General features: G+C 66.9%; 57 protein-coding genes and 1 pseudogene (1 of these 58 only partly in view). 29 read left to right on the forward strand and 29 right to left on the reverse strand.

Features of this window, described 5'->3' with window-relative positions; genetic code table 11:
- From IPI67_01930 to IPI67_01950, 5 genes are all read right to left on the reverse strand, one after another.
- Nucleotides 1-286: hypothetical protein (locus IPI67_01930; protein MBK7578940.1), on the reverse strand; the 286-nt coding region annotated here is incomplete at its 3' end.
- Nucleotides 287-479: 193 nt separating this feature from the next.
- Complete coding sequence (locus tag IPI67_01935) at nt 480-953, reverse strand: hypothetical protein (GenBank protein MBK7578941.1); 474 nt, start codon at nt 951-953, stop codon at nt 480-482.
- A gap of 228 nt (nt 954-1,181) precedes the next feature.
- A complete protein-coding gene (locus IPI67_01940; protein MBK7578942.1) occupies nt 1,182-1,757 on the reverse strand; it encodes a hypothetical protein in 576 nt (191 codons plus the stop codon).
- A 182-nt stretch (nt 1,758-1,939) separates the two neighbouring features.
- Entirely contained in the window at nt 1,940-2,308 is a 369-nt protein-coding gene (locus tag IPI67_01945; GenBank protein MBK7578943.1) for a hypothetical protein, read from the reverse strand.
- A complete protein-coding gene (locus tag IPI67_01950) occupies nt 2,299-3,390 on the reverse strand; it encodes a hypothetical protein (protein MBK7578944.1) in 1,092 nt (363 codons plus the stop codon). Before IPI67_01950 ends, IPI67_01945 begins: the two co-directional genes overlap by 10 nt.
- A gap of 247 nt (nt 3,391-3,637) precedes the next feature.
- Between IPI67_01950 and IPI67_01955 the strand changes: the two genes are divergently transcribed.
- Entirely contained in the window at nt 3,638-3,865 is a 228-nt protein-coding gene (locus IPI67_01955) for a helix-turn-helix transcriptional regulator (protein ID MBK7578945.1), read from the forward strand.
- 457 nt (nt 3,866-4,322) lie between these two features.
- Nucleotides 4,323-4,736, forward strand: a complete 414-nt coding sequence (locus IPI67_01960) for a recombinase family protein (GenBank protein MBK7578946.1) — start codon at nt 4,323-4,325, stop codon at nt 4,734-4,736.
- 579 nt (nt 4,737-5,315) lie between these two features.
- Here the strand turns inward: IPI67_01960 and IPI67_01965 are convergent.
- Complete coding sequence (locus IPI67_01965) at nt 5,316-5,768, reverse strand: hypothetical protein (GenBank protein ID MBK7578947.1); 453 nt, start codon at nt 5,766-5,768, stop codon at nt 5,316-5,318.
- A gap of 483 nt (nt 5,769-6,251) precedes the next feature.
- Between IPI67_01965 and IPI67_01970 the strand changes: the two genes are divergently transcribed.
- The 4 genes from IPI67_01970 (at nt 6,252) to IPI67_01985 (ending at nt 7,457) form a co-directional block, all read left to right on the forward strand.
- Nucleotides 6,252-6,425, forward strand: coding sequence for a hypothetical protein (locus IPI67_01970; GenBank protein ID MBK7578948.1), 174 nt, complete (start codon nt 6,252-6,254; stop codon nt 6,423-6,425).
- 123 nt (nt 6,426-6,548) lie between these two features.
- Complete coding sequence (locus tag IPI67_01975; GenBank protein MBK7578949.1) at nt 6,549-6,812, forward strand: IS66 family insertion sequence element accessory protein TnpB; 264 nt, start codon at nt 6,549-6,551, stop codon at nt 6,810-6,812.
- Between the two features lie 47 nt (nt 6,813-6,859).
- Entirely contained in the window at nt 6,860-6,997 is a 138-nt protein-coding gene (locus tag IPI67_01980; protein MBK7578950.1) for a hypothetical protein, read from the forward strand.
- A 106-nt stretch (nt 6,998-7,103) separates the two neighbouring features.
- A complete protein-coding gene (locus IPI67_01985) occupies nt 7,104-7,457 on the forward strand; it encodes a hypothetical protein (GenBank protein MBK7578951.1) in 354 nt (117 codons plus the stop codon).
- Nucleotides 7,458-7,778: 321 nt separating this feature from the next.
- Here the strand turns inward: IPI67_01985 and IPI67_01990 are convergent, their stop codons facing one another.
- The 4 genes from IPI67_01990 to IPI67_02005 form a co-directional block, all read right to left on the reverse strand.
- Nucleotides 7,779-8,447: a ferric reductase-like transmembrane domain-containing protein gene (locus IPI67_01990; GenBank protein ID MBK7578952.1), complete on the reverse strand. Its 669-nt coding sequence runs from the start codon at nt 8,445-8,447 to the stop codon at nt 7,779-7,781.
- Entirely contained in the window at nt 8,440-9,339 is a 900-nt protein-coding gene (locus tag IPI67_01995; GenBank protein MBK7578953.1) for an FAD:protein FMN transferase, read from the reverse strand. Before IPI67_01995 ends, IPI67_01990 begins: the two co-directional genes overlap by 8 nt.
- Nucleotides 9,340-9,690: 351 nt before the next feature.
- A complete protein-coding gene (locus IPI67_02000) occupies nt 9,691-10,074 on the reverse strand; it encodes a hypothetical protein (protein MBK7578954.1) in 384 nt (127 codons plus the stop codon).
- Between the two features lie 74 nt (nt 10,075-10,148).
- A complete protein-coding gene (locus tag IPI67_02005) occupies nt 10,149-10,424 on the reverse strand; it encodes a hypothetical protein (GenBank protein ID MBK7578955.1) in 276 nt (91 codons plus the stop codon).
- A 172-nt stretch (nt 10,425-10,596) separates the two neighbouring features.
- On the opposite strand from IPI67_02005, the gene IPI67_02010 reads away from it, so the two are divergent.
- The 3 genes from IPI67_02010 (at nt 10,597) to IPI67_02020 (ending at nt 12,376) form a co-directional block, all read left to right on the forward strand.
- The gene (locus IPI67_02010) at nt 10,597-11,049 is read left to right on the forward strand and encodes a hypothetical protein (GenBank protein ID MBK7578956.1); all 453 of its coding nucleotides are present in this window, start codon (nt 10,597-10,599) and stop codon (nt 11,047-11,049) included.
- An 83-nt stretch (nt 11,050-11,132) separates the two neighbouring features.
- Complete coding sequence (locus IPI67_02015; protein MBK7578957.1) at nt 11,133-11,792, forward strand: hypothetical protein; 660 nt, start codon at nt 11,133-11,135, stop codon at nt 11,790-11,792.
- A gap of 188 nt (nt 11,793-11,980) precedes the next feature.
- Nucleotides 11,981-12,376, forward strand: coding sequence for a nuclear transport factor 2 family protein (locus IPI67_02020; GenBank protein MBK7578958.1), 396 nt, complete (start codon nt 11,981-11,983; stop codon nt 12,374-12,376).
- 7 nt (nt 12,377-12,383) lie between these two features.
- On the opposite strand, the gene IPI67_02025 is transcribed toward IPI67_02020, so the two are convergent.
- Nucleotides 12,384-12,998 (reverse strand): zf-HC2 domain-containing protein, encoded by a 615-nt coding sequence (locus IPI67_02025; GenBank protein MBK7578959.1) that lies wholly within the window; start codon nt 12,996-12,998, stop codon nt 12,384-12,386.
- The gene (locus tag IPI67_02030) at nt 12,995-13,570 is read right to left on the reverse strand and encodes a sigma-70 family RNA polymerase sigma factor (protein MBK7578960.1); all 576 of its coding nucleotides are present in this window, start codon (nt 13,568-13,570) and stop codon (nt 12,995-12,997) included. Before IPI67_02030 ends, IPI67_02025 begins: the two co-directional genes overlap by 4 nt.
- A 150-nt stretch (nt 13,571-13,720) precedes the next feature.
- Here IPI67_02030 and IPI67_02035 point away from each other — a divergent pair, with 150 nt between their 5' ends.
- Entirely contained in the window at nt 13,721-14,551 is an 831-nt protein-coding gene (locus tag IPI67_02035) for a hypothetical protein (protein ID MBK7578961.1), read from the forward strand.
- A gap of 45 nt (nt 14,552-14,596) precedes the next feature.
- The gene (locus IPI67_02040) at nt 14,597-15,277 is read left to right on the forward strand and encodes a disulfide bond formation protein DsbA (GenBank protein MBK7578962.1); all 681 of its coding nucleotides are present in this window, start codon (nt 14,597-14,599) and stop codon (nt 15,275-15,277) included.
- 10 nt (nt 15,278-15,287) lie between these two features.
- Here IPI67_02040 and IPI67_02045 read toward each other — a convergent pair whose 3' ends face one another.
- Entirely contained in the window at nt 15,288-16,343 is a 1,056-nt protein-coding gene (locus IPI67_02045; GenBank protein MBK7578963.1) for an FHA domain-containing protein, read from the reverse strand.
- On the opposite strand from IPI67_02045, the gene IPI67_02050 reads away from it, so the two are divergent.
- A complete protein-coding gene (locus IPI67_02050) occupies nt 16,303-17,682 on the forward strand; it encodes a sulfatase-like hydrolase/transferase (protein MBK7578964.1) in 1,380 nt (459 codons plus the stop codon). The genes IPI67_02045 and IPI67_02050 overlap by 41 nt on opposite strands.
- A 13-nt stretch (nt 17,683-17,695) precedes the next feature.
- Here the strand turns inward: IPI67_02050 and IPI67_02055 are convergent, their stop codons facing one another.
- The 4 genes from IPI67_02055 to IPI67_02070 all read right to left on the reverse strand — a co-directional run bounded on the left by IPI67_02055 (nt 17,696) and on the right by IPI67_02070 (nt 24,732).
- Nucleotides 17,696-20,383 carry a hypothetical protein gene (locus IPI67_02055; protein MBK7578965.1) on the reverse strand — a complete coding sequence of 896 codons (2,688 nt, stop codon included), beginning with the start codon at nt 20,381-20,383 and terminating at the stop codon, nt 17,696-17,698.
- A complete protein-coding gene (locus IPI67_02060) occupies nt 20,380-23,145 on the reverse strand; it encodes a protein kinase (protein MBK7578966.1) in 2,766 nt (921 codons plus the stop codon). Before IPI67_02060 ends, IPI67_02055 begins: the two co-directional genes overlap by 4 nt.
- 239 nt (nt 23,146-23,384) lie before the next feature.
- Nucleotides 23,385-23,612 (reverse strand): hypothetical protein, encoded by a 228-nt coding sequence (locus IPI67_02065; GenBank protein ID MBK7578967.1) that lies wholly within the window; start codon nt 23,610-23,612, stop codon nt 23,385-23,387.
- 109 nt (nt 23,613-23,721) lie between these two features.
- A complete protein-coding gene (locus IPI67_02070; GenBank protein MBK7578968.1) occupies nt 23,722-24,732 on the reverse strand; it encodes an AraC family transcriptional regulator in 1,011 nt (336 codons plus the stop codon).
- A 276-nt stretch (nt 24,733-25,008) separates the two neighbouring features.
- Between IPI67_02070 and IPI67_02075 the strand changes: the two genes are divergently transcribed.
- From IPI67_02075 to IPI67_02090, 4 genes are all read left to right on the forward strand, one after another.
- On the forward strand, nt 25,009-26,151 hold the full coding sequence (locus IPI67_02075) for a DUF2236 domain-containing protein (GenBank protein ID MBK7578969.1): 1,143 nt from the start codon (nt 25,009-25,011) through the stop codon (nt 26,149-26,151).
- Nucleotides 26,152-26,587: 436 nt separating this feature from the next.
- Complete coding sequence (locus tag IPI67_02080; protein MBK7578970.1) at nt 26,588-27,739, forward strand: hypothetical protein; 1,152 nt, start codon at nt 26,588-26,590, stop codon at nt 27,737-27,739.
- A 218-nt stretch (nt 27,740-27,957) separates the two neighbouring features.
- Nucleotides 27,958-28,488: an HNH endonuclease gene (locus tag IPI67_02085; protein ID MBK7578971.1), complete on the forward strand. Its 531-nt coding sequence runs from the start codon at nt 27,958-27,960 to the stop codon at nt 28,486-28,488.
- Nucleotides 28,489-28,788: 300 nt separating this feature from the next.
- On the forward strand, nt 28,789-29,484 hold the full coding sequence (locus IPI67_02090; GenBank protein ID MBK7578972.1) for a hypothetical protein: 696 nt from the start codon (nt 28,789-28,791) through the stop codon (nt 29,482-29,484).
- Between the two features lies 1 nt (nt 29,485).
- On the opposite strand, the gene IPI67_02095 is transcribed toward IPI67_02090, so the two are convergent.
- Nucleotides 29,486-30,505, reverse strand: a complete 1,020-nt coding sequence (locus tag IPI67_02095) for a pirin family protein (protein MBK7578973.1) — start codon at nt 30,503-30,505, stop codon at nt 29,486-29,488.
- 45 nt (nt 30,506-30,550) lie between these two features.
- Nucleotides 30,551-31,321, reverse strand: a complete 771-nt coding sequence (locus tag IPI67_02100; GenBank protein MBK7578974.1) for an autotransporter domain-containing protein — start codon at nt 31,319-31,321, stop codon at nt 30,551-30,553.
- Nucleotides 31,322-31,507: 186 nt separating this feature from the next.
- Between IPI67_02100 and IPI67_02105 the strand changes: the two genes are divergently transcribed.
- Nucleotides 31,508-32,656, forward strand: a complete 1,149-nt coding sequence (locus IPI67_02105; GenBank protein ID MBK7578975.1) for a fatty acid desaturase — start codon at nt 31,508-31,510, stop codon at nt 32,654-32,656.
- Between the two features lie 10 nt (nt 32,657-32,666).
- Entirely contained in the window at nt 32,667-33,488 is an 822-nt protein-coding gene (locus IPI67_02110; protein ID MBK7578976.1) for a MerR family transcriptional regulator, read from the forward strand.
- Nucleotides 33,489-33,536: 48 nt separating this feature from the next.
- On the opposite strand, the gene IPI67_02115 is transcribed toward IPI67_02110, so the two are convergent.
- The 3 genes from IPI67_02115 to IPI67_02125 are packed head-to-tail and all read right to left on the reverse strand — an operon-like array spanning nt 33,537 to nt 38,230.
- Complete coding sequence (locus IPI67_02115) at nt 33,537-34,457, reverse strand: (2Fe-2S)-binding protein (GenBank protein MBK7578977.1); 921 nt, start codon at nt 34,455-34,457, stop codon at nt 33,537-33,539.
- Nucleotides 34,454-36,268 carry an NAD(P)H-dependent oxidoreductase subunit E gene (locus tag IPI67_02120; GenBank protein MBK7578978.1) on the reverse strand — a complete coding sequence of 605 codons (1,815 nt, stop codon included), beginning with the start codon at nt 36,266-36,268 and terminating at the stop codon, nt 34,454-34,456. The genes IPI67_02115 and IPI67_02120 overlap by 4 nt, the downstream gene beginning before the upstream one ends.
- A gap of 48 nt (nt 36,269-36,316) precedes the next feature.
- Entirely contained in the window at nt 36,317-38,230 is a 1,914-nt protein-coding gene (locus tag IPI67_02125; GenBank protein MBK7578979.1) for a molybdopterin-dependent oxidoreductase, read from the reverse strand.
- A 151-nt stretch (nt 38,231-38,381) separates the two neighbouring features.
- Between IPI67_02125 and IPI67_02130 the strand changes: the two genes are divergently transcribed.
- The 3 genes from IPI67_02130 to IPI67_02140 all read left to right on the forward strand — a co-directional run bounded on the left by IPI67_02130 (nt 38,382) and on the right by IPI67_02140 (nt 41,070).
- A complete protein-coding gene (locus IPI67_02130) occupies nt 38,382-39,371 on the forward strand; it encodes a fibro-slime domain-containing protein (GenBank protein MBK7578980.1) in 990 nt (329 codons plus the stop codon).
- 80 nt (nt 39,372-39,451) lie between these two features.
- Nucleotides 39,452-40,030, forward strand: a complete 579-nt coding sequence (locus IPI67_02135) for a thermonuclease family protein (protein ID MBK7578981.1) — start codon at nt 39,452-39,454, stop codon at nt 40,028-40,030.
- A gap of 11 nt (nt 40,031-40,041) precedes the next feature.
- Nucleotides 40,042-41,070, forward strand: coding sequence for an NAD-binding protein (locus IPI67_02140; protein MBK7578982.1), 1,029 nt, complete (start codon nt 40,042-40,044; stop codon nt 41,068-41,070).
- Between the two features lie 12 nt (nt 41,071-41,082).
- On the opposite strand, the gene IPI67_02145 is transcribed toward IPI67_02140, so the two are convergent.
- The 3 genes from IPI67_02145 to IPI67_02155 all read right to left on the reverse strand — a co-directional run bounded on the left by IPI67_02145 (nt 41,083) and on the right by IPI67_02155 (nt 43,708).
- Entirely contained in the window at nt 41,083-41,568 is a 486-nt protein-coding gene (locus tag IPI67_02145; GenBank protein MBK7578983.1) for a GreA/GreB family elongation factor, read from the reverse strand.
- Nucleotides 41,565-42,707, reverse strand: a complete 1,143-nt coding sequence (locus IPI67_02150; GenBank protein ID MBK7578984.1) for a hypothetical protein — start codon at nt 42,705-42,707, stop codon at nt 41,565-41,567. Before IPI67_02150 ends, IPI67_02145 begins: the two co-directional genes overlap by 4 nt.
- Before the next feature lie 104 nt (nt 42,708-42,811).
- Nucleotides 42,812-43,708 (reverse strand): hypothetical protein, encoded by an 897-nt coding sequence (locus IPI67_02155; protein ID MBK7578985.1) that lies wholly within the window; start codon nt 43,706-43,708, stop codon nt 42,812-42,814.
- Between the two features lie 117 nt (nt 43,709-43,825).
- Here IPI67_02155 and IPI67_02160 point away from each other — a divergent pair, with 117 nt between their 5' ends.
- Nucleotides 43,826-45,580 (forward strand): thiamine pyrophosphate-binding protein, encoded by a 1,755-nt coding sequence (locus IPI67_02160; protein MBK7578986.1) that lies wholly within the window; start codon nt 43,826-43,828, stop codon nt 45,578-45,580.
- Nucleotides 45,577-46,558, forward strand: a pseudogene (locus tag IPI67_02165) (SDR family oxidoreductase). Before IPI67_02160 ends, IPI67_02165 begins: the two are co-directional and overlap by 4 nt.
- Before the next feature lie 4 nt (nt 46,559-46,562).
- On the opposite strand, the gene IPI67_02170 reads toward IPI67_02165, so the two are convergent.
- Nucleotides 46,563-47,420, reverse strand: a complete 858-nt coding sequence (locus tag IPI67_02170) for a polysaccharide deacetylase family protein (protein MBK7578987.1) — start codon at nt 47,418-47,420, stop codon at nt 46,563-46,565.
- A gap of 505 nt (nt 47,421-47,925) precedes the next feature.
- Here IPI67_02170 and IPI67_02175 point away from each other — a divergent pair.
- On the forward strand, nt 47,926-48,573 hold the full coding sequence (locus IPI67_02175) for a sigma-70 family RNA polymerase sigma factor (protein ID MBK7578988.1): 648 nt from the start codon (nt 47,926-47,928) through the stop codon (nt 48,571-48,573).
- Nucleotides 48,570-49,754 (forward strand): hypothetical protein, encoded by a 1,185-nt coding sequence (locus IPI67_02180; protein MBK7578989.1) that lies wholly within the window; start codon nt 48,570-48,572, stop codon nt 49,752-49,754. The genes IPI67_02175 and IPI67_02180 overlap by 4 nt, the downstream gene beginning before the upstream one ends.
- A gap of 43 nt (nt 49,755-49,797) precedes the next feature.
- Here IPI67_02180 and IPI67_02185 read toward each other — a convergent pair whose 3' ends face one another.
- Entirely contained in the window at nt 49,798-51,303 is a 1,506-nt protein-coding gene (locus IPI67_02185) for a rhomboid family intramembrane serine protease (protein ID MBK7578990.1), read from the reverse strand.
- A 195-nt stretch (nt 51,304-51,498) separates the two neighbouring features.
- On the opposite strand from IPI67_02185, the gene IPI67_02190 reads away from it, so the two are divergent.
- Both IPI67_02190 and IPI67_02195 read left to right on the forward strand, forming a co-directional pair.
- Nucleotides 51,499-52,446 carry a hypothetical protein gene (locus IPI67_02190; GenBank protein ID MBK7578991.1) on the forward strand — a complete coding sequence of 316 codons (948 nt, stop codon included), beginning with the start codon at nt 51,499-51,501 and terminating at the stop codon, nt 52,444-52,446.
- Between the two features lie 69 nt (nt 52,447-52,515).
- Nucleotides 52,516-53,097 (forward strand): DUF4126 domain-containing protein, encoded by a 582-nt coding sequence (locus tag IPI67_02195; protein MBK7578992.1) that lies wholly within the window; start codon nt 52,516-52,518, stop codon nt 53,095-53,097.
- A 12-nt stretch (nt 53,098-53,109) separates the two neighbouring features.
- Here the strand turns inward: IPI67_02195 and IPI67_02200 are convergent, their stop codons facing one another.
- Nucleotides 53,110-53,790 carry a hypothetical protein gene (locus tag IPI67_02200; protein MBK7578993.1) on the reverse strand — a complete coding sequence of 227 codons (681 nt, stop codon included), beginning with the start codon at nt 53,788-53,790 and terminating at the stop codon, nt 53,110-53,112.
- Nucleotides 53,791-53,920: 130 nt separating this feature from the next.
- Between IPI67_02200 and IPI67_02205 the strand changes: the two genes are divergently transcribed.
- Nucleotides 53,921-54,181, forward strand: a complete 261-nt coding sequence (locus IPI67_02205) for a hypothetical protein (protein MBK7578994.1) — start codon at nt 53,921-53,923, stop codon at nt 54,179-54,181.
- Nucleotides 54,182-54,252: 71 nt separating this feature from the next.
- Here IPI67_02205 and IPI67_02210 read toward each other — a convergent pair whose 3' ends face one another.
- A complete protein-coding gene (locus IPI67_02210; protein ID MBK7578995.1) occupies nt 54,253-55,974 on the reverse strand; it encodes a hypothetical protein in 1,722 nt (573 codons plus the stop codon).
- 100 nt (nt 55,975-56,074) lie between these two features.
- Here IPI67_02210 and IPI67_02215 point away from each other — a divergent pair, with 100 nt between their 5' ends.
- Nucleotides 56,075-56,316 carry the 5' end (the start) of a serine/threonine protein kinase gene (locus IPI67_02215; GenBank protein MBK7578996.1) on the forward strand. Its footprint extends 1,192 nt past the window's final position, so only the first 242 of its 1,434 coding nucleotides appear in the window; its start codon is at nt 56,075-56,077; its stop codon lies off the right edge, out of view.

A 56,316-nucleotide genomic window follows, 5' to 3' on the forward strand; every position in this document is an offset into this window, starting at 1 on the left:
TCGCGAGCAGGTCGAGCAACGGGAGATGGCCCGCGTCCAACAAGGCTTCCGGGTGCAGCCGAGCAAGGCGCGCGGCGCGGTCGATGGCTTCGGTGATCGGCGCCGGGTAGAACGCCGCGAGCCGAGCTGCGCGACGCCCATCGTCGGTCACGCCGACAAGGTCAATCACCTCGTCGGCTTCGTGGTCGGGGCCGGAGTACCCGAGCAGCGCGCAAGCCTTTGCGTAGGCCGTTCTGGTCTCGGCAGCCGTTGTTTCGCTGGTTTCACGTTCCTGGCGAGAGTGCATCAGGATCCCTTTCCGGAGGTCATGCCGGTCACTTCGCCCAAACCGTGGTCGATCGACGGACGATGAGCATTCTGGACCACGATCTCGATTCGATCAAGCTTAGGATCGGATCCTCGCCTGTCGTCCGAGCAACGCCAGCGGGGGTCACTCCGTCGACCGCTCAATCGCGGGCTGCAAAACGAACCCGGAGATTTCAGTCCTCTTCGGCGCCGGCTGCGACCACATGGTCGCTCGCGTTGGACGAATCCACAGTGGCTTCCGCCGCTTCCCCACCTTCGCCGAGTTCAACTTCGCCGTCGCCGCGCTGTAGCCCGACACGCGATAGTTCGTGCAGCGCCGCCAGAAACCCGCGTTCGAGCGCGCGTTCGTGGCGGGCGAGCACCGTCAGCGATTCGCCGTGGGCGACAGCACGGACGAAGCCCAGGCCCAGCGAAATCTCCTTCCCCTCGGCGTCCACGCGCTCTTCCGAGAGCACGTCGGCCTCGATGCGCGACGCACGGCGCAAGCGCCAGGCCGTCGTCGCGAGCCTTTCGAGTAGCAACTGCTCGATCGCCCCGGTCGGCTCAACATCATCCGCCAGTGCTTGAGCAAGTCGGTTGAATTCTTCGGGGCTTTCGTCGGGCAGGACCACAGTCCTGGCGCTGAGCCCGTGTCTCACCGCGTTCATCGATGCCCGGCGCTTGCCGGACGCGGAACTCGGGCCTCGCGACGCTGACCCATTCCGCTGGCTTGCGCGCCGCTGTGCAGCAGACCTTCTCACCGTCATGTTCCGATTTTCGGGCAGAAAGCAGATCCGGTCAGGCGCGCGTGACCGCGCGAGTTTGCGGGAAAGACTCGGCCCTCGAAGCGGAGAAGCGCGCGACAATCTTGCTCGGGCGTTTCGAGTGCGAAGCGCCTACAGCTTTCGGACGGCCAGAACCATTGCGCAGCCTTTCCCCCTGACCTTCAGCGCATACGCCGATCCGCTGGCGGCCACGAAGGCCCGGCTGTCCGTGTGCTCCGATTGTGACCGTAGCAACCGTTCCCACACGGATCTGGTCTTGATCGCGTAGCCCTTCTCGTCGCGCAGGTCGAGCTTGACCGGGTCGAACCCGATTGCAAACAAGTGAAGCTCGCCGCCGAGCCAGGCGCTCAATTCCAGCGACGTGCCCTCCGGCGTGGCGACCACCGTGTCGTGTCCGAGGATCGTAAAGAGGTCTTGGCTGCTCCCGCTGGAAGCTCCGTCGAAGAGCTGCTTCACGACCATGAGCGCTTCTTGCAAAATGTTGTATCGAGCCTCTGAACACCGGCCGCTCGTGATCTCCGCTTGAAGCCTTTGGTCGCGGGCTGACTTTTCGCGTGCTTCTCGTTCGCGCTCGTCACGTTCTCTGGCCGCAAGCGCGAACTTTCTTAGCGCATTGACTACGCCGGCTTGCTGTCCATCCGCGACCACTTGCATCCCGTCGTTCGGTCCAATCTCAGACAGTTTCACGGTCAGTTCGACCCTTCCGCGAGTGTCTGTTTTCCCTTCCGCGAGCGCGCGCCCTTCTCCCATTACAGCAACGTCCACGTGCGCCGCGGGTTTCTCCTCGCAAGGCGAGGACGACCCGGGCGTTGAGTCCGCCTCGACTTCGCCCAAGTGCTCCGTGGAATCGCTGGCGGCGATGGCATTGCCTACGACAACACACTCGTCGTGAGGACGCCCAACGCAGTAATGCCGATTCCCCAGTTGCGTTTGCTCTCTGACCCGTCTGCGGTCGCGATCAAGTATGGGCCCGCGCCGAGTTCTGCGGCCGCAAACACCCAATACCAAAATGGGTCGTCCTTGAGCGTGCGCTCCGTGACCTCCGTGCGATCGACGATCTTGTGCTCCACGTTCCGGCACAGACGGCCGCGAGTGACGACGAGCACGAGCTTCGCGGAGTCTTCGGCGAACGTGCTATCGGCGACTCTGGTCGTGAAGCGCTCGCCGGGCTGTACCTCCCGCTCGCTACGAGTCCGAACCGGCACATCCACGTTCTTCTCGTTGGTCGTCATCGCCATGCACGCGGGCAAGAGCGCGAGCGCGACCGAGCCGGCAAACAACGACCGCACACGTGTGAAGAAGCATTCGGGCATCTGGCGCGCCTTTCTCGTTCTTTACTTGGCGACCTTCGCCAGTTGGTGCCGCTGTAGGTCGTCCAATAGACGGCGGCTTCGTCCACGGCCACGGAGCTGGCGCGGTCCTGACCGGTCGCCAAAGGCTTTCGCGCCTCCGGCCGACGCGCATTCCCTTCATCACCGTGCCGTTCGCGATCCCGGCCTGGCCGAAGGTCGTCCAGTAGACGAACGAGCCGTCGAGAGCGATGTCCGTCGGGTCCTTGTCCTCGCTCGCGAGCAGTGTCGTGGCGCCGCCTGCCTTGGCCGCCTTCTTGATCGCCTTTCGGACCGCTCGTCGACGCCCCCCAGTCCGTCCAGTAGAGGTTGTCCGCATCGACTGCCAGGTCTCGCGGTCCGCCGCCGTTCTCCTTGAGCACGTCGACAAAGAGGATCGGCTTCGCGGTCGGACCACCCACGAGCGGAATCCCCATGAGATAGCCGTCCCGCAGCTTCTTGAAGGGGTCCCCGCTGTTCGCCCAGAAGATTCCGCTGGCGTCGACGGCGATGCCACCCATCTCCGATGGGTTCACGGTCATCGAGCGCAGCTCTTTCGGTTGCCCGCCGGCCTTGGGCACGGCCATGATCTTCCCGCTCGCGTTGGCCCAGTAGACGTTGGCAGTGTCGAGCGCGATGCCGTTAGGCGAGAAGCCTTTCGTGGGCACAAGCTGTACCGGTGCTCCTCCCGACTTGGGCACACGAATGAGTCCGCCGAGGCCGCCTTTCGGTGCGAAGGGCGCAGCGACGTAGACATCCGTGGCGTCGACGGCGAGGTGTTGAGGATCGAGGAAGCCCGTCGCGAGTGCTGAGGTCGAACCGGACGCCTTGTCGAGCTTCATGACCTCTTTCTTCGTCAGCCAGTACACCGATGTCGCGTCGAGGGCGATCGCATGCGGATCCCTTTGGCCCGACGCCAGCGTCACGGGATCCTTCGCCGCGGCGAGGTTCGATGCCGTCGGTTCCGTCGCGTTGGGCGGCGGGTCGGGCATCTGCGACGCCGAGGGCGTCGGGGTCGCTGGTGGGGGCGGTGGCGGCGGACCGCTCGCTTCCGACGCGGGCCGACACGAGGCCGAGAAAGCGAAGATCAGCAGAACAAGCAGGAGCGAACGCATCGCAGAGCCTCCCCGTGCATCATAGCCCCATCAAGATGGGATTTTACAAGGATCCACTTCGACGCAGACGGAAGGCGTGCGGCGCCGCGATCCCGACCGAGTCGTTCGAGACGTTGGCCGGCGCGTGGCGGAGCTGCGGACGGCCCGAGGGCTTACGCAGGCCGAGTTCAGCGAGCAAATCGGGATCACGACGAAGCATTTGCAGAAGATCGAACTGGGCGAGCTGAACATGACAATCCGCTCCCTCACGAGGCTCGCCGACCACCTCGACGTTGGCATAGGCGCCTTGTTCGACGCACCTCGGAGCCGGCACGTGCGACGAGGCCGCCCGCCGCGGGACCAGGCACCATAGATGGGCGTGAAGCTCTCGCCGAATGCGAGATCTTGGCGTGAGGGATGACCGCGCAAAGTAGCGGGCCATCGAAGGGTATGTAACCGCTACTGCTAGCGGACACACCACCGGTATGCTGTCACTTAGGCTGTTTCCAGTGTTGCGATTACACCTATGCCCCGCCCTCGCCGTGTTGACCGTAGGACCGTCGCCTCCTCCACGTTGACGCTCAGGCTCGCCGGAGCCCGAAAGGTTGCGCCGCGATCAGCTCGTAGCGGCCCGGACGGCGGAGCTGGCCGGCGAGGGGTCGGGGAAATGACGGTTGCCGCCGTCCTCCGGTGGCTGATTCGCAAAAAGCCCAAGCCAGGGGCATTGGGATTCCGCGTTCGGCAAAGACTCCGGCGGCGAAGCGACGCCGCAAGTAGTCCTCCATCTTCTGGGCTTGCGCGCAGACAGTTACTGTATTACAGTTACTGTCATGGAAGATCCGCGGGCGATTGGGTATGCGAGGGTTAGCGGTGTTTCGCAGGTGACCGACGGCGACGGACTCGGGGTCCAGAGGGAAAAGATCGCTGCCTGGTGTAGCTATCAGGGCGTGCCTCTCCTGGCGATTGAGGAAGATGCCGCAGTCTCCGGGACAGCGACCAATCGGCCTGCATTGCGCAGGGCGCTCCGTGCCGCCATTCAGGGTGGCCAAGGCACCGTGCTGGTCACCTACAAGCTCGATCGCCTCGGGCGAAACGCCATCGACGTACAGGAAACCCTTGCAGTGCTCGTCGATGCTGGAGTCCGGGTCGTGTCCCTGGCCGATGGGATCGACAGCGCGTCCGGCATGGGGGCGGCGCTCTTTGAAGTTGCTGACCTCGATCCTCGCCACCTTCGCCGAGCTTGAGAAGGAGACGATTCGCACCAGGCTGCTCGACGGCCGGCGGCGAGCAGATTCAGCGGATCGCGTCTACGCGAGTGAGCCTCGCTACGGCCGCCGCTTGCGGTCCGGCGACTCCAAGGAACTGGTGGCAGCACCGGGAGAGATTGCAGCCGTGGCGCGCGCCCGAGCACTTCGATCCCAAGGGCTCTCCCTCCGAGCCATCGCCGGGCGTCTAACCGACGAGGGACACCGGCCCCGTCGGGCCGCATCGTGGTCTCCGGTCGTGGTGTCGAGGATGCTGAACGGCAGGCGCCCCGACCGAAGGTCAACCACGTCCGCACGCATCGCGCGGGCTCGGGCGGAACTGCTCGACGTGGCTACACCACTCGCGAAGTAAGCGGGTGCCACACTGCCCACCGGCGCCGCAGCCCCACAGATGTCCATTCCGGGCTCCCAGCTCGCATCAGGAAAGCCTTTCGCACACAGGTCGACATCTTGGGCCGGCTTGCCCGCCAAAGTCTCAGCGGGACGAACAGGTGCGCGACCAGCGCGACCAGCCGCGTGGCTGCCGACCCGCGTCGTCCTCTGGGCTATCTGGGGCCGCTAGCCCCAAGCAACCGGCAGCCGTCGCCCATGGAGGGACTGGACCACAACGGCGAGCGCCGCGGGACTTCCGGACCACGGGGCATCCTCGGTGGCGCCCTTGTGCATGTACCTGGCGATCCGCATCGTGTGCCCCGGAGCAATGTCGGGGGCCTGCCAGTGGATCGAGAACCGACCGCGCCCGTCCGTGGCCTTCGTGAAGGCCTTCTGCACCTCGTGCTCCCACATGTCGAGGTCGTCGTCGTCCACGTCGACCACGAGGTGGGCGTGCGCGTCCCAGAAACGATTCTGAAGGAGCTTGAACTCGATCGCGCCAGCTCCAGCCCGTACCGTCTTGAAAGCCCACGTGCGCCGCGCCCGCGAGATACCGGCGCGCAGCGGGTCCAGCGCTGCGCCGAGATCCTTGAAACCTCGGCTCTTGACGGAGAACTGGACGAGCAGGGGATCACGCATGGCTCGGATTTTGGCCGCCGTGCGTCGCGCGAGGCGCTCCCTTTCCCTCGACGCGCAGCAGGGGCAGTAGCGGCTCTTGCATGCGATTCGGCGGCCGGGTGGGAGGAGCGAACCGCACTTCCGGATCCTGGCTGCGATCATGACCTCGCCCGCCTTCTCCAGAGCGACGGCTCGAATCTCTTGGGGATCTGTCGGCTGCATGCACCTTGGGCCGTTTGCGCGGATCTTTCTTGGGACCCCCCTCTGTCCCGAGCTACCAGCCGTGAGGGGCGACGTAGCGCACCGGGCCAGCGACCACGTGGTCGCTCGGTCGGGAGGACCCGCGACGGCGGCAACGCGAAGTTTCACGCGGCAATGCGCACCGCCACCGGCAGGCGCAGGGCCGTATACATCGGGTGAATCGCCCCCGCGCAACCCGGAAGGCCCTGAATTCAGGGCCTTTTGCTTTTGTAGCTCGATTTGAACTTCGACCTCCGAGCCGGGATGAACCGCGACGCGAGCGTGAACGGCGAGAGCACCACGATGCAGCGCGCCGCGATCGACGACGGGATCGCCGAGCTCGATGGGGGGCTTGGTCAAGAGATGACCGTCGAGGATCTGATGGCCGAAGTCCGCGGCGAGGTCGGGCTGGTCGCTGGTGCCGCTCCGTCGTCGTAGGCCCCCCTGCCGCGTCAGCGCGCCAAGCTCACTCATCGTCGTGTTGAGGTCGGCTTCCTCCAACACGTCATCATGATCGAGCTTTTCATCCCGCCATCTGCGCGACGGCTGGTTCTCTACCCGGTGCCTATCAACGTCCGCTGGGGCGTCGACCGTCTCCGCGTCGCCTGTGAACGCGACCTCGGGCTGATGCTGGATCCAGCGACGGCCGTGATCTTTCATAATCGAAAGAAGGACACGCTCGTGCTCTACACCCTCGATCACACCGGCGATCGCTGCATCGCGAAGAAACTGGAGCGAGGCGCTTTTCTCCTTCCCGTTCCGGCTGAGGGTCAGAAGTACGTGGTGCTCGAGGCCTCGAAGGTCGCGAGTCTGATTCGCGCATGAGCACGCCGGTTGGGCCCATCCGATCCTGAGCGGGTATGGTTGCGTGGATGGCCGCCGCTCACGTGTCCGACAGCATCGAGCAGAGCCGCGCCGAAGAGCTCGTGCTCGAGGCGCTCGGGAAGACTCGGAGTCGAGCTACTGCCCCGCACGCTGCAGCTACCGGACGGCTCATGCGTCGAGATTGACGGCGGCGCGGACGGCCCTCCGCCGATTCTCGCGGAGGTCTACGCCCACCGGGGTCGGCTGAAGGGCAGCCAGTCGGACAAGCTGCTTGCCGACGCACTCGAGCTGGTGGCCACGCGCAGGCTCGCGTTGCCGTGCGGCCATTGCCTGCCTCTTCTCGTCCTAGGCTGCACACGATGGTGGCCGTTCCAGCGCGAATCGGGCATCCTTCCCATCATGCGCGCGCACGCGATCGATCCCTCGCCAATCCCGAGCGCCCCGTTCGACGACCTCGATCTCGACCGCCCCGCGGACGAAGAGGAGTGGGATCGCCGCGTGATGGCGCTCGCCACCGCGCGCATCGCAGCCGAACGCGTCCGCCTCGAGCGGCTCGGCATCATCGACGCGAACGGCGATCTCGTTTCCCGCGATCTCCCGCCAGACATGCTCCCCGACTCCGACACGACGCTCGAAACCGGCTGATCTCCGATGCCGCACCCACGCATGATCGTGGTCGCCGGCCCTCCCGGCAGCGGCCCTTGCGTTTTCGGCGTCTTCACACCCGACATGCATCCCCAAGGACCTTGTTCGCGATCACGATCCCGGTGCGCCGAGACCCATCGATCGGAGAGGGTCGACATCGACTTTCCCCGCGGCGCAGCAAGCAGTCGATCCGGCTTCATGCACGCAGCATGGACCCCATGCTCGGGTAAAAGGTCAAGGTCCGCCGGGCTCGAGCGTGGGTCGTAGGCGTTTCGGAAGACGATTGCGGCAAGGCGATGCTGACGTCTCGGAATTCCCAGATCACGTCGTACCTCCGGGACGACGCGCACCCACACGCGCGCCGCGGTGTCTCAATGCGCGATACGCGCCGAGAGCGACGACCGTGGTCGCCGAAGAGACGTAGATTGCGTGCATGCCCGCCGTGTTGCTGTCACTCCCAGCGAGCAGCCCGTGCAGCAGCGCGGCAACAAACACGAAGAAGGACGTGTAGTGGAGCCTCCGCCAAGCCTTCGCACCGATGCGTTTTCGCCACGAGAAACTCGCGTGAACCAGGAGCGCGCCGTACGCCGCCAGCACTCCCAACGCGACGGCGAACGAGCGGTACGCGGACACGAAGGGCACGAGCAGATCGAGCATGTCGAACCGAACGAAGCGATCCCCGATCAGCGCGAGCGCGTGCACCGAGACCATCGTCAGCGCTGCGGTCGAAAGCCAGCGGTGGGCGTCCACGCTTTGTCCTCGAGTGACGAAACGGTCCACCGCGCCCGTGGAGACGAACAGCCCGAAGACCACGTCGAGCGTCAGCGCGATGAACGCCGTGACTCCCGCGGCCCGCGACGTGATCCAGAGGGAGGTCCCGGCCAGCTTCGGGATCGCGCCCGTCGCGACGCCCATACGGACCGCGACCGCGTCGACCACGAGCAAAAGCGCGCCGCCGAGCGCAACGCCGAGCACAATGCGCTTACGCACGGGCGACCTCGCGGACATCGAGCTCGCCGATGAAGAGCGTGCGGCCGCTCTTCGGAACCAGGACGGCGCCCGTGCAGTCCTCTCGCCCCTGGAGAAAGTGGCGACCCGCTCGTGCGCCCAGCAGGAAGGCCGTCTTCGCGAGCACGTCCGCCAGCTCCGCGGTCGCAGCAACGACGGTCGCCTGCAGCAGATCGTTTGCCGACGAACTCTGCGTTCGCGGATCGATCAAGTGGTGAGCAACCCCGGATCCGACTCGCCACCGTCGACGGTTCGCCGCGCTCGTGGCGACGGCGGCATCGGAAACGGCCAGCGTGGCGAGCGTGCGGGCTGGATCTACCGGATCTTCGAGGTCCACCCGCCACCCGTCGCCGGTGGCTCCCGAGCCACGCAAGACCACATCGCCACCGGCATCGATGGCGCCCGAGCGACCCAGATGAAGCGCAGCGAGATCCAGGGTGGACCCCTTCGCCATGCCGCCCAGATCGAGCTGCACGTGACGAGGGCGCCAGACGGTGCGGGTGTCCTGTTCGAGCACGACGTCCGCGAACAGGCCTCGACGCGGCGGAGTATTCGCGCACTCTCGGTCGAGCGCTCCCGGCGTGAAAGACCGATCATAACCCAGGGCGCGGAGGGTTGCGCAGATCGCTGGATCGAAGAGCCCGTCGGTCATCTCCACGTAGGCGCGTGCCCGTTCGAGCATCTCGAAGAGCTCCCCAGAGGCGACGAAGGGACCCTCGGCCCGGTTCAGTGCCGACAGCTCGCTGCCGTCGCTGAATCTGCTGAAGCGCCTGTCCGCGGCGGCGAAGGTGGCAGCAACCTGCGCGGCCGTCACCTCTTCGTCGTCGCAAGCGCTCACCAGGACATCGGTGTTCATCGCCCGGAACGTGAACATCACGAGCTCCTGGTCCGAACGCGACCCGGGCGCGACGGTGAGACGCGCACCGGGCGCGTGACCGCGCGCGCGTCCGCCAACGACACCGCGCCGCGTTCGGCGATGTGCCAGCCGACCGGAACCTGCACGGCAGGCCTCGCCGCGGGCAAAAGGTCCTGGTACCACATCGCAACTTGCCGCTGGACGGTCGGAGCCGGCCCCGGCGCGACACGAGAACGCTCGGCAGCGCGTGTGGGTACGCGGGCGCCGAACGCCCACCATGCCAGGACGTAGACGCTCGCGAGGCAAGCGATCAGGTAGAGCCTCAGGTTCGGCGCTCCCGTCGACCGCTTGGGGGACAAGGGCCGCCGCTCAGTCCTCGTCGTCACGTTCGTCCTCGTCCCGGTGATCCCGATGGTGCCTTCGCTCGCCAACGTCGTCGCTGTCGTGCTCGTGCGGCTCGGCGGTCGCTGCGATGAATGCCTCCGATCCCGCCTGGGCCAGCGTGGTCTGCGGCGGCTCGCGCTGCGAGTCCGGGGCGATGGGAACGAACACGACGCCCGCCGCCGGCCGGGGAGTGGGCGCGGCTTCCGCAGTTTCTGCCGTCGTGGCCGGCTCGGTCTGGGCCAGTACGGCTGCGCGGTTCGGCACGAAGTAGCCCCCGAGCGCGGCCGCGGTGACCCCGATCGCCAGCGTGACGGCGGCCGTTGCAACTACCGTCACTGTGGTCCGACCACCTATTTGCTCTTCAGACATGTCGATCTCCTTTCGAGGTTTGGGCCGAATCCGACCCGCGTGTCTTCAACGTTCCACTTGTCGAACTGACGCGTTCACAGGTGTGAGGTCCTCGCGGTTTCAGCGGTTTGGCGGCCGCTCATCCGCCGGATGACGGAGCCGTCGGCATGCCTGTGACCCGAGAGCTGACCGGTGCGGCTGCGCCTGGAGCCGGAACTGCGGGCGCCGAGTGCACCCACAGGGAGCACTACGACGAGCACGCCAGCGAGCGGCATCAGGATGCCCGATGCCACCGGGACGTGAACCAGGTTGGGGTGAAAAAACAGCGCGTCCATCTTGGAACCGTCTTGCACGATCGCCGGTCCGAACATGGCAGCGCAGGCGGGCGAGAACCATCCGCTGTGCGTGATATGCTAGGAGTTCGACCGGTTGGAACGCCGAGAGCTCACATCCGAAGGACGACTCCTGGGCGCCGCGCTCGCGGCCTTCTTGGTGATCGCGCTCGTCGCGGCCATCGACCTCCTTTCAGACTTGGGCGACGGCATGACGATCGGTCACGTTGTTGCCGAAGGCGCAGTGTTCGGCGTCGGGTTGGGCGGCGCCATTTTCATGGCGCGCCACCTCCTGGGTGTCGTCCGAAACGAGCGCGCTGCCCGAGAAGACGCGCTCGCCCTGGCTAGGCGACTCGAGCTCACTGAAGCGGAGGCCACCCGGTGGCGGGACGAAGCACGCGCGTTGCTCGACGGACTTGGCGCCGCGCTCGACCGCCAGTTCGAACGTTGGGCGCTGTCGCCGGCCGAGAAGGAGGTGGCGCTGCTGCTCCTGAAAGGGCTCAGCCACAAGGAGGTCGCGGACGTCCGCTCGATCACCGACGCGACGGCAAGGCAGCAAGCGCGCGCCGTCTACAAGAAAGCCGGTCTCTCGGGCCGGAACGATCTCGCCGCCTTCTTTCTCGAGGATCTCCTGCTTCCCCGCACAATCGAGCCTCGGGACTGATGCGTGGTCGTCCGCTCAGACCCGCCCGACGGTGACCGGGCAACCTGCCATCGTGCAGGCTCGGTCCTGCGCTTTGCGACCGCGTGATCCGCGAGGCGCCGGGGATCACGCTGGACGTCCGCCTGCCTCACCGCGCCGACTTCTTCGGTCGGCTCGAGGCCGGCAGGGCGGACGTCGTGATCCACGCCTGCCTCGAGCCGCCGGCGGGCCTCTGCGGTCTCGGGCTCGTGCGCGACCGCTTCGCCTGCGCCGTGCGGAAGGGACATCCCGACGCGCCCAAGAAGAAGAGGATGTCGCTCGAGACCTACGCCGCACTTCCACACTGCCTGATCGCCGTCAGCGACGAGGCGCAGGTCGGCTCCGTCGATCTGGCGCTCGAGGAGCACGGGCTGCGCCGCCACGTTGCCTGCCGCGTACGCTCCTTCCTCGCCGCGCCGATGATCGTGGCGCAGTCCGATGCGATCCTCACTGGCCCCGCGCGGCTCCTGCGCTGGTTTGCCGAGCGCTACCCGCTCGAGGTGTTCGATGCGCCGGTCTCGGTGCACGACTTCGAGTACATCGCACTGTGGCACGAGCGCTTCGAGCGCGAGCCCGCGCACGCTTGGCTCCGCGGCGTGCTCGTGGCCGCCGCCAAGCCCCACCGACCCGACACTCGGGACCGCGACTGGCGCGAGCTCTGGGGCCACGCCGAGTCTCCGCGCCGACGCAAGATCCAGCGAGGCACAGTCGGCCCTGTCATCTGACGGTGTCTGTAATGCACGCTTCCCTCGGCCCTCGAGCCGGACACTCCGTCGTTTGGGTGATCGGGTCGGCGCGGCGAGGGGGCTTGCGAAAGAAAGTGAAGGGCGCCTGTAACGATCGGTCGGCCGCTCGCACATCCCTCCAACACCCGGCGCACGACGCGCCCGGCAAGCCAACAATGGAGATGAGCATGAGCAACCACGAGAACCTGGACACCGTGAAGCGCCTGTACGCTGCGTTCGGAACGGGGGACCTTTCGAGCCTTCTCGGTACACTCGACACCGCCATCGAATGGGCGGTGCCCGGAGCCGCGCCCTGGTCGGGTGAGGGGAGCGGGCACGAGCACGTCCAGCGCTTCTTCCAGGCGTTTGGCACGAACGCCTCGCTGAAGACCTTCGAGCCTCGGACCTTCGTCACCGACGGCGACCAGGTCGTGGTGATGGGCTACGAGGAGGGCACGGCGCGCAACACCGGTCGCGACTGGAAGGCCCACTTCACCCACGTCTTCACGATCGGAGGCGGCAAGATCACCGCCCATCGCGAGTACGTGGACACCCAGGCCATCGCCGACGCGTTCCGCGCCTGAGCCCGGATCAACGACCGGCGCGTCGCTCTCGCTCGGCGTCGTCGAGCGAATCCCACGGGCGGTGGTGGTAGTAGTAGGGCCCCGCCTCGTGAGAACCGCCCGGCCCGCGCGCGGTAAGGCGGATCTCGATCTCGAGCGGCGGGAAACTGCGGTTCATGGCGCCGGGTGCGATCAGCACGAGATCGCCGGTCCGCTGGTCGACGGGCGCGTCGGTGAGCTCCATCTGGATGACCTGATCGGTGGCCAGGACCGTGCCGTGGAAGTGCACGTCGACCGACGTGACGCCTTCGAGTCCGCCGTAGCGGGTGACCAGCAATGCGTCCGTGGGGCCTGCCGTGCAGTGTACGTGCTCGTTTGGATCGGTGCGGTACTCGCGCACGACGATGCTCTGGGCGCGCGCGCGCTCGACCATCGCCATCGTGGTGCTTGCCATGAGCTGGCCGCCATGAACCACGTCGCGAAGGCCCTGGTCGAGTCGCAACACGATCTCGAGCTGTAGGGTGCAGTGCGCGCACGAAAAGTAGTGGGCCTCGACGCGCTCGGCTTCGTCCTCCAGCAGCTCACGCGCGTGGTAGGCGATCAGCACATCGAAGGGGATCGGGGTTTGACACGGGAGGGTCATCGGAGCACCTCCTCGGCGCCCAGCGCCATGCAGCTCCGCAGGCGCGCGAGCGCGCGGTGGCGCGTGACCCGCACGTTGCCTGCCTGCATCCCGAGCGCGAGCCCGACCTCGTCGGCGCTCTCTTCGTGGAAGAAGGTCAAGGAGACGACCGTGCGCTCGCGCTCGGCGAGGCCTTTCAGGCACTCGGCAAGCCTCGCGAGCTCCAGCGGGTCGGGGCGTGTTTCGGCGAGCGGGCAAGGCAGCTCCGCATCGAGCTCGACGGGCTGCTCCTTCGGGCGCGACATCTCACGCGTCACCATGCGCGCCGTCCCGAGGACAAAGGAGTCGATGCGATCGGGCTCGCGGACCTGACCGCTGCGCAGCTTCGAGAGCACGACGAGCATCACTCGCTGCACCAGATCGTCCACGGCGCTCTTGTCGCGCAAGCGACTCCGCCCGTAGAGCCGCACCCGGCGCCCGAAGCGCCGGCACAGCTCCGCCTCCGCGGGCGCGCTTCCCAGAGCGCCGGCGCCGATGACAGCGCTCGCGAGCTCCGCGTCGCTTGCCAGCGCCATCGCGAGGTGGACGGCCATCGATTGGCACTCTAGTACGTGAGCTCGCGTGACCGCCACAGCGGCGGCGAGTCCCGGCAACCCCTCGCGCCCGAGGCGCGCCCGAGGTCGTCCGGGCGCGCTCGGGCGCGTCGGTGACAAGCCATGGCACTTTCGTCGTATCGTCTGCCCATGAAGCTTCAAACGAAGGCGCTCGTCGTCGTCATCGCGACGCTCGGAGTCCAGCTCCGCGTGGGCACCGCTCGCGCCGACGCCGTGCCGCCGCCACCGGCCAGCTGTCCCAAGGGGCAGGTCGGCATCACCGATCACGGCGGCCCCAGATGCGTGCCGGAGGCGCCCAAGAACTGCGCACCCGGCTATCGCGGCGAGCTGGGCGGGCGCTGTGTGCTCGCGACCTGTTCTTCGGACAACCACTGTGAGGGCGGACGACTTTGCTTTCAGATCGACACCTGTCAGGAGTTTCGCGAGCTACATTGGACGGGTTGGGGCTGGAGCGCACAGCGGCCCGCCTCGCGTGATTCCTTCCTCGCCGGACCTCCGCGGCCGCAGCCCAGCGGCCCGCCCGAGAAGGCTTGGGTCAATCTCCACATCTGCGGCCAAGACGGTCCCTGCAACGCTCCAGCCGAATGCCGTCCCACAGGGTTGTGTTATCCGCCCGGCTCGGTCGGCAAGACCAAGGCCAAGGTCGTCGACGGGACCGCGCCCGAAACTCCGGCAACATCGGGCAGCGCGGGGGCGGGAGGCACGCCCACCAACGAGACGCCTCCAGACGCACCTGCCGGCACGAGCGGCGCCGAGGCCACGCCTGACCCCTCCGCTCCGCGAACCCGACCTGACACGTCTAGCAACGACAGCGCTGGTTGCCGCAGGGGTTGTTCGATGGCGGCGACGCGATCTCCCGTGGGATGGCTCGGGCTGGCTGTCTTGGCCTTCCTCGGGTCGTTGCGGCGCGGGCGGCGCGTTGCGAGGCGTTCGCGACGACGCCCGACATCGCAGACGTAGAGGCGGCCCTCACCCGACGCGCTCGGATCGTTTTATGCTGGGCGCATGGAAGCAATCCGGGTCACTCACTTCAGCGACGTGCTCTGCATCTGGGCCTACGTGGCGCAAAGCCGCGTCGACGAGCTCCGCTCGTCGCTCGGCAACACGGTGGCCATCGACGTCCGATTCTGCTCCGTGTTCGGCGACGCACGCGACAAGCTCGCGAAACGCTGGGCGGACCGCGGCGGCTTCTCGGGCTACGGAGCTCACGTGCGCGATGTGACCGACGGCTACCCGCACGTGAGCGTGCATCCCGACATCTGGCGCAAGTTGCAGCCGGCCTCGTCGCTGGCGTGTCACCTCTTCTTGTGTGCCGTGCGACGGCTCGCCGCCGACGGCAAGCTAGAGGGCGGCGAGGAGCAGTTCAACCGTGTGTGCTGGACGCTGCGCGAGGCCTTCTTTCGTGATCTCCGGAACATCAGCACCCGCCGCGTGCAGCTCGAGATCGCCGAAGAGCTGCGCATCCCCAGCGAGCCGCTGCTGGCGTATCTCGACGACGGCGTCGCCCACGCGGAGCTGGCGGGGGACTATGACCTTGCGCGGGAGCACAATGTGACCGTCAGCCCGACCTTGATCCTGAACGACGGCCGCCAGCGGCTGAACGGCAACGTGAGCTTCCGGGTCATCGAGGCCAACGTGCGCGAGTTGCTGCTGCAGAAAGAGTCCGAGCAAGCCTCGGCTTGCTGAGCTAGCGAGCTCAGCGCATGGACACGAAGGCTCGCCACTGCTCGACCCGCTCCAGCGTGCCCGCCGCCGCCTGATCGACCGGCGGCGTCCTCAGGCGGAGTACGTACGCGTCCAGCAGCTGCCCGGACACACCAACCTGGCGCACGACCGGCTCGAGCAGATCGAGCTCGGTGACGTGCAGCGGCAGTGGCAGGCGAGTGGCAAGCTCGACCACGTAGTCGACCCAGCGAACGGAGACGAGCGCTCGGGCGAGTCGAGCAGCCTGACGAAGCGCCGCATGGTCTCCACCGAGCTCGCGCGGAGCGCCGGTCTTCACTGCCAGGAGCACCTGCGACAACCACCCTTCGAGGACGCGCTCCGCGAGCGGGAGCTGCCCCTGTTCGAAGAACGGGTCCGCCGTCGCCTGCAGAACCTCGTGGGCCTGCGCAGGGATGGTCTGCAGATGCTGGGGTCCATGTTGGCTGGCCCCCGTTGGGGGCGCCGACGACCGGCTGACCCGGTACGGCGCCATGGGCGCCGGCGGAACGGCAGGGGCCGCCAGCTCCGATACCCGCAGCGCTTCGATGTTGAACTCGAGCGCCACCTCCCCGATCACGACGAAGTCAGCGTCAGTGAGGGCGCGGCGCTCCGCGATGCGCGCGCCGTTCAGGAACGTGCCGTTTGGCGTCGTGAGATCCTCGATACTGGCGCCGCCTTCTTCCACGACCAAACGAGCATGCTGGCGCGACACGAGGCCACTACCAAGCACGACGGTACACTCGGGGCCACGTCCGATCAGGTAGATCCCCGGCGGAAGCTCGATCAATCCGGTAGGAGTGTCCAGTCGGACTCGCACTCTCGTCATGAGCAAGATGATCGCTGCGGTCCCGCGACCCCGACCACCGCAAGGTTCTACCAGAGCCGGCATCCGCTGAGAAATCTGGGGGAGAAACGGCGCTCCGCCTTGAAATTTGCGCTGCGCGCGCGCCCTGGAGCCGACGCCTTCGCGCAACCGCTCGTGTCGAGCTAACCTCCCCGCCGTCGTGATGAAGTCGAGGAAGACACTGCTCGGCGGCGCGCTGGTCATCGGCGCGGCGGCGGCGCTCGGCAGTTTCTCTTACGAGCGGCTGACCGGCGCCAGACCAAGCGCCGCCCCGAGCGCCAGCGCTCGCGCCCCAAGCGTACCGAGCGAGGTGCCCAGACCGGAAGCCAGCGTGGTGCCGGCCAAACCGGAGCCACAGCGACCGTACAACGTGCTGTTCCTGATGGTCGACAGCCTGCGCGCGGACATGCCGTGGGCCGGCTATCCGAGAGACGTTGCGCCCTGGCTGACGAAGTTCGCGGAGCGGGCCACGCTCTATCCGCGTGCGTATTCGATTTCGAGCTACACCGCGAAGAGTGTGGCCCCGACCCTCGCCGGCAGATACCCGAGTGAGATGAAGCGAGACGGGTGGTTCTTCACCCATTGGTTCAACGAGAAGACCTTCATCAGCGAGCGGGCGCGCTCGAGCGGGATCCGCACGCTGGCAGGCAACGGCCACGGCTACTTCACGCCCGTGTACGGGCTGAACCAGGGCTGGGACGACTATCGGCTGCTCGAAGGCACGGCCATCGATTTCAAGCTCGTCGCGGACATCAACAGTGATCGCCTGAACGCTTTGGCGAAGAAGATGCTCTCCGATCCCGCAAACGTGGATCCAGCGGGGAAGCGGCCGTTTTTTGCCTATTTCCACTTCCTGGATCCGCACTTTCAGTACAACAAACACCCCACTTCGCCGGACTTCGGCGACAAGGCGCGGGACCTCTACGACAACGAAGTCCATTTCACCGATCGCTGGGTGGGCAACCTGATCGACTGGGCATTGGAACAACCCTGGGGCAAACGCCTGGCCATCATCATCACCGCCGACCACGGCGAGGGGTTTGGCGAGCACGGGCACTACCGGCACGCCTATGAGGTGTGGGAGACCCTGGTCCGTGTGCCGCTCTTCATCTACGTGCCCGGAGCGCCGGCGCAGAAACTGAAGACCCCTCGCGGCGCGATCGATCTGGCTCCGACGTTCGCGGACCTCCTGGGCATCCCGCAAGATGAAGGGTATCGCGGGGAGAGCCTCGTACCCGAAGTCTTCGGTGCCCCGCCGACCCCAAGACCCATCCTCGTGGATCTGCCGCGCTGTGATCTGATGGACCGGCGTCGAGCCTTGATCGACGGCGACTACAAACTCCTGGTTCGCGGCGACGACTGGAACTTCAGTTTGTACAACGTGGGCAAGGACTTCGAAGAGGCGAACGAGCTGTCCAAGGTCGAGCCGGAAAAATTCGCGGCGATGAAGGCACTCTACACGAAGCTCGCGACGGCAGTCGGCAATCGGCCGGTGGTGGGCGACGCGCCCCTGCTCAACGCCCCGCCCAACCAGCGGTATTGAGCGACGCGCCCGCTCAGGCTGGCACCGCGGCGCGCGAGAGCAAGAGCTGGTAAACGACCTGGCGAGCGATCTGAGGCTCGTGACCCGCCTCGATCAGCTCGAGCAATGACGGTTTCCCAGTCGCGATGGCGATCACCACCGCCAGCTCGTCCGGCGAGAACTCGAACTCGTCCACCGACGCGCCAGCGGACATCGCGAGGGGGCCCGCCGCGGACTGCGCTAGCACGCGATCCATCGCCTCGACCTCAGGGTGCTCTCGGAGGCCGAGTGTCAGAGCAGCGCGCGGCGAGACTGCGGCTGGAATGCGTCCCCAGCGAGTCTGAAGCAGATCGACGTCGCCATAGAACGCAAACAGAGTATTGGGCGCGAGGGAGAACAAGAACTTGATTCGCTCGTAGACTTGCGTGCTCCGAACCTCCGCGATCTGCTCGGGCCGCACCAAGCCGAGGTCGATCAGCTCTCGCTCGAGCTCTGCCTCGTGTCCACCCGCGAGCGCGATGTCCTCGAGCTGCCCCTGCTCCAATGCGCCGCTGCCCACCAAGAGTGAGCCGAGGGTGGCGATTCGCCCAGCGACGTACGCTTTGAACGGCTTGCCTTCTCTGAAGAACACCGCGTGCTCCGTCGCTTCGAGCTCGGGTTGCTCCGACGGCTCTGCGAGAACGAGAGTGCCGCCGAGCGCCCGCTCCTCCAAGTAGAGCAGGAGGTGCGAGAGCGGTTTCTTGTGGAGCGAACCCTCCGCGCTCGGCGCAAACCCCTCGGCGAGCGAGGCGTTCCTGGGCGTGCTCTTCGGAGGAAGCGCGACGGCCCGCTGCCGCCAGTCGAGGGTCGGGCTGGTCTGGAACCTGGATCCGGAGCCGGGGGTGCTCGCACCCGACGGCTCGGACGGGGGCTCGTCGTCCCAGTCCTCCGAGCGCGGATCTCGGCGGGACGGCGGCGCCTCGACCAGCTCGACGGCCCCGCTTCCGCGTCCCGATCGCGGGGCTCGACCACGCCTGCTGTCTGGTGTCGACGAAGGCGGCGGTTGTTCCACCGACGGACTGCGCGGAGTCCGCTCGCTCACCGCACGCGCCGACGGCGCAGGTCGTTCGATCAGCGGGGCGCTGTCGGGAGGTCGCGGAGTGGGCTCGCTTGCCGCCCCGGTCGAGGCCGGCGGTCGGTCCGTGCTGTCGGAGCTCTGCAGAGTCCGCTCGCTCGCGGCGCCGGCCGACACAGGCCCCCGCGAGGAGGGCGCGCCAACCGAGATGAGCTCCTCGGACGCTCGGCGGAGCTCCGGATCCGGATCCAAGATCACGCGTGTGACCTGCCGCCCTGGATCCCGCGACAAGTCGAGCACCACTTTCGACCGCAGTAGCTGTCCGCTCGAGTCGTAGATGAGCCTCACGCTCGGGCGGGCATACTCGGCGGGATTATCCGGCGAATGGAGGACCACGGCGCGCTCCCCGGTCGACAGCTCGACGACGGCACCGCGGGGAAATACTCCCAGGGCGCCGACCAAGAGCACCAACATGGCGTGGTCCAATGCCTCTTTCGTCTTGTGTCGTAGGGTGGTGATCGTTTCGTCTACCGACGGTGTTCGACTCGCCCCGAGGTCCGGCTCCACCAGCTGATTGAACCGATGCGCGGTTGCGACGATGCGCGCCGCCACCATCGGACGGTGTGCGCCGTCGTAGAGCTGACCCAGCGACTCAATCTGGCGCAACCACTGCGCTTCGTAGGCGATCACCGTGCGCACGAGGCTAGCTTCGCGAACCTGACCGAGGGCCGTCAGCACCGTGGCCGTCGCCGCGGGCAGCCGCTTGGCTGCTTGGTCGGTCATCTTGGCCACGACGACCTGCTCCTCCCCCATGCCTGCCGCGCCCGTGACGAGGGGCACCGCCACGTCGAAGAACAGTGCGGACATCGCGATGCGCGAGAGCGTGGCGAGGTCACCGGTGAGCTGGCGACCCATGGAGACCGCCAAGATCGCCCGGTTCACCGCCCGACCGGCAGCGTCGTGATTCAAGTTGCGCATGCCCGTGACCCCCAAGAACGCGGGGGTGTCGCCCTCGGACAGCACGACCAGGCGTTGAGCCAGACGCTTGGCCTGGTTGGGTAACTGATACCGCCCGGCCATCAGGTTCTCGTAGACCCGACGCATGACAACGACCGTCGTCGCGTACGTACGGAGGACCTGCTCCTCGGGCGTGAGCTCGTTCTCGTTTTCGTCGAGCCGCGCTGCGTGCACGTAGCGCAAGCGAACCCGGGGTGATGGCTCGATGACACCATGCTCTGCTTTCAGCGCCGATCCGGGCTGAAAGAGCCGCGCCAGCGCCTTCAGATCTGCGCGATTGGCGTCGGCCTGCAGCGTGAGCTGGGTGACACCGAGCGCGCGCACCATCTTGCTCAGCTCGAGCGCCGCTTCGTACTCCGCGCGCGACGCCTTGAGCAGCTGCCCACACACGAACACCGTGCTCTTGGTGAAGAGCAGCGACAGGGGCTCGCCCGTCTGTGTGCCGAACACTCCGAGTGCCTCGACCGTTTGATCGACCTGCTGCAAGAACGCCATGTTGTCGAGGGCGTGAAACTGCGCCACCTTGAGCAGCCGAAACACATGGCGAGCGAGGGAAGAACCCAGCTCGCGCGCCTGCTGGCGCTGCGCGAGGTCGGCCACGTTCTGCTGAACGACCTGAGCCGCGTCCGCGGGGGGAGGTTGTGAGGTCATCGCCCCCTCAGGCGGCGTTTGATCGCCGCGCCCGCCTGCGCCGCGGCGTCACGGACGGTCTGTGAGTTGGTCCACTTACCCGCCGTCTTCTCCAGCTCTGCGATCACGCTGCGGTTGTCGCTCAGGCGCCCGAGCAGCTGGATCGCCAGCGTGCGTGTGTCGTCGACGGCCTCGCGCGTCAGCATGCCGGTCTTGGTCGCGAGATCCGTGACCAGGCTCTCGCCGCGCACCGGCGAGAGCTCCCACAGCGTCTCGAGCGTGACCCGTCGCTCGTTGATGTCCAGCTTGTGAAAGGCGTCGTCGGTGGCCATCTGCACCAGCAACGGCCCCGCCTCTTTCACCTTGTACCGCGCCATGGTGCCCAGCACCGCCATACGCACGAACTGATCCCGACTCGAGAGCAAGCTCGCGAGCTCGTCACGGAGTCCCTCGGTCGATGTTTGTGCGCGCATGGCCACCGCCTCGACCCTGATCTCGGGATGCACACTGGACTCCGCCGCTGTGAGCGCGCGAGCCGCAGCCTCGGTGCCAAGCGCGTGCAGGAGCCCCAGGACCGCGCGCCCCTTGGCCAGATCGGCTTCGCCCAAGATCGCGGCGATCTCCTGCTCGCGACCGGCACCGTGCCGCTCGAGAAAGCGCAGCAGTGCGTCGCGGATCGGCTCGACGTCGGCGCGAGCGAGCGCCGCCAGGACACTGGAGAAATGCTCGGGCCCGGTTTCGTCCAGCAGCTGTGAGAGGAGCGGAGCGGAGCGTTCGGCGTTGGCGCGTTCGGCCTCGGGAATCGGGCGTGCCAGCTCCTTGAGCACGACTCCGAGAGTTTCGGCGTCCACCAGCGCGCGTGTCAGCTCTGCACTCGAGGCAGGTCCTGCCCGCAGTGTCACCGCCTCGACCACAGCGAGTGTGCGTCGGAGCGCCGGCGCGATGGCCTGGCTGGCCGCTGCCTCGATGAGCCCGCTGCGCAGCGGCGCGCAGATCAGCTCCATCTGCTCGTAGGCCATCGCATCGACCGCGGCGTGTGCGAGCACCTTGACGTAGCGGGTCTCCCACTCCGCCTCGGGCATGTCGAGGGCGGCCGCGATCAGCGCACGGGTCGGCTCGTCGAGCGTCGCGGCTCCGGCGGATCGCACCGCACGCAGGGCGGACTGGCGCGCGGCGATCACTGCGGCGCGCTCCTCCAGCGACGCCGGTTCGAGCTCGAGCTCGCCTACCCCGGGTTTTCGGTTGCCGGAGCCTTCGACGACACCCTTGCCGGTCTCTACCAGATCGTCGAGCTCGCGATCGGCTTCCTCGGACGAACCGATCGTCAAGAACGAGCTCACCACCTGGTAGGACACGTGCTCGAGCTGCCTCTCCCAGAACGCCGTCGCCAGGTCGTCCTCGGGTGAGAAGTCCCGCAGCGGGTCACGCCGCATCAAGTCCAGCAGCGAGATCACCTCGTCGATGCTGACGCCGGCCGTGATGTCGAAGCTGCGAAATCCGCTCGCGAACAGGTTGTAGGGGATCTCGTCGAAGGGGTGCAGCGGTTCCCACAGCACGGCGGACTTCATGGCGAAGGAGTGGGGTTTGACCTCGAAGTGCAGGGGGCCCGGCACCCGAGCCAGGTACTCCGACATGACCTGGTGAATCGCCTGCATGTGACCGAGCGTGACCTTGTGGTCCCAGGTGTACTGACGTGCGGCGTTCAGGCCACGCTCCACGCGCCGGAAGATCTCCTGTAACTCGACGACGAGCGCCTCCTCCGCCGGTGAGAGCTGGACGTCCGCCTCGGGAGTCTCGACGCTCTCCGAAAGCAACGCGAGCAGCTGGGCCTGTCCATGCTGCTTCTGCGGCGCGCTCTGGACGGCAACGCCCCCCTCCAGGACTCGCTGCACTTCGGCGATGGCGGCGCGCATTTCCTCCGCGCTCTGGAACCGATTGCGGGGATCCCACTGCAGGGCGCGGTCAATCAGCTGAACCAGCTCCGGAATGATGTCGGGGGCGACCTTGGCTACCGACGGTGCGGGACGCGTCGCCGCGAGCACGAAGGCCTCCTCGTTGGAGCGCCCGTCGTGCAGGCGTTTGCCCGAGATCATCGTGTGCAGCACTGCACCGACTGCAAACAGGTCCGTGCGCGCGTCGATGCGGTCAGCCGACCCGAGCGCCTGTTCCGGAGCCATGTAGGCGGGGGTTCCGAGCGCGGTGCCGACCATGGTGGGATCGACGCCGACCTCGCGCTTTCGGGCTACACCGAAGTCCAGCACCTTCACTACCCCTTCCGTGGTGATGAAGATGTTCGCAGGTTTGAGATCTCGGTGAACGATTCCGGCGGCGTGGCAGGCGGACAGCAGGTCGAGCACCAGATCGGCAATCTCGAGGGCCTGCTCCGGCGGCAAGATGCTGTTGTTGTCTTTCCAGTGTTTGCTCAAGGTCCTTCCCCGGAGCAGCTCCATCACGAAATACGGATCACCCTCCTCGCTCTGCCCTTCTTCGTAGATCGCGACACGGCCTGGGTGCTCAACCGCCTGAGTCAGCTGCGCCTCACGCACGAACCGCTGACGCAGCGCCTGGTTGGCCGAGTAGTTTCCGTGCAGCAGCTTGATCGCGACGCGGTTACCGTCGGAGTCGCGGCTGGCGTAGACCGCCGCCATACCGCCCATGCCGATCAGGCGCTCGAGCGGCCAGCGGCCGCACAATACCGAGCCCACTCGCCGCTTCGCGAGGCCGAGTTCGTCTTGAGCCGACTGATCTGCCACGTTGCTCTCGGCCCGAGCGCGTACCAACACACCCGGGTCTCCGCGGGCTGGCGGTCACCCACCAGCTCCACTTCGGCGATGGTGCCGCATGCGGCGTGGCCCCGAAAGCCCTTAGCCCGCACGGTCGAGATCCCGCGCGAAGGCGCGATTTGTGCGGCCACCGCAGGCCCCGGGGTGTCGCCGTATCCCACCCGCGACAGGAGTCCGTGTCGGTACGGACCTGTTCATCGTGGGTGGGACGCGCGCCGGGGCGCGGCGTCAACGACGGCTCAGCGCACGCGGCGTCGCCGCACGATGAGCGCCGCGGCCGCGGCCAGGGCGATCGCTCCCGCGCCGGCCGGAGCGCCGACCGGCAGCGCGCCAACGGAGCACCCACCTGGCTGCTGGCAAGCGGGGTTGCCCACACACTCGGGCATCGGGACGTCCGCGAGCGCCTGGACACTGGTGAGACCGAGAGCAAGCGTGGTTGTGATCGAGAGCAGGATCTTGGTCGTCATGTTCCGAACCTCCATGGTCGCAGCTTGCCGCACATTGGCCCCACGATCAGTGACCCCAGCGGCCAATGTCGTGGGCGAAACGGCCAGACCGTCGTGAGGTGCGGGCGGGTCAGGCTCGGGCGCGAAACGCGCTCGGCGTCGTCCCCGTCCAGCGCTTGAATGCACGGTGAAAGGCGCTCGGCTCGGAGAACCCCAGAAGGAACGCGACCTCCGAAAGCGGCAGACGTTTGTCCCGCACGTAGCCCTGCGCGAGCAGCGCCCGCGTCTCGTCGAGCAGCGCGCGAAACGACGTACCCTCGGCCTCCAGCCGGCGCCGCAACGTGCGCTCGCTCGTGGCCATGCCCTTCGCGACTTGATCGAGTGACGGCACGCCCTGCTGCAACTGCTCGGCGATGATGCCGCGGATGTGATCGAGCGGCGTGTCTTCGGTCCCGCCACGCTTCTCGAGGGCTTGATTCGCGACCGAGCGCAGGTATGCGCCGAGCTGCTCGTCGGCCTTGGGCAGCGGCAGCGCCAGATCTTCCGCGGAAAACAGCATCGCGATGTCGTCGGCGCGGAACGTCACCTTGCAACCGAAGAACTCCTCGTGCAGCGAGATGTCCCGCGGCCCAGGGTGCATGAAGCGGACTTCGCGAGGCACGATGTGTTTCTGCGTGACCATCCGAGCCGCGTGGAGGATTTCCGCGGGCGTCGCCTCGGTGGCAAAACGCAGCCCGATTCGATCGGCGAACGGGGTTCGGTACACGATGCGCAGGGTCCCGTCGCTCTCGAGCGCCATGCCGGGTTCGTCGGTCCAGAGCCCCATGTAACGAACCGCATGTCCGATGGCTTCACGTAGCGTGCCGCTGTTCATCGCCACGAAGCCGACTAGCCCGTAGTCACCGGGTGAATATCGCTCCGCACCAAGTACGGCGCCGCCGGCCCCAGGCACCACGGCGAGCACGGCCTCCCACAGCGCGTGCAGAGTCTCCACGGGGATTCGGGCATCGACGTCGCCGAGCACCTCCGGCTCGACGCCGACCGAGCGGAGCACCGCCGCGGAATCACCCCCCGCCTCCTGGACCACACTCGGCAGATTGCGGATGGCGCCACTGGCGATCGTCGGCACGCGCGCTCGCACGCAGGCCAGGATAGACCCCCTCGCAGGGCGGGCAAGGGCAATGGGGTGAGTCGCGAATTTCTGGCAGGTCGCGCTTCGCGGTGAAGCTCGAAGAAACCCTTCCGCCGCGGTTATTTCAGTGCACGAAACCGCTCGGGTCGAGGCTAGGCTGAGCGTGTGGACGACTCCTGTTCGTCGCCGGCCCCTGGTCGCATTCCCTCCGAGTTCGGCTACTGGGCTCAAGTCGGCTCAGCCCGCGCCCAGCGACTCCGGCGTAGCCTGCGTATGCTTTTCAGAGTGGAGCCCAAGCTGCCCGACGATGTCGTGCGGACCTGGGCCACCACGTACTACGACGCTGATCCTGTAGCGGAGGCTTTTGTCGAGGAGGTCTCACTGCCGCGAGGGCAGACTGAAGGGCGGCGGTTGGTCGACCAAGCGCTCGCCTCGGGAGTCGATTCCGTCGCGGACGCACCGCGCTCGCTCACGCGTCTCTTTGCAGAGATGGAGACGGAGCCCGCCTGGCTCGATCCCCAGCAAGTGGCGCTTGGCGCTCGCGTCTTTCGCCGCTGGGGCACACACCTGCACGCCTTCGCCGGTGCGATCACCCTGGAGGGATACCGAGAGAACAGCGTGGCGAAGCCCCTGTGTTTCACCGGAGGCTACACGGGGTCGAGCGCCCAGCGACGTTTTCTCGAGACGGCGGCCTTCTGGGTCGATGTGGCGGAGCCGGGCGCGCTCGAACCCGGCAAGCCGGGCCGAGCTACGGCGCTCCGCGTGCGCCTGATGCACGTCTTCGTGCGCAAACGTCTGCTCGCACATCCGGACTGGAACCTCGACGCTTGGGGCGTGCCCATCAGCCAAGCGGACGCGCTGCTCACACTGATGGGCGGCAGCTTCGTTCCGGGCTACGGGCTGCGGCTCATCGGGTACCGGACCTCCCGCGAGGAAATCCAAGCGACGATGCATTTCTGGCGCTACGTCGGGCATTTGATGGGGGTGCAACCCCGCTGGTACCCAGAAGACGTCGACCAAGCTCTGGGCCTGATGTTCACGTCGATGGTCAAGGGAGTCAGCGCCTCCGGTGACGATGGCAAGCTGCTCGCGCATTCCTATCTCGACGCGGACACCGCGGCCGCGAGCGATTCACTCCGCCACACTCTGCTCGGTCACTTCGAGCGAGGCCTGCGGCGTGGATACGTGGGTTGTTTCGTGGCGCCGGCCACACACACGCACTTCGGGCTGCCGAGCCCGGGCCTCTGGCGACTCGCGCCGTTGTCGCAGGCGCCCCTGGTGTTCGCCCGCGAGACCCTGCGTCGGAGGTCCGCGCGCTTCGACGATCTGCTCGACCGTATAGCCCGACGCACGACCGCCCGCTGGGTCCGGTCCCGACTCGGTGAACGGCGAGCAGAGTACCGCGCGGCAGAGAGCTTCACGCGTTGAGCCATGCGTTCGTTAGGCTGTGCATTCGCGGCTCGCTGGCGGTACGCGGGACGTGAGATTTCGGAAATTTCACAGGAAGGACGGAAGAGGCGGAAGATTTTTGGGATCAAACGGAGCAGAGACAATCCCTCCGCCCTCCTGCAAAATTTCTCCGCCCTCCCGCCTTCCTGTGAAATTCTCAATTCCGAATTCTCAATTCCGCCCTTCCGCCTTCCTGTGAAATTCTCAATTCCGAATTCTCAACTCCGCCCTTCCGCCTTCCTGTGAAATTCTCAATTCCGAATTCTCAATTCCGCCCTTCCGCCTTCCTGTGAAATTCTCAATTCTCTCTTTCTGCCCTCCCGCCTTCCTGTGAAATTCCTCCGCCTCGAGCGCCTGACAGCCGCGCGCGCCGCGGTCATGAGCGCCCACGCGAGGACGTGATAACTTCGCTCGGGTGACGAGCGCGAGCGCTTCGCTGTCCGTGCCCGAGGCACTCGCTCCGCCTGTGCCGCCCGCGAGTCGAGGCGCCGCGCTGATCGAGTTTCTGCTCGTGGGTGGCGCCACGCTAGTCCTCTTCCCGCTGCTGTGGCTGCTTCGCCGCAGCGTGGGTCTGGACTCGGCTGAGCTGGCCGTGGGCTTCGTGGCGTTTCACGCAGGCTACGTGATCAACGACCCGCATTTCTCTGTCACCTACCTGCTCTTTTACCGGGACTTCAAGCGTCGCGCTTTCGGCGGTGCCTTTGGCCCGGGCCAGCGCATTCGGTATCTGCTCTCGGCGCTCGTCGTGCCGCTGGTGCTCCTGGTCTGGGCGCTCTTGGGTTTGTGGACGCACTCGGCAACGGCGCTGGGCTCCTTGGTCCAGCTGATGTTCTTGCTGGTGGGCTGGCATTACGTCAAACAGGCGTTTGGTGTGCTCGCGGTGCTGTCGGCGCGCCGCGGTGTGCGCTTCAGCCCCCGCGAACGGCTCGCGTTCCTCGTGCACTGCTTCGCCGGTTGGGCCTACGCCTGGTCGAGCCCATTCGACCCAGGGCGGGAGGTCGAAGAGAAAGGGGTCGTCTACACCACGCTCGGCCACCCGCATGGGCTCGAGCTCGCTACCGGCGTCGCATTCGCGCTCAGCACCGTCGGAGTTGTCTGGGTGCTCGCGGGCAAGTGGCGGGCCGAACGTCGACTGCCGCCGCTGGCGCCGCTCGCGGGCTTCCTGATCACCATCTGGATCTGGACGGTGTATTCGAGCGTCGACCCGCTGATGGTCTACGTGATCCCAGGCCTGCACTCGGTGCAGTACCTCTACTTCGTGTGGTTGCTGCGGCGAAACCAGGCGCGCGCCGCTGAAGGGCCGCCTCACTTCGGGCGTCCGGCCGCAGTTCAAATTGGCTTGCTCGCGGTGTCGGCGCTGGGGCTGGGCTGGCTCCTGTTGCGGGGCGCGCCCACGCTGCTCGACAGCCTGTTGATTGGCACGCCTCGCTCACCCGCAGCCCAAACGGACCTCGGCCCGACCCCCTATTTTGCCACGTTCTTCGCCTTCGTGAACATCCACCACTACTTCATGGACCACGTGATCTGGCGCCGCGAAAATCCGGAGACCCAGCACCTCCGTGCGTGACCTGTTGCCTCACTCGCAGCTGGAATTCCAGGCCGGAGCGACCGACTTGAACGCGCCGTACGCCGGCTTCTGCCCACCCGACGCATCGAGCACCCCGAAGGGCGAAACCATGCCGTCGCTCCAGCTCACTTACTGCCCGGATTTTCGGGGACTTCCGGCGGGTCGGGCTCAGAAAATGAAGCAATGCCCCAGTTGTTGCGTCATAAAAGGCAAGCGTCATGCACTCGCGAACCCTCGTGCTCACGCACTGGTACTTCCCCCACAAGGTCATCCGCTGGGAGGACGCGATCACGCTCGTCTATCTGGACAAGGTCGACGTCGTCGTTTCGTACACGGACGAGCTGCGTTCCCCCTCGACGACCATTCGCATGCCGGCGGTCGTGCGCTTGCGCCGCAGCTTCGCCACGACCAAGCGTGGCGTGAAGTTCTCGCGGCAGAACGTGCACGTCCGCGACGGGTTCGCGTGTGTCTACTGCGGCGCAAAACCACCGCGCTCGTCGCTGACCTGTGATCACGTGCTTCCGCGCTCGCGCGGCGGCCGCACCGACTGGGAAAACATCGTGACGGCGTGCCTCGCGTGCAACGGAAAGAAGGCCAACAAGACGCCGGACGAGTCGGGGATGTGGCCGCGAAAACCCGCCGTGCGGCCGATATCGTTGCCGCTCCAACCGCCTCGTATCGACCCGGCCACTGCCCCCATCGAGTGGCGCGAGTTCACCCAGGCCCTGCCTCGCTCGGGCATGGTCTAGCCAGTCCCGAGTCTTGCGATGCTCAGATCGCGATCGTCCTGAGCGGCGAAAACCCACTTGAACTACCGGCGAGGCCGGCGGATGCCTCCTCTGGCCTGGGACGTGTCGCGAATTTCTGCCAGGTCGCCCGCCGCGGGTCACCTCGAAGAGGCCCTCTCGCGCTCTGCGACAGCGCGCAAGGCGAGTCTAGCTGAAGCCCGTTCGTGCGCTGCTGTCCTCGAGACCGCGGCCACGCCGGGCGGTTCTGACCGACTGAGTGGCCTCTCGACGGGCCGGTGGACGCCGGCTACACAGGGACTCGTGCTGAAGCGCATCGACGTCACGTTCGAGATCTGGACCTCACTCGCGGAGGCAGTCGTCGGCCCAGAGACGGTGATCGAAGGCGCTCCCCCCTGGCTCACGCTGGCCTGTTTCGCCAAGACGGATGCGCCGGAGCTCTTCCAGATCCCGACCTGGGTCGAGGAGCAGACGGAGGACGACGTGCTCGCAGATCTGCGCCGCGCGGCGATGCTTTATCGAGTTCGTGTCGCGCCGGAGACACGCCCCGAGAACGACAGCCACCTGCAGGCGGCGATCCAGGTCGCGGCCACCATCGCCGAGGCCTCCGGCGGCTGGGTGCTGGATGCGCTGGCCGAACGTGTGCTCGATGCCGAAGAAATGGAGAGCTCCTGTCAGCCAGAGATCGCCAACCACGTCAGCTACACGCTGTTCGATCACGAAGTCCGCACGCTCGGCCTGGCCAAGCTGGGGCTGCCGGACGTCAGCCTGCGCACCGATGGCGTGGTCGAACAGCACGAAGCCACGCTGGTGGGAGTGCTCGACGCGATCACGTCGGGATTCGCCGGAGGAGTGTTTTCAATCGCTGCGCCCTTCGAGCTCGCGGGGACCTCCTTTCGCTTCGAGCTCCACGGCGACGTCGTGGTGGCCGCTCCCATCGGCATCGAGCTGGTGACCTTCGTCGCAGATCTGGCGCGCCTGGACGGCGAGCCGAACTGAATCAGTCCATACGCTCGACGCGGCCGTCCGCGTGCCGGGCGAAACGGCCTTTTTCCGCGCCGTGGACCGGGTCGTCCGACGGCCAAGGCCAACCGCCGAAGCGCGTGGTTTGGTAGTCACGAATCGCCTGGCGGATCTCCTCCGGCGAGTTCATCACGAACGGACCGTGTTGCACGACCGGCTCGCCGATCGGGCGCCCCTGCAGCAGCAGGAGCTCCGTCTCGCCGTCGCCGGCCTGGAGCGTCAACTCTTCCTCACATTGCACTAGCGCCGCGGCGTGGTCAGCGAGCGTGTGGGACCCGATCTCGAGCTTCGAGCCCCGGAAGAAGTAGAGGGTCCGCGCCGTCTCGGGACCGGCTGCCGGCGGCAATCGAAAGCTCGCGCCGGCCTGCATGCGCAGTGACCAGATCGCGACGTCGGCCTCGGCGTGTGCGGCCCAGGAGCTTGGCGGGGGTGACGGTGCCCGCCGACCGTCGTAGTCGCCGGCGATGACGCTGACCTCGGTGCTCTTGCCGCCAGCGTCCAGAGCGCGAACCACCGGGATCTCCTTGGCCCAGAGCATCGAGAAGTGAGGCTCGACCAGCTTGTCCCGGCGCGGCAGGTTCAGCCAGATCTGGAACAGCTCGAGCGGGTTCGGCTGTTCGGTGTCGAGCAGCGGGAACATCTCCGAGTGCACGATGCCCGCTCCTGCCGTGAGCCACTGCACGTCGCCCTCGCCAAAACGCGCAGCCGCGCCCAGCGAGTCGGAGTGATCGATGAGCCCCCGGCGCACGATGGTCACCGTCTCGAACCCACGATGCGGGTGCTGGGGAAACCCCGGCACGTCCTGGCCGTGGTACATGCGAAAGCCGTCCTTCACCACGAAGTCCTGGCCGAGATTTCTGCCCGCGAGGGAGGTGGCGGGACCAAACCGCCCGTTGCCACGCGGGTAGGCGTCGTCGTGGTGCACACAAAAGAGGAACGGGTCCGCCGTCACCCAGGGAAACCCGAGCGGCATCGTGTCGAGTACGGGGCTCTTCATGGCGCGAAATTGTAACGCGCTCGGCGAAATCTCAAAGGGGGCACTTCAGTGCAGCGTGAAGGCGATGCCGATGCTGGGGTAGAGGTAGCTGTACTTCACGCTGGCCCCGCCCGCATCTTGGCTCATCGACGAATAGAGGATCCGACCGAAGGGTCCAATGCTCCACTCGTTGGCGACCCAGAAGTCGTAGCCGGCCCCGATGGCCAGCATGGTGCCGCTCGGATCATTGCCACCGCTGTTGCCATTGTTGTTCACGAAGTCCACGGTTCCGAAGCCGACCATGCCCAGAAAGTGCAGGCCCTCTTTGGGGTTCAAGTAGAAGTCGCCGAAGAGGCCGACCCCGGCAAAGAGCAGCGTGCCGTTGGCGGTGCCCTTGAGGGACCCCGCTTCGATGGTGGGGTCCGACGTCCGGCCCGCGATCAGCGCACCGCCAATGGCCAGCCCCTTGATGGGTGAGCCGCCGAACATGAGGTCGAAGCCGGAATGAAATCCGCTGAACTTGGTCTCGGTCGCCGTGTCGGCACTCATCATGAGCGGGCCGCCGTTGAGGCCGATGCGAAAGAAGAAACCGTCGTGGGTGTGAGCTCCACCGGACTCGGTGTGCTCCATCACCGGCGCGGGGCCCGGCGCTGGACCCGGCTGCGGGGCGGCGGCGGCGGCCGGCTCGGCGGCGGGGGCAGTCGCGCCAGGGGGCGGAGGTGGCGCGGGCTCGGTCGCGTCGGCGGGTGGCAGGGTTTCGCCCGCCTGCTGAGCCAGCGAGAGCGCCGCAAACGACGAGAGCAAGGCAACGATTGAAGCGCTGAGGATGACCCGCATGTGACCGCTCTTCCTGCCCCCATTGGGCACCAAGCAACATACACGCCCGCAACCCGGAGCCAAAATTCTATCTTGACAGCTCTAACTGTCACTGTTAATGCTGTCCCAGTTGCTCGTGGCCACCTTTCCGGCCCGAGCCGGATCAAGACGGCCCTCATGCCTGGGCCGAGAGGGAGCGGTTCACCCGTGCAAACCCAAGACAACAGCATTCCTGCATCAAGAAACAGCGAGCGCCTGGCCCGTTTCGGCCGAGACATCGATCAAATCAAGAAGGACGTCGAAGGAGAGCTCGGCGAGAGCGACGTGCGCCGCCTCCGGCGCCTCGACCGCTTCAGTCGGACCTGTGAGGTCACGGGGCGACTCCTGCTCCATTTCAGCTTCGAGCCGATCGGTTTTGGAGCCGGCGTCATCGCGCTCTGGCTTCACAAGCAACTTCAAGCCACGGAAATCGGACACACCGCCCTGCATGGCGCGTACGACAGACTGCCGGTGCCCACCCGCTACCGCTCCGAGAACTTCCGGTGGCAGGTCCCCATCGACGAGGAGTCGTGGCGCTTCGGACACAACGGCTGCCATCACGGCAACACGAACGTCGCAGGTCGTGATGCGGACATCCACTTCGGTCCCATTCGTCTGACCGAACAGACGCCGCACTCGAAGAGGAACCGCTGGCAGCTGCCGTTTGCGCTCCTGGTCCTGTTCCCCAACTTCGGGTTCCTGATGAATCTGCACTTCACGGGGCTGAGCGATCTCTACTTCGACAACGGCCTCGCACAGCGCCTCGACTTCCTGCCGGATCGCTCGCCGGCAAGCCGGCGCCTCGCCTGGAAGCGGGCGCTCAGGAAGTACGTGCCGTACTACGCCAAGGAGTATGTGCTGTTCCCTGCGCTGGCCGGTCCGTTCTTCTGGAAGGTGCTGCTCGGCAACTGGCTGGCCGAGACGCTGCGTGACGTCTACTCCGCAGCGACGATCTTCTGCGGTCACGTCGGAGAGGACGTGGCGAGTTACCCCGTCGGCACCAAGGCGCGCTCGAAGGGCGAGTGGTACGCGATGCAGGTCGAGGCCACGAACAACTACGAAGTGAGCCAGCCCATCAGCGTGCTGTGCGGGGGCCTCGATCGGCAGATCGAACATCACCTGTTCCCGAAGCTGCCGCCGGAGCGCCTGCGGCAGGTTGCACCGCGGGTCAAAAAGGCGTGCGAAGAGCATGGGGTGGCCTACCGGACGGCCAGCTGGGGGGCCACGCTCCGCGGCGCCTTCGCCCACATCGGCCAGCTCGCGCGCGATCGCGGCGTCATGGCCCAGAGCCGCGCGGCCATCCGCGCGATGAGCTGAGGAGTGGGAGATGACCAGCGCCGAACTAGCGTTACCGTTCTCCGCCGCGACAGGAGTAGCGTCGGGCGACATGGCCGAGCCGACCCCCGACGCGGACCTGCTCACCATCGACGAGCTCTCTGCGCTGTCGCGCGTGCCCAGTCGAACGATTCGATTCTACCAATCGAAGGGCGTGCTGCCAGCACCCGAGAAGCGCGGGCGCGTGGCGTATTACCGCGCCGAGCACCAAGAGCGACTCGAGCTCATCGCCAAACTTCAAGATCGCGGGCTCCGCATCGACGCCATCCGCGCGCTGCTCGCTCGTATCGATCGGGGCGAGGTCGACGTGGGGGAGTGGCTGGGGCTCGAAGCACAGCTGTCGGCATCGTGGGTCAACGATCAGCCGCGCACCATGACGGAGAGTGAATTGCTCGCGCTGGCCGGGCGACCACGGGCCGGACTGCTGGCGGATCTCTTGCGCCTGGAAGCGGTGAAGCGCCAGGGCGACGTGCTGCTGGTGCGAAGCCCGGGGTTGTTGTCCATCGCGCTCAAGCTCGAGGCCATGGGGGTCGATCTGCAGGCGTCCCTTGCCGGCGAAGCCATCCTGCGCAAACACCTCGCACGCGTCGCCAAAGAGCTAGCGGAGCTGTTCTTCGACCAAGCGCAACGGGGCGCCGTGGAGCCGCCTTCCGACGGGGATTGGCCGCGGCTCCTGGAGGAGCTCAGGCCTACCGGGATCGAAGCCGTGCGTCTCGTCTTCGGCCAAGAGATGGAGCGCGTGCTGCGTCGCGCGCTCGAGAGCGGCAAGCTAGCAAAGCTGCCCGCGCGCAAACGGCGACGGGATCGGCGCTGAGGTGTCTCGGGGCGGACGAGCGCTATTCCCCACGCAAGCGGGGGTCGCTCAGACGAAGCCCCAGCCGAAACGACCCTTGATGCACAGGTGACCGTCGGTGACGCTGGAGTCGTGCGGTGAGCTGGCCTTGACGATGCGTCCGTCCTGAGTGTGCAGCGTGACGACACAGCCGACACCGCAATAGGCGCAGATGGTGTCGGTCTGGTTCTGACGCGTCTCGTCCCAGGTGCCGGCGGCACGCATGTCGTGCTCACTCTTGAACATCAGCGCGCCGGTCGGGCAGACCCCGATGCAGTTACCGCAGAACACACACGCCGAGCTCGGCAGCGGCACGTCGAGCTCCGTCGCGATGCGCGCATCGAACCCCCGCCCGGCGACGGCAATGGCAAACGTATTTTGCGCGTCGGAGCCACAGGCTTCGACGCACTTGTAACAGAGGATGCATTTGCCGTAGTCGCGCACGAAGAGCTCGTTGTCGACCTTGACGGGCTGGGCGACGGTTGCGGCCCGGCTCGGCTCGGGCTCCACATGCTCGCCGGCGTGGCGGTGTTCGCGTTCGCCTGCGGCGGTTGGCGCCGCCGCCAGCCCAAATCGAGCTGGGTCGGCGCCGTACCGCGCTTGATACGCCAGAGCTTCGGGCGCCGTCGACAGGTCCACACTCGAAGCCAGCAGCTCCATCACGAGCTTGCGCGATAGGCGCACCCGCTCGCTGTCGGTCTTCACCACCATGCCACTCTCGGCCTTGCGGGAGCACGCCGGGACCAAGGTACGCGCGCCTTCGAGCTCGACCACACAGATGCGGCAGGCGTTCACCGGTGTCAGGTTCGGGGCGTGACACAGCGTCGGCACGTCGATAGCGAGCGCGCGGCAGGCGTCGAGCAGCGTGGCACCCTCCCTCACGCTCACCTTGTGACCGTCGACGTCGAGCTCGAGCTGACGCTCGGGCAAGAGCGGCAGGCGCACCGTCATGGCGCCCCCTTGCCAAACGCGCCGAGCTCCTTCACTGCCGACTCGATTGCGGCAGACGCCGTCTGCCCCAGGCCACAGATGGACGCATCGCGCATGACCTGACCGAGCTCGGCGAGCAACACCAGCTCCTGATCCAGGTTGCCGCGGGGCTGTTTGCGCGTGAGGCGGGTGACCAGCTCTTCCTGGCGCACGGTGCCCACGCGGCACGGCACACACTGTCCACACGACTCGTCGCGGAAGAACCGGGCTATCCGCGCGAGCAGCGGCGCAACGGCCACCTGATCGTCGAGCACGAGCACAACTCCCGAACCCAGGGTCACCCCAGCCCTCCGCGTATCTTCGAAGGTGAGCGGCAGCGCGAGGGCAGCCTTGCCGACGAACGTTCCGGCGGCGCCACCGAGCAAGACCCCTTGCAGTGGGCGCCCGCCCTTCACCCCTCCCGCACGCTCGAGCAGCGCGCCGAGCGTGACTCCGAAGGGCAGCTCGTACAGGCCCGGTCTCTCGACGCGCCCCGAAACGCAGAACAGGCGAGTGCCGGGTGAGGCCGCCGTCCCCAACTTGCGGTACTCGGCCGCGCCGTGCTCGACGATGAACGGCACGTTGACGAGGGTCTCGACGTTGTTCACCACCGTCGGTTTGCCAAACAGGCCCACCTCGACCGGGAAGGGCGGCTTGCTGCGCGGCTCTCCCCGAAACCCCTCCAACGAGTTGAAGAGCGCCGTCTCTTCGCCGCAGATGTACGCACCTGCCCCGCGGCGGATCTCGAGCTCGAATCCCACGCCACGGCCGAGAATGTCTGGACCGAGCAGCCCGCGGGCTCGGACTTCGCGAATGGCGTGAGCGAGCCGCTGGCTCGCAAGTGGGTACTCGGCCCTCACGTAGAGATAACCGAGCTCTGCGCCCACCGTCACACCGGCGATGGTCATCGCCTCGATCAGCGCGAAGGGATCCTGCTCCATGAGCACACGGTCCTTGAAGGTGCCGGGCTCCGATTCGTCAGCGTTGCACACGACGTAGTGCGGCCGTGCGGGGGCCCGCGCCGCGGCTTCCCACTTCTTGCCCGTGGGAAACGCGGCGCCACCGCGGCCCACGAGCCCCGACTCCATGAGCTCACGCATGACCCGCGGGGGCCCGAGCTCGAGAGCGAGGCGGAGTGCGCGGTAGCCTCCCTCGGCTCGATAGGCGTCGATGCTCGTGGGGTCGACGCGCCCTACGCGCGAGAGCAAACGAAGCCCGGGCTCGCCGACCTGATGCAGTGCCGGTGACGACGGCTCGCCAGGTGCATTCCCTTGCATCAATCGAGCGGCGCGCTCATGGGTCATAGCTCCCAGCCCGCGTTCGACCGGACGCTCCCCGGCTGACGTGTAGAGCGCGGCAGGCGCCTGTTCGCACAATCCGAGACACGGGCTCCTGTGCCAGGCGCTCTCGCCGGTCGTGTGCCCGGCCTGACCAAACTCCCGAGTGAGGGAGTGAATGAGGTCGTCCGCCCCGGCCATCTTGCACGCAATGTCGTCACACACGTGCAGCGCAACGGGCGGGCGCTCCGCGAGGGCAAAGAGCGCGTAGAAGCTGGCAACACCGAAACCTTCGGCGGGCGGCACATCCAACCGACGACACACGTACCCCAGCGCCCCCGGCGAGATCCAGCCGACCCGCGCCTGAACCGCGTGCAGCGCCGGCAAGAGCAAGTGGCGCTTTCTGCGTGCGCTGGCAATCGGCACCGTCGCCGGTCCACCCTCGTCGCCGAGCAGCGCATCGATGACCGCCCGCTCGGCGTCACTGGGCGGGGTTTCGAGCGCGCGAAGATCCACGTCGTGACGATACCCCGACTCGGCCGAGTATGCGAAGTCCGAGGGGGCTCAGAGCCGCTCGACGCGCACGGCGGAGGCCTTGAACTCGGCGGTGCCACTCCTGGGATCGGTGGCGTCGATGGTCAGCTGGTTGACGTCCACTTCGTCCGGGAAGTGCAGGCTCATGAACACGAGCCCGGGCTGAAGCCCCGCGTCCAGCCGAACCGGCGCGACGACCGACCCGCGCCGCGAATGCACTCGCACACTGTCGCCGGCCTTCACTCCGAGGCGCTCGGCGTCGTCCGGATGCAGATCGACGCTCTCCCCGCGCCGGATGGGCGAGTCCATCGCACCACTCTGCACTCCCGTGTTGTACGAGTCGAGGCGGCGACCGGTCGTGAGCCGGAGCGGATACTCGTCGTTCAGCGTGTCCACCGGCTCGACCTGTTCGACCACCGAGAACGGCGCGCGCCGACCGACGACTGGGTTCTTCCAGAGCCGACCATGCAGGAAGCTCTCGCCGATTTCTGCCTCGTCGGTGCAGGGCCACTGCAACCCGCCGAGCTCCTCGAGCCGGCGGTAGCTCATGCCCGCATGCATCGGGCTCAGACTGCGTACCTCGTCCCAGACCTGCTCCGGCGTGGGGTTGCCGAGGTCGTGTCCGAGTCGCCGCGCGAGCTCACACAAGATCTCGATGTCGTCGCGGGCACCCCGAGGTGGCGGCACCGCACACCGCACACGCTGGACCCGGCGCTCGCTGTTCGTGACGGTCCCTTCGGACTCACACCACGCCGCCGATGCCGGAAATACTACGTCGGCTAGCTGGGCGGTCTTGGTCAAGAAGATGTCCTGGGCCACCATGAACTCGAGACCCGAGAGCAACCGAAGCGTGCGCCCGGCGTCCGCCTCGGATTGAGCGGGGTTCTCCCCGAGCACGTACAGGCAGCGGAGGTTCTGGTGCTCCATCGCCTCGAACATCTCGGTCAGGTGCCAGCCGTTCTTGGGCGGGAGCTTCACGCCCCAGGCGCGCTCGAACTTGGCGCGAACGGCGTCGTCTTCCACATCCTGGAAGCCGGCGAACTTGTGAGGCAGCGCGCCCATGTCACCGCCGCCCTGCACGTTGTTCTGACCGCGCAAGGGATTGAGCCCGGAACCGTAGCGTCCGACGTGGCCCGTCAAGATGCCGAGGTTGATCAGCGCGAGCACGTTGTCGACCGCGTTGTGGTGCTCGGTGATGCCGAGCGTCCAGCAGAGCTGCGCCCGCTCCGCCCGCGCGTAGTCCCGCGCCAGTCGAACGATCAGCTCTGCCGGCACGCCGGTCTCGCGCTCGGCCCGCTCGAGTGTCCAGGGTGCGACGGACCGAGCAAAGGCGTCGAACTCGATCGTCGCGCGCTCGATGAAGGTGCGATTCTCGAGGCCTTCGTCGAGGATCACGCGGGCTACGGCGTTGGCGAGCGCGATGTCAGTTCCGACCCGCAGAGGCAAGTGCCCATCCGCCCACTGGGCCGAGGCGGTGCGGCGCGGATCGATCACGTACAGCTTGGCACCGCGGTTCAGCGCCCGGAGCACGTGATGGAAGAAGATCGGGTGTGTCTCGCGCGCGTTCGACCCCCAGAGCAGGATGACGTCGGCGTCCTCCACCTCGCGATACGAGCTCGTTCCCCCACCCGCTCCGAAGACCGTCGCCAGACCGACGACGCTGGGTGCGTGTCAGGTTCTGTTACAGCTGTCGATGTTGTTGCTGCCGATGGCGACGCGGGCCAGCTTCTGCGCCACGAAGTTCACCTCGTTCGTGGCCTTCGAGCAGCTGAACATGCCGAACGTGTTTGGCCCGTGTCGCCCGACCGAGCTCTTGATCCCCGCAGCCGCGTGGTCCAGCGCCTCGTCCCAGGTCGCGGGACGCAAGGCGCCGTTCTCCTTGATCATCGGCTGAGTGAGTCGGGGCAGGCTCGGCTTCACGGGGCACCTCTCGGCCGAAAGCATACGGGGCGCAGACGGGCCGCGGCAATGTTCAGCGGGTCGTTCGACTTGCGTGCGGGGCCGCTCGCGCGGAAAATCGCTGCATATGCCAGGTCCATCTCGTGCCCCTGCCCTGTTCTCGCCGCCACTCGGCGCGCTCGCGCGCAGCCTTTCCGTGGCTTCCCTCGCGCTCTCGGTCGCCTGTGGCTCCGACGATGGCGGCGGCTCATCGAGCAACGCTGGTGGCGGGGGCAAGGCTGGCGGGAGTGGCAGCGGCGGCTCGCTGAACCTGGGGGGCAGCGGGGGCAGCAGCGCGAGCGGCGGGGGCGGCGGAACCAGCGGTGCGGACGGGGGACTCGGCTGCGGGCAAGTGGTCGGCGTGGTACGCGACTTCAGATCGTCGCACCCGGATTTCGAGTGCACGAAGGACAGCCCCTACGCGTGGGTCGATCCGTCCAACAAGGACTGCGGGCCCTGGGACCCGGCCATCGTCGGCTCGCTCGGCAGCGACATCGGCCCGAATAGCAAGCCCGTCTACGCCGGCGGTGCCAAGACACCGAGCACGACCGGCCCTGCGAATTTCAACCAATGGTTCAACGACGCGGCTGCGGTCAACGCCTCGCTGCAGGTGGTGTTTCAGCTCGTGCCGAGCGGCAAGGGTTCGTTCGTGTACGAGACGCCGTTCTTCTTTCCTGTCGACGGCAAACTCTTCGACGCAGAGCCTGGAAACCCGGACAGCAACAAGTTCCCGTCGGACGACAAGAAGATGCGCAACTTCCACTTCACCTACGAGCTGCACACGACCTTCCGCAAGAAGCCGGGCAGTGAGTTCCTGTTCCGCGGGGACGACGACGTGTTCGTGTACGTGAACGGGAAGTTGGCGGTGAACATCGGGGGCATCCACGTGCCCATGGAAGGCAAGATCAACCTGGATCAAGGTCGAGTCGAGATCACGTCGCCGATGGGTTTCCCGAGCTTGAGCCTCGACCCCGGCTTGGGATTCACCGAGTCGATCGCCGGCGGCGTGGCCGGCAACGTCAGCCTCGGGCTCGCCGATGGCGAGATCTATCCGATGGATTTCTTTTTTGCCGAGCGAAACTGCTGCGCGTCCAACTTCCGCCTCGAGACCAACTTCGAGTTCGTCGACTGCGGCATCGTGAAGTAGCCCGGGGCGTCTTTTTCGGGGCCCGCGGCGCAGCACGCCAGCGCTCCCACGTTGGCGCCCTCAGATGGTATCGTCCCGGCGTGGACTTCGGCACCCGCCTCTTCTGGGCAATCGTCGCCATTTTGCTGGGGACCTCCGCGTTCTTCGCCCGGGGGGCTGCCATCGAGCGCGCCGCGGTCCGTGTGTCCGAAGGCAGCCTGAAGACGGGGGACCTGGTGCGGGTCACGCAGGTCGTGGACGGTGACTCCGTCGTCGTCGCCGACCCAACGGGCGCGACGGTCACCGTGCGGATCCTCGGGATCAAGGCCTTTCCACCCAAGCCCGAGCGGGACCCGGCGGCGCGCTTCGGGCGTGACGCCGTGGCCGCGATCGAGCGAGCAGTGAGGGACGAGCCAGTGCGAGTCTTGCTGCACGGTCCAGAGAAAGATCGGCACGGCCGCACCCTGGCCGAACTGTTCGTCGGGGACGAAGACCTCGGGCTGATGCTGGTCAAGCAAGGGCTGGCCCTGACCTACACCGTGTATCCCTTGCCCAGCACTCCCCTCTACCTGAGCGCGCAAGAAGACGCCCAGGCTGCCGAGCGCGGACTCTGGGGGGACAAAGAAGTGGCAACACGCGCCGAGGTGCTGTCGCGAGAATGGGGCCGGGGCGCGGAATGATCTCGATACTCATGCACTTCTTCTCGCGGCGCACGCTCAAACATCCGCCGGCCGCACTGCGCATCACCGTGTTGATGTTCGCAATCCTGACCTTCGGCACGACGGGGTTTCTCTACTTCGAGCTTCCAGACAACCCCACACTGACTTGGGTCGACGGCGCCTGGTACTCGATCGTGACGATGAGCACCGTCGGTTATGGGGACTTCTTTCCCAAGACCTTCGGCGGACGCGTCGTCGTCGCGGTGCCGCTGATGTTCTTCGGCATCGGACTCCTGGGTTACGTCCTTTCCATTGCGGCGAGCGCGCTCGTCCAAGCCAAGAACAAGGAGCTGCACGGCATGGCGGATTTGTCGGTGGAAAACCACCTCGTGGTGATCAACTTTCCTGGGGTGGGCAAGGTCGAGCGTGTGCTCGACGAGCTCGGCGCCGACGCGAGCTTCGGCGACCGCGAAGTGGTCCTGGTCGACGAGTTCTTGGAGGAAATCCCGCCCGAATTGGCCCGCAGGGACGTGCGCTTCGTGCGGGGCAACCCAACCCGTGACGAGACCCTGAGCCGCGCCAACATCGACCAGGCAAGCTTCGTGATCGTGCTCAGCAAGAACCCGGGCAACCCACACTCCGACGACCAGAGCGTCGCGGTCACCCTGGCCATCGAAGCGCGCAACCGCGGTGTGCACACCGTGGTCGAGTGCGTCGACTATTCAGCCCAAGAGTTGCTCAGGAAGGCCGGCTGCGACGCCATCGTCTGCACCTCGCGCTTCGACGCACACTTCCTGTCGAACGAGCTGCTCAACCCGGGGGTTCAGGAGGTGATTGACGAGCTGACGACGAACCTGCGGGGGCAGCAGATCGTGATCACGCCGGTCGAGAGCGAGGGGCTTAGCTACGCCCAAGCCGCAAAGCGCTGTCGTGACGCTGGGCACATTCCAATCGGCGCCCGTCTGGCAGGGGTCAAACATCTCAACCTCACCGACGACCCGAAGCTGAGCGTGGGTGATGCGCTGATCAGCATCGGGAAGACCAAGCTACGCGCGCTCTGAGCGGAGCCGAGCTCACTCGACGCCCGAGATCTCGTACTCTTCGGGCTCATCGCCGCGCAGGACCTCGACCACCTCACCCGATCGCGCGCCGAGCAAGGCGGACCCGAGGGGCGAGCCTGGCGTCACGATGCGGACGCCGCCCCCGAGCCGCACGCCGGCGCCGCCTGGCAGAAGAAACAGGAGCAGGCGACCGGACGGGGCTTCCACCGAGACCAGCGCCGTCGCCGCGATCGGCTCGGTCGAGCCGAAGCGGCGGGGCGCCAGGGACTTCAGTCGCTGGATCTCCTCGCTGAGCTGGGCCACGCGCTGTGCCTGCCCGCGCGCGAGATACGAGGCCTCGGTGGAGCGCATGTCCTTGTCGCCTTCCGCGCGGTTCTCTTCGTGGGTCACACCTTCGCTGGTCGAGCGCTGGGCGCTGACCAGCGTGGCCCACTCCCGCTCCAGTTCGTCGAGTACCTGGCCGAGCAGCGCCGCCTTGTCGACCCCCACGGCGCTCACTTCTTGGCGAAGTAGTAGAGGGGCTGGTTGAGGCCCTCGCTGATCGTGTAGTAGCCGCTCGCGTCAGCAGCAAAACCAATGGCTTCGCCCTGCTGCTCGGCCTTGTGCGGCACCGGGCAAGCCACACCTTCGAGGGCCTTCGCCACGGACATTCCGGCGCCGCGACGCCACAAGAAGGCAGTCCCGTAGGTGCGGATCAGGATCGCGTCTCCGCTGGGCGAGATGTCTCCGCCCGTCGTGGTGGCGCCGCCAGCGAGGGGCGCAACACCGAAGGTCAGGCTCGCAACCTGCGAGAGCACTCCACTGGCCAAGGGTGCGCCCGCGCGGAACACCGGGCTGGTGCCGGTTCCCGCTTTGACCACGATGAAGAGGTCGCCGGTCTTGGGGTCGACCAGCAGCGTCTCGGCATTGTGAGCTCCGTCCGGGTAGGTGAACGTGAACGTCTCGACCCCGTTCAGGGTGACGTTCTGGGCAGGGCCCGCCGCACTCACACTCGGCTCGGCGACCCGGTAAATCTTGATGTTCGCCCGAGCCACGGCGTTGTCACCGATGTCGCCCGCGTACAGATATTTTTCACCAGCGGTCGGCCCCGGACCCGTTGCGATGTCCTCCCAATCCGCGGCCTGAGCTCCCGCAAAGGTGAACACACCGAGGTGCGTGCCGGTCTTGGTGAGTGCGTACAGCTTGGGGCCGTCTCCCGAATCGTTGTTGACCCAGAACACCCCGGTGTTCTTCCGGCTCTCGACGATGCCGCTCGCCTCGTTGACTCCGGCGAACGCAATCTTCCCGGTCTCGACGCCGTCGGCGAAGGTCGGGCAAGGGCCAACGCCGGTGCCCGCGGTCCCGCCGCTCGAGGTGCCACCCGCGCCGCCGCTCGAGGTGCCACCCGCGCCGCCGCTCGAGGTTCCGCCCCCGCCCGCGCCGCCGCCGGTCGAACCAGCAACGCCGCCACTCGAGGTACCACCCGCGCCTCCGCCACCAGCTGTCGTTCCACCGGTACCACCACCGGCCCCACTCGAACCGCCGCTCGACGCACCACCCGACGCCTTGCCCCCGCCGCCGCCATCATCGCCCGACTCGCCGCACGCGGTGCAGGCAGGGAGCAGGAGACAGAACGCGAGTGCTCGGAGCTTCTTCATGCGGCCCTCGATCATCAAAGTCGATTTTTGCACGGCTGCCGGACAACGGGTTAGAGATTTCCCAGCGTGTTGACGCGGCTCGGCGGAAAAACGCATGCGTGGCGTCACTGCGCGTGTTCGGCCCAGAACGGGAAGGCCTCGTCCAGATAGATTTCTCTCGCGCCATGGCCGGTCCGGTGCTCCGCGACCCGAACCGGCCACTTGGCGTTGACCAGGAGCTGTCCCAGCTGGCGCGCAGATTTGCCCACCGTGTCGTAGAGACCGTAGCCGATGTACACGGGCCGTGGCGAGAGCTCGCGCAGGTTGGGTTCGAGCACGGCGGTGCCTCCGGACATGGCGCCAAAACCATCCACGTCGATGTCGCCGCGCTGAGCAAGGGTCGCAACGAAGTAGGCACCCGAGGACGAACCCGCCAGGTACACGCGCCGAAACTCGATCCCGGTCGCCTGCTCCAGCAGCTTTCGCGCCGCTTGAATTCGCAGCACGAGCTCGGACGAAAGGCGTTGGTACGATCCGGGAGCCGTTGGCCAGCCCCACCAACGTTCGAGGCCTTTGGGCGTGAGACCCTGGTTACCGCGGGGCATCAGCGCGGCGGCGCCGGCGCGCCTCGAGGCGCGAGCGACGACCGCTTGGTAGTTGGTCTTCTGGACACTCGTTCGCTCCGGCGGCACCACTCCGTGCAAGTAGATGAGGAGGGTGTCGGTCGGCTGCTCCGGCAAGTAGAAACACGTGCTCGGATCGAGCCCACGGACCGCGTCGGTGCACCAATCCGTCGCGACGGCCTGCGGATCGTGCGGAGGCCAGGTCGCGGGAGGCGGCACGGCAAGTTTTGCGGGAGCGGCCGCGGTGCCGGCCTGCGGCGCCGGCCGACTGGCCACGGGCGACGCCGCGGGTTCGGCGGCTCGGGGCGCGTTCGGCGGTGGGGCCTCGGCACAGGCGCAAACAGCAAGGGCAATTGCCAAGCTCCCCGCCCGACCAGAGTCTCCGAGCCTCGCCGCCATCAGCCCTACTCTAACCAGCCAGGCGCCACCGGACCAATCGATGACACGCCAGGCGTCATCCCCACCCGCGGTCAGCTCTGTTAGGACCTCACTGGAGCTCGAGCAAAAGGAGATCTCATGCAGACCGTGATCGGCGGCGAGGTAGTCGCGAAAATGCTGGCAAATGAGGGAGTCCGCAAGGTCTTTGGCATCGTCGATGGAACCTATCTCGGCTTCTACGCCAGCTTCGAGAAGTACGGCATCGAGCTGATATCTCCCCGCCACGAGACCTGTGCGGCCCACATGGCGGGCGCCTACGCGCGCCTCACCGGTGAGCTTGGCGTTTGCATGGCAAGCAATGGTCCCGGCGTCGCCAACATCTTGCCCGGCGTGGCGGTGGAAAACGGTGAGGGCAACCGCGTGCTCCTGATCACGAGCTGTCGCCGGCAGGGCATTGCGTACCCGGACCGCGGGGGCACGTTCCAGTACTTCGACCAGGTCGCGGTCACTCGACCGATGACCAAGTGGAGTGGCGCCGCCGCGAGCTTCGAGCGCGTGCCGGAGCTGATGCGACGTGCATTCCGGATTTCACACCGCGGGCGCCCAGGGGTCGTGCACGTCGACATCCCCGAGAACGTGATGAACGGCAGCTTCACGACGAGCGAGACCTTCGACGCCGCGCCGTCGAGTTACCGTCGGGTCAGCGCGCTCGAGCCCTCCGCGGCGGACGTGACTGCCATCGCCGACGCAATGCTGAAGGCGGAGCGCCCGCTGATTCATGCGGGTAGTGGCGTCGTGCACGCCCGCGCCTTCGCAGAGCTCACCCAGGTCGCCGAGCAGCTCGGCTGTCCGGTCAGCACCAGCTGGGGAGCCCGCGGCGTGATCTCGGAGCAACATGCCCTGGCGTTGCCCACCAACGCTCTGGCGGCAATTCAGGCTGCGCGGCAGAGCGCCGACTGGGTCTTGGTGCTCGGCTCTCGCCTGGGCGAGACGGATTTCTGGGGCAAAGCCCCGTACTGGGGGCCGCGCGACGCCCAGCGTTTCATCCAGGTCGACCACGACGAGGAGATCCTCGGGCTGAATCGGCCCGCAGAGCGCTGTGTGCTTTCGGACTGCGGAACGCTACTGCGGGCGCTGGCCAGAGAGCTCGAGAGGCGTCCGCTGGCTGCGGAGCAGAAGCAGCTGCGTGCGCGCCGTACCGCCGAGCTCGGCGCGCTGAGGGTGCAAGAACGCGAGCAGCTCGCGGCCGCGCTCGAGAACCGCGCCTCACCCATGCCTCCGGCGCACGTGCCGCACACGCTGAGGAAGCTGCTGGAGGACGACGCCATCCTGATCGCGGACGGCGGCAACACCGCAGTGTGGGCCCAGTTCTTCCACGAGGTCCGGGTGCCCAACACTTTCCTCGGTACGTTCAAGCTCGGCATGTTGGGCGCCGGCATTGCACAGGCGCTGGGCGCTCAGGTCGCCCTGCCAAAGCGGCGGGTGGTGTGTGTGATTGGCGACGGTGCGATGGGTTTCCACGCGCAAGAGCTCGAGACCGCGGTGCGCCACCGACTGCCGGTCACGTTCGTGGTGCTGTGTGATCGCCAGTGGGGCATGGTGAAGCTGACGCAGCAGGTGGGACTTGGCGCAATGCGCGAAGCCCTTGGCAGCAAGCACGAAGGCACGATCAACACCGACTTCGAGGAGATCCGCTTCGACGATCTCGCCCGGGCGATGGGCGCGCACGGGGAGCGCGTCTCCGCTCCGGACGAGCTGGAAACCGTGCTGAAGCGGGCACTGGACCACGCCGGCCCCGCGCTCGTGCACGTCGACGTGGATCCGATGCTGCATCTCTGGGCACCGGGCCTGCAGTTGTTCAAGGACATGCACCAGGAGCCCGCCGGAGAATGAGCGAGGCGACGCGCCCGCCCTCCGTGTTGGTCACGGGCGCCGCCGGTTACGTCGGAGGCCTGGTCACCGCGGCGCTCGCCTCACGGCGAGCCGAGCTCACCCAGCTCGTTGCCCTCGACGTCCGCAAACCCGAGCGCGCGGCGGCGGAGTCGGGGGTGCACTGGGTGAGCGGAAGTGTGTGATCCGGATATCGCGCGGGTGATCGACGAACACCAAATCGACGTGGTCGTCCACCTCGCGTCGATCCTGAAGCCACCGGTGGCTGACGGCGAGCGCCTGGCCTACCGCGTGGACGTTGAAGGCACGCGCAACGTGCTCGCCGCGTGTGTGACACACGGGGTACGCAAGCTGGTGATCACGACCAGCGGCGCGTCCTACGGGTACCACTCCGACAACCCTACCTGGCTGACGGAGGACGATCCCTTGCGCGGCAACGAGGAGATCCCCTATTCCCGCAACAAACGCCTGATCGAGCACGACCTCGCCGACTATCGCAGTCGGCATCCGGAGCTCGAGCAGCTGGTGTTTCGACCCGGGACGGTGATCGGTCCCGGGGTATCGACACCCGTGACCGAGCTCTTCGAGGCCAAGGTGCTGCTCGGAGTGCTCGGCTCCGACTCACCGTTCGTGTTCATCTGGGACGTCGACGTCGTCGAGTGCATCGTGCGCGGAGTGTTCGGCCCACAGACGGGCATCTACAACCTGGCGGGGGACGGCGCGCTCAGCGCGCGGGAAATCGCAGCCAGGCTCGGCAAACGCTACCTGCCGCTGCCCGCGTCGGTCATCGCGCTGGCCCTCGCCATGCTGAAGCGCGGGGGTAAGTCAGCGTACGGACCCGAGCAGGTGAAGTTCTTGCGATATCGCCCGGTGCTCTCCAATCGCGCTCTCAAGGAACGCTTCGGCTACACGCCTCAGCGCACGTCCCGTGAGGCGTTCGAGGCCTACGCGGACGCGCTGCGAGCGCGACACCGAGACTGAGACATCACTTCGCCGCCACTGCGCCCGTGCCGAGACCCGAAAGTGTCCGGGCCAGCAGCGCGGTCCCGCAGCCGTACTTTTGCTTCAGGGCGCTCGCCATGGGCACGACGTGAACGTTCGGGTTCTTCGCTATGCTGCCGAGCGCCGCCGAGAGGGCATCGGTTCGAATGTAGTCGTGGATCAGGATCACCCCGCCCCGTCGCGAGTGGTAGGCGAGGTTCTCCGTCAGATACGAGAACTCGGTCTTGCGCTGGGGGTTGGTGTCGCCGGACTCACCGTGCCACATGATGTTGAGGAACCCCAGGCGGGCGAGGGCGGAGTCGTAGAGTTTCTGCTGATCGCGCGTGGAGAGCCCGACGTACGGAGTGCCGGCAGGGGGCCGCGAATACACGATTGCGTACGGCCTGCGCCCATCCGTGTAGCCCCGCTCGGCGAGCACCTCCGCATGCCGAGCCGCGAAGCTCTGCCATTCACTGCGGAGTGAAGCCGCGGGCAGATAGGTTCCCGTTTTCCTGTCAAACACCCGGGTGAAGAGCGCATCAAAGTCGTCGGGAGAGCTCGCGAGTAATGCCAACTCGATCAAGACTCGGGTCGTCTCGTGCTCGCCCCGGATGTACTCGATGCTCTTTTCTCCGTGGTTGCGCACCGCCATGCCGACGTCGTGGTTGTAAGTGTGTGATCCCAGGCTGTGACCTTCGGCGACCATGCGCTGAACCAGAGTGTAGGTGTCCCGGCGGATGTTGTGCCCGACCAGAAAGAACGTCGCGACCAGCTGGTGTTTGGCCAGGAGGTCCAGCACCTTCGGGGTCTTTCCAGGATGCGGACCGTCATCGAACGTGAGCACCACCTCTCCCTTCGTCATTACGTCCGAGGGGTAGAGGCCAGCCGGGTGCTTCTCCTTCACCGGCAACACGCACGCTTCCGATGGCTCAGCAGGCGTGTTCGGCGGCGAGGCCTGGCGCTCGGAGCTAGTTAGCTCGAGGGCAGGCCCCGCGTTCTTGCTCAGTGCGCCCGCAGGCGTCGAGGGCACGCGACCCTTCGGGGCCAGGACACTCGGAGCATCCGCGCCGACGACGCGCAGCGACGGCGCGTTCGCGGTGCAAGCCACGCCGAGTACCAAGACGATTAGTAGCGAGCAGCGGCGAAGAATTTCCATCTCGACGCAGATACGGAGATCCGTGACGCAAGCCCGAGCCGGCGTCCGGCGCTCGCACAGACCTCGAGCGCGGTCCGCATGCGCCGCCCGCGGCCGACGACGGCGATGAGGGGGCAGCCACGTTTCCCGGCATTCCTGCCGACTGTCACGGATCGCCGTAAGGGCTGTTAGCGCCTATATTGCCCGCGCTTCTGGACCCGAGAGCTGAGTGATGACGGACAACGCCGAGCCGAGCGACGCTGAGCTGCTCGCGAGCATCGCGTCCCGGTCATCTCACCTCGAGTCGAACCAAGCGCAGGCCATGTTCTATTCGCGTCACGTCCGCTATCTGTATGGCGTGCTCGTGCGTCGCCAGTCCAAGCTCCTGTCCCTGGCCGGAGTCAGCGCGGAGGACTTGGTGCAAGAGACCTTCCACCGTGCGTTCGAGCGCGCTCACACCTTCAAGCCCGACGACACACTCGATGCGGAGCTTGGCCGACGGCGCACCCGCGCGTGGCTCGGTCGCGTTGCGCAGAACTTGCTCGCCGATCAGCTCGTGCGCTTTCGTGAGGTCAGCGCGAGCCCCTACCTCGATCGAGTCTCCTCGGAGGGCCTCGACGAGAGCCCAACGCCCTCCCGGGAGGTCGACCTCGTCAGTGAAGGCCTCGATGCGTTGACGGAGCGCGAGCAAGACGTGCTGCGCGTGACGGCACTCTACCAGCGCGCGGGCGACCACCAACGGCTTCCTAACGCGATCTCGGCCGAGCTCGCAGCGCGCTGGGGCACCAGCAACGAGAACATCCGCGCGATCCGTTTTCGGGCGATGAAAAAACTGACGGACTTCGTCACCTCGCGCATCGGGCAGGAGAAGACGCCATGACAGAAAAGAACGGCGCCGACCCGGGTGAAGACGAGCTCAGCGCAGTCGAGCTGGCGGACGCCTTCGCCCAGAGGGGTGAGCTGATCCCCACTACCCTCGCCGAGGTGCTGCGAGCAGAAGAGGACGGAGTCGAGCACGAGGGAGAGTTGCCACCCGGCCTTGCGGAGCTTCGCCTGCCCCCAGAGAGCGCAACCAAGGCCAAGCTCGACCTGGAAGACGAAAGCCCCGAGCAGCCAAGCTCGCTCGCGGATCACCGCCGGAGAAAGAGCGCGTTTGCGAGCCATTTCCTGGCTGCAGCGATCGGGGCGGCGGCGGCGACGGCGCTCTGGGTGAGCCGCGAGCAGCGGCCCGAGCCCGGAGCCACCGTTCCCACGAGTGAGCCTCAGGCGCCCGTTGCGGACGCGGCGCGCACGGAACCGCGTCTCATGCTACCCAACGTCACGACCTGCAGCGCGACTTGCTGCGCCGGCTCGAGCTGTGCGGCGGCGAAGGACGAGCTTCGCCAGTGCAGCTCCGGGCGCAAATGCGTCGCGTGTTCGTTCGATGAGCTCGCCGCGAGTCGGTACCGCCTGCGGCTCGGCGCTTTTGCTCCCACGGAGGCCGGCGCAAAGGCGGTGAGCTCCGCGGGCGCGGCCGGACTCGAGCTCTGTATCCGAGTGGGCAGCTCGGCGCCGAGCTGCGTGCCGGCCCACGCCAACGCAAACGCCACCGAGCAATGGTCACTCTTGCCTATGGTTGCGAGTGCGCAAGATCTTCTGGCGGGCTTCGTGCTCGAGGTTCGTCCCCGGGTACCGGGCGCCGGTCCGATTGGGGAGTGGCGAAGCCCGGTGCAATTGAACGCGACCGTGATGTGCCGAGGGCTCTCGCTCAAACCCAAGACCGCGAAGGATGAGTCGCTCGGAGTCGTATCGGTGTTCCTCGATGATGCACACTACGTGGAGCTTCTGCGCGCCGGTAGCGTGGAGCCGCTACTGGCGGCGCGCCGACGCTTCGAGCTGGGCGACGTGCCGGCGAAGCTGTTCGAGACAACGGCCGCGGATGACCAGAAATTCTCGCTGGTGCTCGGCCCCACCGACAAACCCAGCGCGGAACGCCTGCGCTGGTCCGTGCTCGAGAAGGGCCACGAGGCACGCTTGGTGATCGGCGAAGACCACCTCGGAAGTCCCAAACCTCTCGACTGACGGTCCACACTCCGCCGGGGCGTGGACCGTGAAGCGCTGCGCATCAGGGCCGGGCGCCCGAATCGACGCCCGCGTCCGGCGGCGGTGCCAGACCGAGCAGCGTCGCACGCCCCAGATCGTCGAGGGCGCCGCTCAGATCACCAGCGTCCGCTCGTGCGTCACGCCGTGCTTCGATGGCCCGCGCGAGCAGCTCCCGAACCTCCACCGAGTCCTCCAGCTTGGCTGCCTTCTCGAGGGCTGCGACGGCTCCGTCGGCGTCGTCGATCTCGAGCAGCGAATCCCCGAGGTCCACGTAGGTTCGAGAGTCGTTCGGCTCGAGGCCGATGGCCTTCCGGTATTGCACGATGGCCTCCCGGTGTTTTCCCGCGCGCGCCAGCTCTCCTGCGTCGCGAACCAGGAGCGAGACCAATGCACGCTGTAGATCTTCGGAGGGCTGCGCGGCGAGCGTGCGTTCGAGCTCGGCAATGCCACCCGCGCGGTCCCCTGCCTCTCCCAGCGCCAGGGCGAGGTTCCGACGGGCGGGCACACTCCCCTCGTCCAGAAGGAGCGCCCGGCGATAGGCAGCGATGGCGCCCTGCAGGTCTCCCTTGTTTGCCAGCGACACGCCGTGGTTGATGTGCGCGCCGACCAATGCGCGCAGGTGGTCCGGGCTCGGTTCGAGCTCCCGCGCTCGCTCCAGATGAACGATGGCCGCCTCGAAGTCGTCCTTTTGCTCCAGGGCGAGACCGAGGTCGTAGTGCGCGGTCGGATCTCTCGGTTCGAGCACGAGCGCGCGTCGGTACGCGGCGATCGCCCCGTCCAGATCCCCGCCCCGCGCCAGATCGACGCCTTGGTTGACCTTGGCCGGCGCCGTGTCGGAGTGCTCCCGCAGAAGGACCGAACCGCCGAAGGCAACCATGACGACGATGACGACCAAGGCGGAGGCCGCGACCGGGCGCTCACTGCCGCGCGCTCGCTTCCTTGCCAGCCAACCGAGCGCGCCACCCGCCAGGAGCCCCCCGACGTGCGCGGCGTTGTCTGCCTGAATCAGCGCACCAAACGCCAGCGTGGCGACGGCCCAAGACACGAGCATACGACGCTCGTCCGAGCGCTTCGGTCCGTCGAGGTGCGCGCGCACCGCCCCCGCCGCGATGGCGCCACAGATCGCGCCCGACGCACCGGCGGAGACAACGGGCTCGCGCAGGTGCCAGAGCACCGACGCAACGGAGCCCATGACCCCCGACGCGAGATAGATGGCAACGAAGCGAGTGGGACCATAGTCGCGCTCGAGAGTCGGCCCGATGGAGAGCAAGGCTGCGGAGTTCATCAGCAGGTGCAAGAGCCCGATGTGCAGAAACATCGAGGCCACCAGACGATGCAGCTGTCCCTCTCGCACCAGCGGCGCGTAGCTCGCGCCGAACTTCATCAACGTCTCGGTGGACGCCGTGGTGATCTCGCTGCGACCGCCGGTTAGCACCATCGCGACGTGGGCAACCAGGTAGACACCGAGCAAGAGGGCCGTGGGGCTCGAAGCCCAGGCGGCGGCGGAGAAGCCCCGTTTCGGAGTCACGCCGACGATTTCTCACAAACAGCGGGCAACGAGGAGCCCGAAGTGTAGCAGTCGCGGCACACTGGAGAACCTCCGTTCACAGCCTGGGTTGGCATAAACACCGAGAAACTTGGCATCTGCGCCGGCGAAGGAAGCCAACGATCCCGGCCGCCGTAGCACCTCGATGAACCCCTCTTTGCTTGAATCGGAGACACCATGTTTCGTCGCTTCACCCTCGCCGCGCTGTTTGCCACCGCGATCTTGCCCGCCTGCACGCTGCCCCAAGGGCCCCAGGATCCGGAGAACACCGCTCCCCCCGTCAGCGCCCTCGACGACCCGACGCACCCCGGCATCGAAGCCTGCGCGAGCGGGGACGTCGAAGCCGAGCTGCAGATCGCCCGTGACTTCAAGGATAGCTGTCACGAGATGGTGGTATGCGGCGGGCTCTCTGCTGCCTTCACCATCACCCTCGTCGAAGTGCTGATCAACGCGGCATCGGGGAGCTCGACCGATCCCAGCGGCTTCGTATACGTGGGCGAGGGGCGCTACGCAGCCGGCACTCAGATGGAGATCACACTCAAGCTCGCCAAGGACACCAGCTTCGGCAAAATCGGCGACGTCATCGACTTCAACCTGTTCGACGTGTCGAGCTACTTCACCAGTGCAAAGCTCGTGGCCTCTGCCTCGGTCAGCACGAACGGCACGGCCAAGACCAGCTTGTCAGCCGAGTTCGAGGGCAAGGGAAAGGGCTTCGAGCTCCTCGGTCTCGAACCAGGGCCGGACGGCACCATCCAGACCGATCTCGCAACCATCTCGGCGAACCTCGGCGCCAGCATCCTGCTCGAGACCAAGATCTTGATGAACGACGTGCGGGATAGCAGCACCATCAGCTACCAGCTCGACAGCCCTGCAACACTGCTCTCGAACTACCTCGAATCGGGACCGATGGACATGCAGCTCGTGAAGATCACCGGGACAGCGTCAAGCAAGAGCCAGACCATCCTGATGAAAGACTGGGCCATGGCCTTCAAAGCCTCGAGCTCGTCGGGCACGCTCGACGGCAGCATCGACTTCGAGGTGCGCGGCGGGGCCTTCGACTACGTCGCCAAGTTCACCTACCCGCATCGAAAAGAGCCGGATGTGAGCCTGGGTTGTGCAGAGTGAGCGGGTCAGCTGCGAGCGTCGCGGTCAGAGCCCCTTGAAATTCTGGCACACCAGCCCAAGCTTGCCCGCGTGGCGCTGGGAGAGATCTGGAGCACGGTCGCGGCGGTGGCGCTCGGGATCGGGCTCGCGGCTACCGCAGGCCTACGCGCCTGGCTGCCACTCTTTTCAGTCGGCGTGCTCGCGCGACTCGGGGTGGTGGAGGTCGGCGAGAGTTTCCAGTTCGTCGGCTCGACCCCAGCGCTGATCCTCTTCGGAGTCGCCACGGTGGTGGAGATCGTCGCGGACAAAGTGCCAGCACTGGACCATGCGCTCGACGTCGTCTCGACGGTCGTGCGACCTCTGGCTGGGGCGCTGCTCTCGGCTGCGGCGATCTACCAGGTGAAAGACCCGCTGATTGCCGTGGTGATCGGCTTGTGTGTCGGCGCGCCGGTTGCGCTGGCGCCGCACGCCGCCAAATCCGCGTTCCGAGCTGCCTCAACGGCGACCACTGCCGGCATCGCCAACCCGTTCGTCAGCCTGATTGAAGACGGCCTGGCGATCGGCTTGTTGATTGCCGTCGTGCTCTTGCCGCTGCTCTCGCTCGTGCTCGTAGCCTGCTGTGTGTGGTGGCTCGCGCGTCGCCGACGGCGCCCCACTCCCGCCGTCAGCTGAGCCAACCGCGTATCACTGGAAGTCTTGCACCGCCCACACCGAGCCGCCGGGCGTCTGGTAAAAACCGCAGGCGACCTTGCTGTACTTCGTGCTCGACATGTTGATGTAGTGCCCGTGGGCCTGAAAATCTGCGCCCGGGCCCTCGGCCCACATCTGCGCCAGGCAGGTGGTCACCGTGGAATCCAAGCCTGGATATCCCGGGCATTCGTTCTGCGCAGACTCTCCGCACGACGGGAAGGCGCCGTGAGCCTTGCCGGACTCACTGTCGCTCTTGGCTTCACCGTCGGCGCATGCCTCGGCGCTCGTCCAACGCTGATAGGGGCTCAACCCCAGCGTGGCACGATAGGTGTTGATCTGGTCGAAGCACTTCTGCCGGTAGGATTCGTACGGATCACCGCTCGCGCCGCCCGACGCGGTCGTGCCGCCCGACGCGGCGCCGCCCGACGCAGTCGTACCGCCCGACGCGGCGCCACCCGACGCAGTCGTGCCACCCGACGCGGCACCGGCAGCGCCGCCCACCGGACCACCGCCCGACGCTGAGGCTCCGGTGCCGGACGCTCCGCCCGCGCCGCTGCCGCCGCTCGCCGCGCCACCGCCTCCGCTGACCCCCGCGTCACCGAACGACACATCGTCGTACCCGAGCACGTTGCTGCAACCGGCCAAAAGGACCACTGCGAGCCAGCCGAGGCGCATGAAGCAAAGCTTGAGCCGTTGCCGCGCGGCGCACAAGGCGGCGTGGCTGGCCGGCCACCGGGCAACCGGATATCCCTTCAATTCCGCCGCCTCGACCGCGAACTGAGCGGCGGGTTTGGGCGAGGAGGCGGTGCTCAATCGTTTCTCTGAGGCCATCGAACGGGCCGGCGTCGACGTCGTGCCCCGGGTCGTCGTTGGTGGCGGAAACGCTGGCACCGGCGGCGGTTTGCTCGAGACGATGCTCGCGGTCTTGATGTCCGCGAAGCTCGTCGAGAGCCCGCTCTCCGGGAGCGCAGAGAATCCCCGCAGCCCAGAGCTCGAGCTGCTGCGCACGGAGATGTTGAGAGACACTCAGCGGACGCCACGCTCGAACGGACGCCCTTCAGCCTGAGCCCGGATCGAGTGAGTGAACGGTGGAGCGGTCGTGAGCGCTCCACCGTTCGGCGTGGCAGCGCCCCGAGGTCAGAGTGGCTTGCCGACGCCCTTGATGCCGGCGCGCTTCAGCGTCGAGACACGAGCGGGCTCCCACAACAGAAACGCACGCTCGCGTGGCTCGGCGTCCAGTGGCAAGAGACGCCGTGCGGAGCCGGCGGCTTCGAGCGCCTGATTCAGCACCCGCGAAAGCTCCGACGGGTCGTCGCTGCCGGTCAGATCGATCTCGAGCACGTCCTTTCCGTTGGCGAGGGTCACCCGGGTCTCCGACGCTTCGAGCCGCAGCTGTCGCACGCGAACCGGTTCGTCGCGTAGCAGCCGCTCCAGATCCAGCACCAGGCCGGCCGCACCTCGTTGCCGCAGGCGTTCACACGCAAAAAAACCGATGCGCTGCCCCTTGTCGGGGGCGTCGGCGTAGACCCGGGCGAGCAGCGAGCCGAGCCGCGGAGCTTCGCCCCTGAGCAGCTGCGCTCGCAGCTTGGTCTGCCAGGCCTTTGGCACGATGCCGTGCCGAAGCAGGGCGTTTGCCAGGCGTTCATCTGCTTCGCTGAGCTCGAGCACGTGATGCTCCGCAAGTGCGCCGACCACGCGCTCTTCTCTGGCAGCGAGCGCTAGCGGCTCGTCGCCCGCGGGCTCCGCAACGTAACGTCTGGCTACGAGGGACGTCGCTCGACGCGCCAGCGTCAGCGGCACCCAGGTGAAGCTGCGACCCATGCGCGGCGTGCGTTCGTCCCCGAACAGCAGCTGAGAACGCTCCTCTTCGAGCTCGACGACCGGTCTGAGAACGGCATGCCCTCCGGCAACCTGCGCCAGGTCGAGCTCCTCTGCCGTGTCGCGCGCAAGCGCAACGGCGAGCGGCTGCGAGCGCAAGGCACGCGCGACGAAGAGGGTCTGTGTCTCGCGCGACAAGGCGGCATACCCGACGCCGTCCGTCATTACACAATCGAGCCGCGCCTTCAGCAGACTCGACGGCCGCCCGGCACGCCCTCGCACCAACCAGACACCGAGCTCATGCCCAACCAGCAGGCCTTCCGCCGTGCCGACCAGAGAATGCACCGGCGGGACCTTCGACCGGCGCAGAACCTCACCCGATGCGCCGTCGAGGCACAGCAACTCCTGACCCTTTTCGTGGGGTGACACCAGCCAAAGGTCGCCGGCGTACCCGGCGATTCTGGCAGTGGCCTTGGTGCGCACCGGCGCATGCCACATGAGCTCGCCGGCGCGCGTCCAGGCACGAGTGTCGGTGCTGCTGGCGTAGACGCGCTGCGCGTCGACGGCGAAGTAGAACTGCTCACTCTTCCGCGGCGCAAACGCGCCAATGCTCTGCCCGGATGCGAGCTCGATGACCGGGCAGGGTTGATTCGGCTGCGCGGCATCGAGGACGGCATAGTCGGTGTCAATCTGCGCTCGCAGCACGCCGTGCGCTCGGAACTCATCGGCGCCTCGCAGGTCGAACCCCTCACCCGATCGCCCGCGAGTCCAAACCAGTTGATCGCCGTCGGCGCCAGGAACGAGTCCCACCAACGTCGAGCCGGCCTCAATCACCCGCACCAAACCCGGGATCCGCAGCGTCTCGGCGACCTTGCCGTCGGGGGTGACCCGCACGGCGACGTCGGCATCTTCGGTCAGCGGCTGCCAATCCGGGCGGACCGAGCTCCGCCGCGAACGGGCGATCCGAAGCCAAACCCCGCCGTCCCTCGTCACCCCGAGGGGCAGACTCGGGACCCGGAGCTCGACCAGGGCGCAGGGCATCGAGCCGAGAGGCTCACACCCGCCCGCGCGAGCGTCAATCCGTGTCGGGTGCTTTGCGGAGGTCACGCTGAGGGCACGGCGACGTATACTCGGTGGCTCCGTGGTCCCAAGCCCCAAGAACGACGCGGCCGCGAATCGAGTGGGCAGTGTGCTCAAAGACAAGTGGCAACTCGACGCCCTGCTCGGGATCGGCGGCATGGCGTGGGTGTACGCCGCGACTCATCGCAACAAGAACCGTGTTGCGATCAAGCTGCTGTTCCCGGAGTTCTCCGGAAATTCGGAGGTCCGTCGCCGCTTCTTGCGCGAGGGATACGCGGCCAACAGCATCGGACATCCGGGCGC

The organism is Myxococcales bacterium, assembly GCA_016706225.1.
GTDB lineage: Bacteria > Myxococcota_A > Polyangia > Polyangiales > Polyangiaceae > JADJKB01.

Coding starts and splice junctions, on each gene's coding strand:
- IPI67_02180 (MBK7578989.1), top strand. CDS start 48,570: ATGACAGAAAAGAACGGCGCCGACCCGGGTGAAGACGAGCTCAGCGCA.
- IPI67_02170 (MBK7578987.1), bottom strand. CDS start 47,420: ATGACGAAGGGAGAGGTGGTGCTCACGTTCGATGACGGTCCGCATCCT.
- IPI67_02030 (MBK7578960.1), bottom strand. CDS start 13,570: ATGGCCGTCCACCTCGCGATGGCGCTGGCAAGCGACGCGGAGCTCGCG.
- IPI67_02010 (MBK7578956.1), top strand. CDS start 10,597: ATGACGATCGGTCACGTTGTTGCCGAAGGCGCAGTGTTCGGCGTCGGG.
- IPI67_02200 (MBK7578993.1), bottom strand. CDS start 53,790: ATGCGCCTCGGCTGGCTCGCAGTGGTCCTTTTGGCCGGTTGCAGCAAC.
- IPI67_02025 (MBK7578959.1), bottom strand. CDS start 12,998: ATGACCCTCCCGTGTCAAACCCCGATCCCCTTCGATGTGCTGATCGCC.
- IPI67_02005 (MBK7578955.1), bottom strand. CDS start 10,424: ATGTTCGGACCGGCGATCGTGCAAGACGGTTCCAAGATGGACGCGCTG.
- IPI67_02040 (MBK7578962.1), top strand. CDS start 14,597: ATGGAAGCAATCCGGGTCACTCACTTCAGCGACGTGCTCTGCATCTGG.
- IPI67_02055 (MBK7578965.1), bottom strand. CDS start 20,383: ATGACCTCACAACCTCCCCCCGCGGACGCGGCTCAGGTCGTTCAGCAG.
- IPI67_02175 (MBK7578988.1), top strand. CDS start 47,926: ATGACGGACAACGCCGAGCCGAGCGACGCTGAGCTGCTCGCGAGCATC.
- IPI67_02210 (MBK7578995.1), bottom strand. CDS start 55,974: ATGCCCTGCGCCCTGGTCGAGCTCCGGGTCCCGAGTCTGCCCCTCGGG.
- IPI67_02020 (MBK7578958.1), top strand. CDS start 11,981: ATGAGCAACCACGAGAACCTGGACACCGTGAAGCGCCTGTACGCTGCG.
- IPI67_02045 (MBK7578963.1), bottom strand. CDS start 16,343: ATGACCAGCGCGCCGCCGAGCAGTGTCTTCCTCGACTTCATCACGACG.
- IPI67_01945 (MBK7578943.1), bottom strand. CDS start 2,308: ATGGCGATGACGACCAACGAGAAGAACGTGGATGTGCCGGTTCGGACT.
- IPI67_01980 (MBK7578950.1), top strand. CDS start 6,860: ATGGCCGCCGCTCACGTGTCCGACAGCATCGAGCAGAGCCGCGCCGAA.
- IPI67_02110 (MBK7578976.1), top strand. CDS start 32,667: ATGACCAGCGCCGAACTAGCGTTACCGTTCTCCGCCGCGACAGGAGTA.
- IPI67_02115 (MBK7578977.1), bottom strand. CDS start 34,457: ATGACGGTGCGCCTGCCGCTCTTGCCCGAGCGTCAGCTCGAGCTCGAC.
- IPI67_02095 (MBK7578973.1), bottom strand. CDS start 30,505: ATGAAGAGCCCCGTACTCGACACGATGCCGCTCGGGTTTCCCTGGGTG.
- IPI67_02050 (MBK7578964.1), top strand. CDS start 16,303: ATGAAGTCGAGGAAGACACTGCTCGGCGGCGCGCTGGTCATCGGCGCG.
- IPI67_02150 (MBK7578984.1), bottom strand. CDS start 42,707: ATGAAGAAGCTCCGAGCACTCGCGTTCTGTCTCCTGCTCCCTGCCTGC.
- IPI67_02085 (MBK7578971.1), top strand. CDS start 27,958: ATGCACTCGCGAACCCTCGTGCTCACGCACTGGTACTTCCCCCACAAG.
- IPI67_02140 (MBK7578982.1), top strand. CDS start 40,042: ATGCACTTCTTCTCGCGGCGCACGCTCAAACATCCGCCGGCCGCACTG.
- IPI67_02160 (MBK7578986.1), top strand. CDS start 43,826: ATGCAGACCGTGATCGGCGGCGAGGTAGTCGCGAAAATGCTGGCAAAT.
- IPI67_02000 (MBK7578954.1), bottom strand. CDS start 10,074: ATGTCTGAAGAGCAAATAGGTGGTCGGACCACAGTGACGGTAGTTGCA.
- IPI67_02155 (MBK7578985.1), bottom strand. CDS start 43,708: ATGGCGGCGAGGCTCGGAGACTCTGGTCGGGCGGGGAGCTTGGCAATT.
- IPI67_02190 (MBK7578991.1), top strand. CDS start 51,499: ATGTTTCGTCGCTTCACCCTCGCCGCGCTGTTTGCCACCGCGATCTTG.
- IPI67_02035 (MBK7578961.1), top strand. CDS start 13,721: ATGAAGCTTCAAACGAAGGCGCTCGTCGTCGTCATCGCGACGCTCGGA.
- IPI67_01965 (MBK7578947.1), bottom strand. CDS start 5,768: ATGCGTGATCCCCTGCTCGTCCAGTTCTCCGTCAAGAGCCGAGGTTTC.
- IPI67_01935 (MBK7578941.1), bottom strand. CDS start 953: ATGAACGCGGTGAGACACGGGCTCAGCGCCAGGACTGTGGTCCTGCCC.
- IPI67_01960 (MBK7578946.1), top strand. CDS start 4,323: ATGGAAGATCCGCGGGCGATTGGGTATGCGAGGGTTAGCGGTGTTTCG.
- IPI67_02100 (MBK7578974.1), bottom strand. CDS start 31,321: ATGCGGGTCATCCTCAGCGCTTCAATCGTTGCCTTGCTCTCGTCGTTT.
- IPI67_01970 (MBK7578948.1), top strand. CDS start 6,252: ATGAACCGCGACGCGAGCGTGAACGGCGAGAGCACCACGATGCAGCGC.
- IPI67_02065 (MBK7578967.1), bottom strand. CDS start 23,612: ATGACGACCAAGATCCTGCTCTCGATCACAACCACGCTTGCTCTCGGT.
- IPI67_01950 (MBK7578944.1), bottom strand. CDS start 3,390: ATGCCCGACCCGCCGCCCAACGCGACGGAACCGACGGCATCGAACCTC.
- IPI67_01995 (MBK7578953.1), bottom strand. CDS start 9,339: ATGTTCACGTTCCGGGCGATGAACACCGATGTCCTGGTGAGCGCTTGC.